Source organism: Pseudomonas sp. D4002 (assembly GCF_013385665.1).
GTDB lineage: Bacteria > Pseudomonadota > Gammaproteobacteria > Pseudomonadales > Pseudomonadaceae > Aquipseudomonas.
The window spans coordinates 52,533-108,383 of the sequence record NZ_JACAPN010000031.1; the positions used below are offsets into that span (position 1 = coordinate 52,533).

At 62.2% G+C, this 55,851-nt stretch carries 55 protein-coding genes, 1 pseudogene and 1 riboswitch (1 of these 57 cut by a window edge); of the genes and pseudogenes, 18 read left to right on the top strand and 38 right to left on the bottom strand.

Annotated elements, in window-relative coordinates:
- Window positions 1–39 precede the first annotated feature (39 nt).
- From HX824_RS22360 to HX824_RS22385, 6 genes are all read right to left on the bottom strand, one after another.
- Window positions 40–1,158 carry a succinylglutamate desuccinylase/aspartoacylase family protein gene (locus HX824_RS22360; RefSeq protein WP_087694149.1) on the bottom strand — a complete coding sequence of 373 codons (1,119 nt, stop codon included), beginning with the start codon at window positions 1,156–1,158 and terminating at the stop codon, window positions 40–42.
- Window positions 1,159–1,365: 207 nt separating this feature from the next.
- Entirely contained in the window at window positions 1,366–2,619 is a 1,254-nt protein-coding gene (locus tag HX824_RS22365; RefSeq protein WP_008437109.1) for an OprD family porin, read from the bottom strand.
- Window positions 2,620–2,731: 112 nt separating this feature from the next.
- Window positions 2,732–4,375 (bottom strand): ABC transporter ATP-binding protein, encoded by a 1,644-nt coding sequence (locus HX824_RS22370; protein ID WP_177055082.1) that lies wholly within the window; start codon window positions 4,373–4,375, stop codon window positions 2,732–2,734.
- Entirely contained in the window at window positions 4,372–5,250 is an 879-nt protein-coding gene (locus HX824_RS22375) for an ABC transporter permease (protein ID WP_168197512.1), read from the bottom strand. The genes HX824_RS22370 and HX824_RS22375 overlap by 4 nt, the downstream gene beginning before the upstream one ends.
- A complete protein-coding gene (locus HX824_RS22380; RefSeq protein WP_003208135.1) occupies window positions 5,247–6,188 on the bottom strand; it encodes an ABC transporter permease in 942 nt (313 codons plus the stop codon). The genes HX824_RS22375 and HX824_RS22380 overlap by 4 nt, the downstream gene beginning before the upstream one ends.
- Window positions 6,189–6,190: 2 nt before the next feature.
- On the bottom strand, window positions 6,191–7,750 hold the full coding sequence (locus tag HX824_RS22385; protein WP_177055083.1) for an ABC transporter substrate-binding protein: 1,560 nt from the start codon (window positions 7,748–7,750) through the stop codon (window positions 6,191–6,193).
- Window positions 7,751–8,139: 389 nt separating this feature from the next.
- Here HX824_RS22385 and HX824_RS22390 point away from each other — a divergent pair, with 389 nt between their 5' ends.
- The gene (locus HX824_RS22390) at window positions 8,140–9,054 is read left to right on the top strand and encodes a LysR substrate-binding domain-containing protein (RefSeq protein WP_177055084.1); all 915 of its coding nucleotides are present in this window, start codon (window positions 8,140–8,142) and stop codon (window positions 9,052–9,054) included.
- Window positions 9,055–9,079: 25 nt separating this feature from the next.
- Window positions 9,080–10,510 (top strand): serine hydrolase, encoded by a 1,431-nt coding sequence (locus tag HX824_RS22395; protein WP_177055085.1) that lies wholly within the window; start codon window positions 9,080–9,082, stop codon window positions 10,508–10,510.
- Here the strand turns inward: HX824_RS22395 and nadE are convergent.
- From nadE to HX824_RS22410, 3 genes are read right to left on the bottom strand one after another with little or no spacing between them, the layout of a single operon-like run.
- The gene (nadE, locus tag HX824_RS22400) at window positions 10,490–11,305 is read right to left on the bottom strand and encodes an ammonia-dependent NAD(+) synthetase (protein WP_177055086.1); all 816 of its coding nucleotides are present in this window, start codon (window positions 11,303–11,305) and stop codon (window positions 10,490–10,492) included. The two genes, HX824_RS22395 and nadE, sit on opposite strands and share 21 nt — an antisense overlap.
- A 1-nt stretch (window position 11,306) precedes the next feature.
- The gene (pncB, locus tag HX824_RS22405; protein WP_003208126.1) at window positions 11,307–12,533 is read right to left on the bottom strand and encodes a nicotinate phosphoribosyltransferase; all 1,227 of its coding nucleotides are present in this window, start codon (window positions 12,531–12,533) and stop codon (window positions 11,307–11,309) included.
- A 10-nt stretch (window positions 12,534–12,543) separates the two neighbouring features.
- Window positions 12,544–13,191, bottom strand: a complete 648-nt coding sequence (locus HX824_RS22410; RefSeq protein WP_003208124.1) for a nicotinamidase — start codon at window positions 13,189–13,191, stop codon at window positions 12,544–12,546.
- Window positions 13,192–13,338: 147 nt separating this feature from the next.
- Here HX824_RS22410 and HX824_RS22415 point away from each other — a divergent pair, with 147 nt between their 5' ends.
- Window positions 13,339–14,046: an NUDIX hydrolase gene (locus HX824_RS22415; protein WP_008437074.1), complete on the top strand. Its 708-nt coding sequence runs from the start codon at window positions 13,339–13,341 to the stop codon at window positions 14,044–14,046.
- Window positions 14,047–14,209: 163 nt separating this feature from the next.
- Here HX824_RS22415 and HX824_RS22420 read toward each other — a convergent pair whose 3' ends face one another.
- Both HX824_RS22420 and HX824_RS22425 read right to left on the bottom strand, forming a co-directional pair.
- The gene (locus HX824_RS22420; RefSeq protein ID WP_008437073.1) at window positions 14,210–14,983 is read right to left on the bottom strand and encodes an L-iditol 2-dehydrogenase; all 774 of its coding nucleotides are present in this window, start codon (window positions 14,981–14,983) and stop codon (window positions 14,210–14,212) included.
- 22 nt (window positions 14,984–15,005) lie between these two features.
- A complete protein-coding gene (locus tag HX824_RS22425) occupies window positions 15,006–16,265 on the bottom strand; it encodes a sugar ABC transporter substrate-binding protein (protein WP_371319421.1) in 1,260 nt (419 codons plus the stop codon).
- A gap of 265 nt (window positions 16,266–16,530) precedes the next feature.
- Here HX824_RS22425 and HX824_RS22430 point away from each other — a divergent pair, with 265 nt between their 5' ends.
- A complete protein-coding gene (locus HX824_RS22430; RefSeq protein ID WP_177055088.1) occupies window positions 16,531–17,478 on the top strand; it encodes an AraC family transcriptional regulator in 948 nt (315 codons plus the stop codon).
- On the opposite strand, the gene HX824_RS22435 is transcribed toward HX824_RS22430, so the two are convergent.
- Complete coding sequence (locus HX824_RS22435; RefSeq protein WP_177055089.1) at window positions 17,448–18,257, bottom strand: aminoglycoside phosphotransferase family protein; 810 nt, start codon at window positions 18,255–18,257, stop codon at window positions 17,448–17,450. The genes HX824_RS22430 and HX824_RS22435 overlap by 31 nt on opposite strands.
- 224 nt (window positions 18,258–18,481) lie before the next feature.
- Here HX824_RS22435 and HX824_RS22440 point away from each other — a divergent pair, with 224 nt between their 5' ends.
- Together HX824_RS22440 and HX824_RS22445 are read left to right on the top strand one after the other, a co-directional pair.
- Window positions 18,482–19,438 (top strand): nucleoside-specific channel-forming protein Tsx, encoded by a 957-nt coding sequence (locus tag HX824_RS22440; RefSeq protein ID WP_032899590.1) that lies wholly within the window; start codon window positions 18,482–18,484, stop codon window positions 19,436–19,438.
- 20 nt (window positions 19,439–19,458) lie between these two features.
- Entirely contained in the window at window positions 19,459–20,496 is a 1,038-nt protein-coding gene (locus tag HX824_RS22445; protein ID WP_008437067.1) for a purine nucleoside permease, read from the top strand.
- A 110-nt stretch (window positions 20,497–20,606) separates the two neighbouring features.
- Here HX824_RS22445 and HX824_RS22450 read toward each other — a convergent pair whose 3' ends face one another.
- The 3 genes from HX824_RS22450 to HX824_RS22460 all read right to left on the bottom strand — a co-directional run bounded on the left by HX824_RS22450 (window position 20,607) and on the right by HX824_RS22460 (window position 22,622).
- Window positions 20,607–21,566 (bottom strand): zinc-binding alcohol dehydrogenase family protein, encoded by a 960-nt coding sequence (locus HX824_RS22450; protein WP_177022769.1) that lies wholly within the window; start codon window positions 21,564–21,566, stop codon window positions 20,607–20,609.
- 28 nt (window positions 21,567–21,594) lie between these two features.
- Complete coding sequence (locus tag HX824_RS22455) at window positions 21,595–21,768, bottom strand: DUF1427 family protein (RefSeq protein WP_177008241.1); 174 nt, start codon at window positions 21,766–21,768, stop codon at window positions 21,595–21,597.
- Between the two features lie 89 nt (window positions 21,769–21,857).
- A complete protein-coding gene (locus tag HX824_RS22460) occupies window positions 21,858–22,622 on the bottom strand; it encodes a helix-turn-helix domain-containing protein (RefSeq protein WP_102369315.1) in 765 nt (254 codons plus the stop codon).
- Window positions 22,623–22,738: 116 nt separating this feature from the next.
- On the opposite strand from HX824_RS22460, the gene HX824_RS22465 reads away from it, so the two are divergent.
- Window positions 22,739–22,981: a DUF6555 family protein gene (locus HX824_RS22465; RefSeq protein WP_017479865.1), complete on the top strand. Its 243-nt coding sequence runs from the start codon at window positions 22,739–22,741 to the stop codon at window positions 22,979–22,981.
- 118 nt (window positions 22,982–23,099) lie between these two features.
- On the opposite strand, the gene HX824_RS22470 is transcribed toward HX824_RS22465, so the two are convergent.
- From HX824_RS22470 to HX824_RS22480, 3 genes are all read right to left on the bottom strand, one after another.
- The gene (locus HX824_RS22470; RefSeq protein ID WP_008437063.1) at window positions 23,100–23,270 is read right to left on the bottom strand and encodes a metallothionein; all 171 of its coding nucleotides are present in this window, start codon (window positions 23,268–23,270) and stop codon (window positions 23,100–23,102) included.
- 92 nt (window positions 23,271–23,362) lie between these two features.
- Window positions 23,363–23,818, bottom strand: a complete 456-nt coding sequence (locus tag HX824_RS22475; RefSeq protein ID WP_003208100.1) for a DMT family transporter — start codon at window positions 23,816–23,818, stop codon at window positions 23,363–23,365.
- 4 nt (window positions 23,819–23,822) lie between these two features.
- Entirely contained in the window at window positions 23,823–24,308 is a 486-nt protein-coding gene (locus HX824_RS22480; protein ID WP_008437061.1) for a DMT family transporter, read from the bottom strand.
- A gap of 118 nt (window positions 24,309–24,426) precedes the next feature.
- On the opposite strand from HX824_RS22480, the gene HX824_RS22485 reads away from it, so the two are divergent.
- The 3 genes from HX824_RS22485 (at window position 24,427) to HX824_RS22495 (ending at window position 26,243) form a co-directional block, all read left to right on the top strand.
- Window positions 24,427–25,359: a LysR family transcriptional regulator gene (locus tag HX824_RS22485; RefSeq protein ID WP_023658922.1), complete on the top strand. Its 933-nt coding sequence runs from the start codon at window positions 24,427–24,429 to the stop codon at window positions 25,357–25,359.
- Between the two features lie 138 nt (window positions 25,360–25,497).
- Window positions 25,498–25,869, top strand: a complete 372-nt coding sequence (locus tag HX824_RS32670) for a type II toxin-antitoxin system Phd/YefM family antitoxin (protein ID WP_003208094.1) — start codon at window positions 25,498–25,500, stop codon at window positions 25,867–25,869.
- Complete coding sequence (locus HX824_RS22495; protein ID WP_003208092.1) at window positions 25,866–26,243, top strand: type II toxin-antitoxin system VapC family toxin; 378 nt, start codon at window positions 25,866–25,868, stop codon at window positions 26,241–26,243. The genes HX824_RS32670 and HX824_RS22495 overlap by 4 nt, the downstream gene beginning before the upstream one ends.
- Before the next feature lie 10 nt (window positions 26,244–26,253).
- Here HX824_RS22495 and HX824_RS22500 read toward each other — a convergent pair whose 3' ends face one another.
- Together HX824_RS22500 and HX824_RS22505 are read right to left on the bottom strand one after the other, a co-directional pair.
- Entirely contained in the window at window positions 26,254–27,573 is a 1,320-nt protein-coding gene (locus tag HX824_RS22500; protein ID WP_177008242.1) for an Nramp family divalent metal transporter, read from the bottom strand.
- Between the two features lie 41 nt (window positions 27,574–27,614).
- Complete coding sequence (locus tag HX824_RS22505) at window positions 27,615–29,168, bottom strand: DUF726 domain-containing protein (protein ID WP_008437056.1); 1,554 nt, start codon at window positions 29,166–29,168, stop codon at window positions 27,615–27,617.
- Between the two features lie 181 nt (window positions 29,169–29,349).
- Here HX824_RS22505 and HX824_RS22510 point away from each other — a divergent pair, with 181 nt between their 5' ends.
- A complete protein-coding gene (locus HX824_RS22510) occupies window positions 29,350–29,751 on the top strand; it encodes a RidA family protein (RefSeq protein ID WP_003208087.1) in 402 nt (133 codons plus the stop codon).
- On the opposite strand, the gene HX824_RS22515 is transcribed toward HX824_RS22510, so the two are convergent.
- From HX824_RS22515 to HX824_RS22525, 3 genes and pseudogenes are all read right to left on the bottom strand, one after another.
- Window positions 29,741–30,637, bottom strand: coding sequence for a LysR family transcriptional regulator (locus HX824_RS22515; RefSeq protein ID WP_371319420.1), 897 nt, complete (start codon window positions 30,635–30,637; stop codon window positions 29,741–29,743). The genes HX824_RS22510 and HX824_RS22515 overlap by 11 nt on opposite strands.
- 118 nt (window positions 30,638–30,755) lie before the next feature.
- Window positions 30,756–31,061 (bottom strand): XRE family transcriptional regulator, encoded by a 306-nt coding sequence (locus HX824_RS22520; protein ID WP_177055090.1) that lies wholly within the window; start codon window positions 31,059–31,061, stop codon window positions 30,756–30,758.
- A pseudogene (locus HX824_RS22525) lies at window positions 31,054–31,420 on the bottom strand (type II toxin-antitoxin system RelE/ParE family toxin). The gene HX824_RS22520 and the pseudogene HX824_RS22525 overlap by 8 nt, the downstream one beginning before the upstream one ends.
- A 359-nt stretch (window positions 31,421–31,779) precedes the next feature.
- Here HX824_RS22525 and HX824_RS22530 point away from each other — a divergent pair.
- Window positions 31,780–33,588 (top strand): monovalent cation:proton antiporter-2 (CPA2) family protein, encoded by a 1,809-nt coding sequence (locus HX824_RS22530; RefSeq protein ID WP_087694163.1) that lies wholly within the window; start codon window positions 31,780–31,782, stop codon window positions 33,586–33,588.
- Window positions 33,589–33,660: 72 nt separating this feature from the next.
- The gene (locus HX824_RS22535) at window positions 33,661–34,239 is read left to right on the top strand and encodes a hypothetical protein (protein WP_003208079.1); all 579 of its coding nucleotides are present in this window, start codon (window positions 33,661–33,663) and stop codon (window positions 34,237–34,239) included.
- A 146-nt stretch (window positions 34,240–34,385) separates the two neighbouring features.
- On the opposite strand, the gene HX824_RS22540 is transcribed toward HX824_RS22535, so the two are convergent.
- Genes HX824_RS22540 through HX824_RS22550 form a run of 3 tightly spaced genes read right to left on the bottom strand, consistent with a single transcriptional unit; the run spans window position 34,386 to window position 36,495 of the window.
- Complete coding sequence (locus HX824_RS22540) at window positions 34,386–35,105, bottom strand: alpha/beta hydrolase (RefSeq protein ID WP_177055091.1); 720 nt, start codon at window positions 35,103–35,105, stop codon at window positions 34,386–34,388.
- A 12-nt stretch (window positions 35,106–35,117) separates the two neighbouring features.
- Window positions 35,118–35,873 (bottom strand): precorrin-6A synthase (deacetylating), encoded by a 756-nt coding sequence (cobF, locus tag HX824_RS22545; RefSeq protein ID WP_003208076.1) that lies wholly within the window; start codon window positions 35,871–35,873, stop codon window positions 35,118–35,120.
- 58 nt (window positions 35,874–35,931) lie between these two features.
- A complete protein-coding gene (locus tag HX824_RS22550) occupies window positions 35,932–36,495 on the bottom strand; it encodes a histidine phosphatase family protein (RefSeq protein WP_003208075.1) in 564 nt (187 codons plus the stop codon).
- 47 nt (window positions 36,496–36,542) lie between these two features.
- Window positions 36,543–36,662: riboswitch (cobalamin riboswitch) on the top strand.
- Window positions 36,663–36,693: 31 nt separating this feature from the next.
- On the opposite strand from HX824_RS22550, the gene HX824_RS22555 reads away from it, so the two are divergent.
- Together HX824_RS22555 and HX824_RS22560 are read left to right on the top strand one after the other, a co-directional pair.
- A complete protein-coding gene (locus tag HX824_RS22555; protein ID WP_003208073.1) occupies window positions 36,694–36,906 on the top strand; it encodes a CbtB domain-containing protein in 213 nt (70 codons plus the stop codon).
- 15 nt (window positions 36,907–36,921) lie between these two features.
- Complete coding sequence (locus tag HX824_RS22560) at window positions 36,922–37,650, top strand: CbtA family protein (protein ID WP_177055092.1); 729 nt, start codon at window positions 36,922–36,924, stop codon at window positions 37,648–37,650.
- 40 nt (window positions 37,651–37,690) lie between these two features.
- On the opposite strand, the gene HX824_RS22565 is transcribed toward HX824_RS22560, so the two are convergent.
- A complete protein-coding gene (locus HX824_RS22565; protein ID WP_087694166.1) occupies window positions 37,691–38,245 on the bottom strand; it encodes a DUF4865 family protein in 555 nt (184 codons plus the stop codon).
- 92 nt (window positions 38,246–38,337) lie between these two features.
- Between HX824_RS22565 and HX824_RS22570 the strand changes: the two genes are divergently transcribed.
- Window positions 38,338–39,204 carry a LysR family transcriptional regulator gene (locus HX824_RS22570; protein WP_177055093.1) on the top strand — a complete coding sequence of 289 codons (867 nt, stop codon included), beginning with the start codon at window positions 38,338–38,340 and terminating at the stop codon, window positions 39,202–39,204.
- Here HX824_RS22570 and HX824_RS22575 read toward each other — a convergent pair.
- A complete protein-coding gene (locus tag HX824_RS22575; protein ID WP_102604784.1) occupies window positions 39,182–41,275 on the bottom strand; it encodes an EAL domain-containing protein in 2,094 nt (697 codons plus the stop codon). The genes HX824_RS22570 and HX824_RS22575 overlap by 23 nt on opposite strands.
- Window positions 41,276–41,529: 254 nt before the next feature.
- Between HX824_RS22575 and HX824_RS22580 the strand changes: the two genes are divergently transcribed.
- Both HX824_RS22580 and HX824_RS22585 read left to right on the top strand, forming a co-directional pair.
- Complete coding sequence (locus HX824_RS22580; protein WP_371319422.1) at window positions 41,530–42,825, top strand: serine hydrolase domain-containing protein; 1,296 nt, start codon at window positions 41,530–41,532, stop codon at window positions 42,823–42,825.
- 27 nt (window positions 42,826–42,852) lie between these two features.
- On the top strand, window positions 42,853–43,182 hold the full coding sequence (locus tag HX824_RS22585) for a DUF6388 family protein (protein WP_003208062.1): 330 nt from the start codon (window positions 42,853–42,855) through the stop codon (window positions 43,180–43,182).
- Here the strand turns inward: HX824_RS22585 and HX824_RS22590 are convergent.
- The 10 genes in view from HX824_RS22590 to tssH are tightly spaced (at most 33 nt apart) and all read right to left on the bottom strand, a layout consistent with a single transcriptional unit that may run on beyond the window.
- Window positions 43,179–43,892, bottom strand: coding sequence for a serine/threonine-protein kinase (locus HX824_RS22590; RefSeq protein WP_177055095.1), 714 nt, complete (start codon window positions 43,890–43,892; stop codon window positions 43,179–43,181). The genes HX824_RS22585 and HX824_RS22590 overlap by 4 nt on opposite strands.
- Window positions 43,880–44,617, bottom strand: coding sequence for a PP2C family serine/threonine-protein phosphatase (locus tag HX824_RS22595; protein ID WP_177055096.1), 738 nt, complete (start codon window positions 44,615–44,617; stop codon window positions 43,880–43,882). The genes HX824_RS22590 and HX824_RS22595 overlap by 13 nt, the downstream gene beginning before the upstream one ends.
- Window positions 44,614–48,000: a type VI secretion system membrane subunit TssM gene (gene tssM / locus HX824_RS22600; RefSeq protein WP_177055097.1), complete on the bottom strand. Its 3,387-nt coding sequence runs from the start codon at window positions 47,998–48,000 to the stop codon at window positions 44,614–44,616. The genes HX824_RS22595 and tssM overlap by 4 nt, the downstream gene beginning before the upstream one ends.
- Window positions 48,001–48,015: 15 nt before the next feature.
- Complete coding sequence (gene icmH / locus HX824_RS22605; RefSeq protein WP_177055098.1) at window positions 48,016–48,876, bottom strand: type IVB secretion system protein IcmH/DotU; 861 nt, start codon at window positions 48,874–48,876, stop codon at window positions 48,016–48,018.
- 4 nt (window positions 48,877–48,880) lie between these two features.
- A complete protein-coding gene (gene tssK, locus HX824_RS22610) occupies window positions 48,881–50,209 on the bottom strand; it encodes a type VI secretion system baseplate subunit TssK (protein ID WP_134326852.1) in 1,329 nt (442 codons plus the stop codon).
- A gap of 1 nt (window position 50,210) precedes the next feature.
- Window positions 50,211–50,693, bottom strand: coding sequence for a type VI secretion system lipoprotein TssJ (gene tssJ, locus HX824_RS22615; RefSeq protein WP_177055099.1), 483 nt, complete (start codon window positions 50,691–50,693; stop codon window positions 50,211–50,213).
- A gap of 5 nt (window positions 50,694–50,698) precedes the next feature.
- The gene (gene tagH / locus HX824_RS22620) at window positions 50,699–51,880 is read right to left on the bottom strand and encodes a type VI secretion system-associated FHA domain protein TagH (protein ID WP_177055100.1); all 1,182 of its coding nucleotides are present in this window, start codon (window positions 51,878–51,880) and stop codon (window positions 50,699–50,701) included.
- Between the two features lie 18 nt (window positions 51,881–51,898).
- On the bottom strand, window positions 51,899–52,030 hold the full coding sequence (locus HX824_RS22625) for a hypothetical protein (RefSeq protein ID WP_003208049.1): 132 nt from the start codon (window positions 52,028–52,030) through the stop codon (window positions 51,899–51,901).
- A 33-nt stretch (window positions 52,031–52,063) separates the two neighbouring features.
- Entirely contained in the window at window positions 52,064–53,596 is a 1,533-nt protein-coding gene (locus HX824_RS22630; RefSeq protein WP_177055101.1) for a sigma-54-dependent Fis family transcriptional regulator, read from the bottom strand.
- Window positions 53,596–55,851, bottom strand: partial view of a type VI secretion system ATPase TssH gene (gene tssH / locus HX824_RS22635; RefSeq protein ID WP_177055102.1) — the 3' portion only. The gene runs 309 nt beyond the window's last position; only the last 2,256 of its 2,565 coding nucleotides appear in the window; the start codon falls outside the window, past its right edge; its stop codon occupies window positions 53,596–53,598. Before tssH ends, HX824_RS22630 begins: the two co-directional genes overlap by 1 nt.

The window sequence follows — 55,851 nt, forward strand, 5'->3', positions numbered from 1 at the left end:
CCCGCTCCCACATTTTGACCGTATTCCATAGCTGGCAAATCAGGCGCTGAGTAGCTTGCCGCTGCGAATCGGCGTGGCACCGGACACCCGGCCCAGCGGATCCCCCGGCTTCACAAAGCGCACGTCACGGCGCATGTACAACACGCCGGTGTTGTGGCTGCAAACCGTGGTGGCCTGCCCACTGTGGGGATCAACGATATCGAACAACGCCTGCCCGGCCTCGATGCGACTGCCCACCGCCGCCCGGTGTACCAGCACCCCGGCGCACGGCGCATAAAACTGTTCGCTGCCGGCCAACGGAGTCGCCGGGTTACGCAGGGCTGGCAAAGGCCGTGGCGCGCCTTCAACCGCGCCCAGGTGGGTCAGGTAATCAATGATCGCCGTGGCGTCATGTTCTGCCAGTTCATAGGACACATCCCGCTGGCCACGATGCTCGACGGTCACCGCCACGCTGCTGTCCGGAATCGGAAACCGATCGCCAAACCGCTCACGCAGGTTGACCCACAGCAGGTACAGCGCCTCATCGAACGAGTTGGCCTGGGAATCGGTGGCCAGCAACGAGGCTTCAGAGCCGATGTAGCGCGCCAGCGGCTCCACGGTCGCCCACACTGCCTCGCCGGTGTACACATGCATCGCCGCTTCGCGGGAGCAGTGCAGGTCCAGCACGATGTCGGCATCGTGGGCCAGCAGCATCAGGGTGCGTTGCAGCGACTGGAATTCGTCCAGCGGCGCCGCGTCCAGCAGACATTCGCCCCAGGCCTGGCGGATCAGTTGGCGGTTGGCGTCGATGTCCTGGCCCAGCAGGTGCTCGATCCTGTCGGCGATTGCCTGGTACGGCACCGGAAAGCCCCGGTTGTAATTACGCCCGCTGCCCAGTTCGAAACGCCCGCTGGGCGCGCCCATGATGTATTGGCTCAGCCCGGTGGGGTTGGCCACGGCCACCAGCACGATTTGCGCATTCAGCCGGTTGGCATTTTCCAGTTCTACCAATTGCCGGCGCAGGTGCGCGGCCACCAGCAGCGCCGGGGTTTCGTCGGCATGCAGCGCCGCCTGGATATAGATTTTTCGACTTGCACCCATTGCACCGTAATGCTCACTGTCCACGTGCCTGTGGGTGCCTTGTGTCGCTTGCAGCAAGGGGTGTGATTTAAGTTTCATAAACCGGAAATCTCGATATTCGAGTGATGAACGCTGAAGAAATATTAACGAGCCGGCGTGATCGTCTGTAAGGGCGGCCCACACTATCTTGATCTGGTAATCCGATCAGTGTGGGAGCTGGCTTGCCTGCGATGGCGGTGGGTCAGCCAGCCTATTCCGTGACTGACCCACCGCCATCGCGGGCAAGCCCGCTCCCACAGTGGGTGGTTACCAGAGCGCCAGGGTGTAACCCAGCATCACGCGGTTCTCGTTAACGTCGTTGAAGTAGTTGCCTTTGCTCAGCGCATTGCGCCAGCGCATCGACACGCCCTTGAAGGGCCCGTTCTGCACCACGTAGCCCAGGTCCAGGTCGCGCTCCCACTCGCGGCCTTCGCGGTTGAAGCCGAGCACTTCAGCCGAATCACCCTTGGCGTACTTGATCCCAAACAACAGGCCGGGCAAGCCGAGATCGGCGAAGTTGTAGTCGTAGCGGGCGTGCCAGGCTCGCTCCCTGGTTTGGGTGAAGTTGCTGAACTGGTACTCGGTGAACAGGTAGGTGATGGAGCCGTCCAGGTAGGTAAACGGCGTGGTGCCGTATTGCTGCTGGAAGCCGCCGCCGATGCTGTGCCCGCCGTACTGGTAGGTCAGGCGGCTGCTCAAGGCGCTGTTGTCGACCTTGCCCGCCAGGCCCGCGCCGTCCTTGTCCGACTTGAAGTAGCGCACGTCGGTTTTCAGCGTGCCCGGCCCCAGGCCGAAGTTGTTCTTGAAGCCCACGTATTGCTGCTGGTAGATGCTGTCCAGCGCCGCGAAGTGGTAGCTGAGCAAGGTGTTTGGGGTCAGCGAGTAGTCGCCACCGGCAAAGCGGAACTGGTCGCTCAGGGCGGTGCTCTTGTAGACCTTGCTCACCGTGGTCAGCTTCATGTCTTCGTAGTTGGTGGAGTCACGGTCCTTGGCCTGGTCGATCTGCCCGAGGGTGATTTTCAGGTTGCTGATGTCGTTGGACACCAGCTGGGTGCCGCTGAAGGACTGCGGAAACAGACGGCTGGTGTTGGGTTGCAGGATCGGAAGGTCCGGCACCAGGTAGCCCACACGCAGCTCGCTTTTGGCGAAGCGGGCCTTGGCGGTCACCCCAAGCTTGGAGTACTCGTCGGAGACATTCTTGTCGCTGTCACGCTGCAGCAAACCGGTACCGGACAGCCCCGGGCTGGAGTCGAGTTTCACCCCCAGCATGCCGGTCAGGTCCAGGCCGAAGCCCACGGTGCCTTCGGTGAAACCGGACTTGATACCGAGGATAAAACCTTGGGCCCACTCGGCGCGCATCGACTGGGAAGCGGCCTCGCGGTAGTCACGGTTGAAGTAGTAGTTCTTCAAGTCCAGCGTACCGCTGCTGTCCTTGATGAAGTCTGCATGGGCCAGTGACGGGACCAGCCCGCTGCTGACAACGCCGACGCCGGTGATGAGTTGAGTCAGGGATTTTTTCATTTTTTTAGCTCCTGGCAGTGGGGTGGGGGTTGGTGTTTTTATTGTTCTTCGGGCATGGCTTCGCCGTTCGCGCAAATCGGCGATTTGCGCGGCGGGTGACGTCAGTCCTGGGTTACAGCGCTAGCGGTACGGGGCCCTGGCGGATGCGGTAGCCACCGTTTTCAAGTTTCTCCAAGGGGCTGGCGGCGGCCAGCAGCTTGCGGGTGTAGGGGTGCTGCGGGCGGTCGAAGATCTCGTCGCGGGCACCCATTTCCACCACCCTGCCCTCGCTCATCACCGCCACCCGGTGGGCGATGCGTTCCACCGCCGCCAGGTCGTGGGAGATGAACAGGCAGGCAAAGCCGTACTGCGCCTGCAGGCGTTCGAACAGCTCGAGGATCTGCTTCTGGATGGTCATGTCCAACGCCGAGATCGGCTCATCGGCAATCACCAGTCGCGGGTGCCGCACCAGCGCCCGGCCAATGGCCACCCGTTGACGCTGGCCACCGGACAACTGGTGCGGGAAGCGGTCGACAAACTGTTCCGCCAGGCCGATGTCCACCAGGGTTTTCGCCACCCGCTCACGACGCTGCGCGGGCGTCATGCCGGGCACATGGCGCAGGGGTTCGGCGAGGATGTCGCCAATCTTCATGCGCGGGTCGAGGGACGAATACGGGTCCTGGAAAATCATCTGGCATTGCAGGCGATGGTCACGGTTGCCAGCCTTGAGAATGTCCACGCCCTCAAACTCGATGGCACCGGAACACGGGCTGTTCAGGCCGACAATCGCCCGGCCGAGGGTGGTCTTGCCCGAGCCGCTGCCGCCCACCAGCGCCAGGGTTTCCCCCGGGGCGATGGACAGGTTGGCCGAATGCACCACCCGCTTGAACTGGCTGCGGCCCCACAGGCTGCGCGGCCCCGGGTGCTCGATGCACACGTCCTTGACCGTCAGCAACGGCCGGTCCGCCTTGGGCAAGGCTGCCAGGGTGCCGCGCCGCGGCAGGGCCTCGAGCAGTTGCCGGGTGTACTCGGCCTTGGGCGCCAGCAGGATCTGCTCGATGGTGCCCTGCTCCACCGCGCGGCCTTCGCGCATCACCACCACTTTGTCGGCGTAGCGCGCCACCAGCGACAGGTCGTGGCTGATAAACAGGATCGCCGTGCCCTGCTCGCGGGTAAGGTCGAGCATCAGTTTCAACACGTCCAGTTGCGCCAGGCAATCCAGGGCCGTGGTGGGCTCGTCGGCAATCAGCAAGGCCGGGCGCAGCAGCATCACCGAGGCGAGCATGATGCGCTGGCGCATGCCGCCGGAGAACTCGTGGGGAAACGCCGCCAGGCAACGCTCGGCGTCCTTGATGCCGATATGCCCGAGCATCTCCAGGCTGCGCTCGCGGATCTGCGCATCGCTCAGCCTGGTGTGCAGGCGCAGGCCCTCGGCCATTTGCTCGCCGATGCTCATCGACGGGTTGAGGGACACCATGGGTTCCTGGAACACCATGCCGATCTTCGCCCCGCGCAACTGGCGCAATTGCTCCGGCGCAAGGCTGCCCAGGTCATGGCCCTGGAAACGCACCTGGCCGCTGCATTGTACAAGCGGCGGTGGCAACAGGCCGATGGCGGCGCGGGCGGCCATGGTCTTGCCGCTGCCGGACTCGCCCACCAGCGCCACGATTTCGCCGGGGGCGATGGTGAAGCTCAGGTCGTTGACCGCCAGCGGGCCGTTGGCCCCCACGCGGATTTTCAGCTTGTCGACTGCCAGAAGGATGTCAGTCATGGTCATTTACTCATCCGCGGGTCGAGACGATCGCGCAAGGCATCGCCGCACAGGTTGAACGCCAGCAACGCCATGGCGATGCAGACACCGGGAAACAGCCCCAGCCAACTGGCCGTGGCGATATACGGCCGGCTGGCGGCGAGCATGTTGCCCCAGGTGGCGGCCGGCGGCGGGACGCCCAGGCCGAGGAAGCTCAGGGAGCTTTCCGCCAGGATCGCCCAGCCGAACATGCTGGTGGCCAGCACGCACACCGGCGCCACGCAGTTCGGCGCGATGTGCCGCAGCATGGTGTACAGCTCGGAGTTACCGATCACCCGCGAGGCTTCGACAAACTCTTTCTCGCGCAACGACAACACCGTGCCGCGCACCACCCGCACCACCGACGGTGTGTAGGCCAGGCTCAAGGCAAACACGATGCCGTACAGGCTCGGGCCGATGATCGCCATCAAGCCCAGGGCCAGCAGGATCCCGGGAAACGCCAGCAACGCATCGTTGACCATCATCAAGCCCCGGTCGACCCAGCCCCGCAGGAACCCGGCCAGCAGGCCCAGTACCGTGCCGGCGGTGATCGCCAGCGTCACCGTCAACACACTCACCCACAGGCTGGTGTGCGCGCCGATCATCAGGCGGCTCAGCACGTCGCGACCGTACTCGTCAGTGCCCAGCCAGTGCGCGGCGGTGGGCGCCTGCAAGCGCGCCAGCAGGTTCAAGGCCAACGGGTCATGGGGCGTCCAGACCAGGCCCAGCAAGGCCATGATCAACAACAAGGCCAGCAGCAGCGCACCGATCAGCGCGTTCAGCGGCGGCACACGCCAGGCCCTGGGGGCACGCGCCGGTGCCGGCAACAGCACCTCGGGTGCGACAGGTAGAGGCTTATTCATAACTTAACCCTGGGGTCGAAGAGCGGGTACAGCAGGTCCACCAACAGGTTGACCAGCACATAAACAAAGGTCACCAGCAGCAGGCAGCCTTGCAGCACGGGGTAGTCCCGGGCGTAGATGGCGTCGACCATCAGCCGGCCGATACCTGGCAGGGTGAACACGGTTTCGAGCACCGCGATGCCGCTGAGCAGGTTGCCGAGGATCAGGCCGATCAGGGTCAGGGTCGGTGCAAACGAGTTGCGCAGCGCATGGCGCCACAACACCGCCCGCTCCGACAAACCCTTGGCGCGGGCATGGGTGATGTACTCCAGGCGCAGCACTTCAATTGCACTGGCCCGGGCCATACGGGTGATCGCGCCGAGTTCCACCAACGTCAGCGTGACAATCGGCAGCACGATAAAACTCAAGGCCTGCCACGGCGATTGGCCGAACGACACGTAACCCACCACCGGCAGCCAGCCGAGCTTGATGCCGAACGCGTAGAGCAACAGCAGGCCCAGCCAGAAACTCGGGATCGACAGCAACAGGGTCGCGGTGGAGACCACGCCAAAGTCCAGGGAACTGTTCTGTTTCCACGCCGAGAGCAAGCCCGCCGGTACCGCAATCAACGCCGCGAGCAACACCGAGACCAGCACGATCCCGGCACTCACCTGGAAGCGGTCAAGGATCAGCGGCAACACCGCTTCATTGGTGGTGATGGAATGCCCGAGGTCGCCGCTGAGCACCGCCTTGAGCCAGATCACAAACTGCAGCGGCAGCGGCTGGTCCAGGCCCAGGGACGCACGGGCGACCTCCAGGCTGTGGGCATCGGCCATGTCGCCGAGCATCAGCAGCGCCGGATCACCGGGCACCAGGCGGATGATCGCGAACACCATCAGCGAGATCAGCAGCAAGGTCGGGATCGACATCGCCAGCCGTTGAAAGATGAAACGCAACATCCTCAGTTACTCCCGGTCGCAGGCACGCTGACGGTCCACAGGCGCGGCTTGGACACCGGCCAGGTGCGCAGGCCTTTGACGTAATCACGGCTGGCGGCGATGGCGTTGCCGTTGTACATCGGGATCATCGGCACGTCCTTGAGCATCTGCTGATGCAGTTGGTCGAACAGCGCCTGGCGCTTGCTGATATCGCCTTCGCGCTGGGCTTCACGCAGCCATTCCTGGGCCTGGGGGTTGTCCCAGACCTTGCGCGCTTCCTTGTCCTTGTCGCCGGTCATCGAGTCGAAACTCAGGGCCGGGTCAAGGCGTTCGGAATACGGGAACGCCATCATCTGGTAGTTGCCGGTCTGGTAGCGCTCCAGCTGGGTGCCCCACTCCAGGGTTTCCAGTTCCAGGTTGATGCCGCTGGCCTTGGCCATGGCTTGCACGAACACGCCCATGTCAAAGATCGCGGCGTAGCGCTTGTTGACGATCAGTTTGATTGGCTGGCCTTTATAGCCAGCTTCCCGCAGCAGTTGGGCGGTCTTGGCCAGGTCGAAATCGAAGCCCTGGTTCTCGATTGCCTGGTGGTAGTGGCTGCCACTGGCGACCATCGAATTGTTGGCCTGGGAACGGCCACCGGTCAGGGCGGCGACGATTTGTGCGGAGTCCAGCGAATGGGCGATGGCCTGGCGCAGGCGCACATCTTTGAGCAAGGGGTCGCGGGTCTGGAACAGCAACGCGTTGACCGACATGGTGCCGCTGGAGGTGACCTTGATGCCGGGGTTGGCAGCCAGTTCGGTGGCGTCCAGCGGCGTGACGTCAATCAGCAGGTCGACGTTCTTCGACAGCAAGGCCGCCTTGGCCGCCGCCGGGTCCGGGATCACCAGCAGGCGCACGCGGTCGAGGGTCGTGGTTTTATTGCCGGTGTAGCCATCCGGCTCTTTCTCGTCCCGCGGGGTGTAGTTGGCGTTGCGCAGCAGGTCGATGTATTGGCCGGGCTTCCACTCGCCCAGGCGGAACGGGCCGGTGCCGATGGGGGCTTTCCACTGGCCGTCGACCACCGAGTCGGGGTGCAGGATGCCGCTGCCACCGCATTCCGGCAGCGCGGTGCTGGTGAGGAACAGGCCGTTGGGCTTGTCCAGGGTAAACACCACGGTGAGTGGGTCCGGGGCGCTCATGTCGACGATTTTCGCGCCGCCATGGCCGTCGAACTCAGGGGCGCAGCGCCATTGGGTTTTCGGGTCGAGGTAGTGTTTCCAGGTCCACAGCACTTCGGCGGAGGTCAACGGCGCACCGTTCTGGAACTTGACCCCGTTGCGCAGGTGGAAGGTGTAGCGCAGGCCGTCGTCGGACACCTGCACGTCCTTGGCCAGCAGCGGGCCGACGGTGGCATCTTCACGGAAGGCCACCAGTCCTTCGGTAATGTGCAAGATGACGGCGTCGGAGTTGGTGTCACGGTTGACGCCTGGCTCGGTGCTGCGAATGTCGGCGTTCAACGCGACTTTCAATAGATTCTCGGCGTGGGCAGTGCCCACCAGCGCGGCGGACAAGGCGCCAGCCAGGAATAAAGTCTTGTTCATGATAAATGCACCTTGAATGATCCTTACGCTTGGGTTCGGACGCTGGCAGGACCCAAAAAGAGGCACGGCCGAACACCTGAATAGTTGTTGTTGTTTTAGTCGCTGATTACGGTTTGCGAATGTTCCTGGACCGATCTTATTCGCCCCCCAATCAACTTGAGAAGAACGCTCCGAGTGATCGGGCTCGGTTTATCCGATCATCAACCGTCCGTGGGTTGCCCTGGCCTTACCGTACCGAGAAATCAGGGCCTTGAGCTGGAAAAGATGGGGTTTTCCTGATCAAAAATAATGATCGCGATCATCCAGACCGATCTGTGCTCACCTATAGTCATCAGATAAGCTGGCTGGCATTCAATGGTTTAAATGCAGCACTGAGCGAGCCCACCGTCATGACCCTCACCCATCTTCGCGCGTTCTGCTCCGTGGTTGAAAAAGGCAGCTTCCGCTCGGCCGCACGCCAGTTGGATGTGGCCCAAAGCACATTGACCCAGTCAATCCAGACCCTCGAAAAGGAACTCGGGGTGGTGCTGCTGCAACGCTCCAACCAAGGCATCAACCTGACCCCGGCCGGCGAGGTGTTCCTGGCCCGTGCCCGTTCCATCACTCTCGATTGCGAACGTGCCCTGCTCGACCTGCAACCCTGGAAAGGCGAGCCCGAAGGCCATATCGCCCTGGGCGTCACCTCCGAACCCTTGGCCGAATTGCTGCTGCCGGTACTGAGCAACTTCACCCAGCGCTTCCCGCGCATGCAGGTGCACGTGGCCAGCGGCACTACCAAGGGCCTGGTGGAAAAAGTTCGCGATGGCCGCCTGGATTTCGTCTTGTGCCCGCTGGCGCCCAACGTGGCCGATATCGACCTGGCCATCGACCGCCTCTACAGCTCAAACGCCGGCATCATTGCGCGCAAGGGCCACCCGCAGGCCCACGCAAAAACCGTGCAAGCCCTCACCGACTGCCAGTGGATCAGCGTACGCCCGGCCGGCGTAGTGGGCGGCGCGGAGAACCGCTTGATTGAGCTGTTCCGTACCCAGGGCCTGGCGCCGCCAAAGATTGCGATCACCACTGATTCGTTGCTGGAAACCCTGCACATCGTTTCGGAAACCGATTACCTGACCATCGAACCGCGCATGCTGCCGGGGATGAAGCTGTTCTCCAGCGCCCTGACCACCATCGCCATCGAAGAACCGCTGGCGACCCGCGATGTATGCCTGATCAGCCGCCGTTCGTCGCCGCTCACCAGCGTCAGCCAGGAACTGACCAGCATGCTGATTTCCTATTCGCGGCTGGTGCACCGCAGCCGTTGATTTCCCTCCCCCTACGAGCCTGTTTATGCCCATGTCCTACGATGGTTTGTCCCGCGCCAGCGCCAGCAGCGTCGGCGTTGATCCCGAGCACCTGATTGCCTTTCTCGATGAAGTGAAAGCGGCCGGCCTCGACCTGCAAGGCCTGATGCTGCACCGCCACGGCCACGTGGTCGCCGAAGGCTGGAGCTGGCCGGTGGACCCCAACGAGCCGCGGGTATTGCACTCGGTGGCCAAGAGCTTCACCGCCTGCGCCATTGGCCTGGCCGTGGATGAAGGCTTGCTGAAACTGGATGACCGGCTGGTGGCGTTCTTTGCGGAGTGTGTGCCGGTGGATGCCGACCCGCGCCTGGCGGACATGACCGTAGAACACCTGCTGACCATGCGCACCGGCCACGCCGCCAATACCTCGGGTTCAGTGTGGCGGGGGATCGAGACCAGCTGGATTGCCGAGTTCTTCAAAATCCCGCTGGCCTATGCACCGGGCACCACCTACGTCTATACAAGTGCGGCCAGCTACATGCTCTCGGCGCTGATCAATAAGGTCACCGGGCAAACCTTGCACGCGTACCTCAAGCCCCGGCTGTTTGTACCGCTGGATATCCATAATGAAAGCTGGGACATCGGCCCCGATGGCGTGAATCCCGGCGGCAATGGCTTGAAGGCGCCGACCTCGGCCATGCTCAAGCTGGGTGTGCTGCATGCACAAGGCGGCGTGTGGGATGGCAAGCAGGTTCTACCGGCGGCCTGGGTTGCAGCGGCCACCCGACCACAAGGCGGGCCGGACAGCCGCTACGGTTATCACTGGATGATGAAACCGGCACACGCCTTCAGCGCTGTCGGGGTGTTTGTGCAGATGGCGATGGTGTTCCGCGAGTACGGTGCAACGCTGGTGGTGATCGGCGGGATGAAGAATTCGGCGGAGCTGATTCCGTTTGTCGAGCGGCATTTTCCGGCGGCGTTTGGCGATGATTGCACGGTCAAAGCCGAAGCGGATGCACGGTTGGAGCAACGTCTGGCGAGCATGGCACAGCGGCCTGAGTTGCTTTCAGCGTGTGCAGGGCCGAGAGATTTCACGGGCGTGTATCAGGTAGAGCCCAACGGGCTGGATGTGCAGCAATTGGCGTTCGCCGTCGAAGGCAATGTACTGCGCTTCCAACTGACCGACAGCAAGGCGACTCATGCCCTAGAGGTGGGGATTGATCACTGGATCGCCGGCACCACCAACATGCCGGGCCGGGCGTTGCACCACGGTTATGAGTTCAAGGATGCGCAGATCGTTGCCGGCGCGCGCTGGCTGGATACCAGGACGCTGGAGATGACCTGGATCTACCCGCAAACCGCGTTTCGCGATCGGGTGGTGTGCGGGTTTGACGGTGACCGCGTGAGTGTGGCGCGTACGGTCAACGTCAACAGTGCCGGGAAGGAACAGGAAGTCTTAGTCGGGAACAGCCGGTAATGCTCGCTTGTGGGCGGTCTTGAGGTAGGCGCTCTCGACAATCGCCCTCACCCGCTCACTCACTGCCTCGCCCATCAGGTAGCGGTCGATCTCGTCATAGCTGCAGCCATACGCCAACTCATCCGGCTTGCCCGGTGCCAGTTCTTCCAGGTCGGCGGTCGGTGCCTTGGCCACCAACTGCCGTGGCCCGCCAAGGGCGCTTGCCAGCAGGCGCACCTGGGTCTTGGTCAGCCCTGAGAGCGGCGCCAGGTCGCAGGCGCCGTCACCGAACTTGGTGAAAAACCCCATCAGCGCCTCCGCGCCATGGTCGGTGCCCACCACCAGGCCGTTGTGCAGGTTCGCCACGGCATACTGCGCCATCATCCGCGCCCGGGCCTTGACGTTGCCCTTGATAAAGTCGATGCGTTCAGCGCTGGCTTGCGCGGCAGACAGGCCGGCCATCAGCCCGTCGACGCAGGCGGCGATGTTCAGCGTCTCGATCCGGTCCGGTGCGATAAAGTCCAGGGAAGCCTGGGCGTCGCGCTCGTCCGCCTGGGTTTTATAGGGCAGGCGCATGGCAATAAACCGCGCCTCGTAGTCTTCGTTGCGCAGTTGTTCCACTGCCAGTTGGCACAGGCGCCCGGCGGTCAGTGAGTCGACACCGCCACTGATGCCCAGCACCAGCGCATGGCAGCCGGACTGGCGCAAGGTGCCCTTGATGAAGTCGATGCGCCGTTGCAGCTCAGCGCCCTCGCCTCCCTTGCCGAGCAGCCGGTTGATCTTCAGTTCTTGTGCGATACGTGCCTGAGTGTCCATGTCACACCCCCAGTTGCGGATTGACGTTGCCGACGTTGAACACCTGCGCCGCATACTGCAGGAACGAGGCGTCTTCGCAGACGTTCTTGATCGGATCATCGGAGAATTTCACCACCGGCTCGCCGTGCACCCGCACCAGTTTCATCACGATGCTCAGCGGCTCCACTCCGTCGACATCACAGGCCAGGCTGGTGCCCATGCCAAAGCCGAACTTGGCCTTGCCCCGCACGTGCCGCAGGATCGGCAGGCATTTCTCGAAATTCAGGCCATCGGAGAACATCAGGTCCTTGGTCATCGGGTCGATGCCCAGCTCCTTGTAGCGGGCCAACACCTTGTCGGCCCAGACGATCGGGTCACCGGAGTCCTGGCGCAAACCGTCGTACAGCTTGGCAAAGTACAGGTCGAAATCCTTGAGGAAAAAGTCGGTGCTGATGCAGTCGGTCAGGGCGATACCCAAGCGCCCACGGTATTCGCGCACCCAGTTTTCCAGCGCCGCATTCTGGCTTTCCCGCAGCCGCCCCAGTTGCTGGTGCACCATCAGCCACTGGTGGGCCATGGTGCCGATCAGCGGCAGGTCGAATTCGTAGGCCAGGTGCGCATTGCTGGTGCCGATGAACTGGCCGGGAAAGTCGCGGCGCATGATGTCGACCACTTCACGCTGGGCCTTGAACGACAGCCGCCGGCGGGTGGAGAAGTCCGAGACACGCAGGTCGGCCAGTTCGTCGCGGGTGAGGTTTTTCTCCAGCCAGTCGAATTTCTGGTAGAGCTTGCGGGTGACGTCTTCGAGGCTGACGTCGGGGTATTTGTCGCGGTTGCGCAGCTCGCTGACCAGGGCCAATACCGGCTGTTCGAACATGATGCAGTGCAGCATCGGGCCGACCACGCGGACGTTCAGTTGGCCGTCGATTTCACTGACGTGGATATAGCGCAGGTTGAAGCGGAACAGCCCCAGGAAGCGCTCGAAATCCGGGGTCAAGTACTCACGGCGCTGGTTGAACAGAAAGCGCAGCTCGCCTTCGCGCATGCTGAGGCCGGCGAGTTTTTCCAGCTCCACCCGCAGCTCGGGAATCAGGTGCCCCAGTTTCTCTCTGGAGCGGACGATGAACTGGTATTCCACATCGACATTCGGGTGCTGGTGCAACACGGCCTGCATCATGGTGAAGGTGTAGTAGTCGGTGTCCAGCAGGCCCTGGATCACAGCGTTTTCGTAGTCGTATGCACTTTCCATGAGGTACTCCTTAACGCGCGGCCATCGCGGCCAGTTCTTCCCGATTGCGGGTAATTACAACGCCTGCTTGTTGCAAATGGCTGACCGCCTGCACACCGCCCTCCTCGCTGATGCCACGGCATGCCGGCAGGTGCAGGATCACCTCGAAACCGGCCTTGAGCAGTTGCAAGGCGGTGGTCTTGACGCAGTAGTCCAGGGCCAGGCCGCCGACAATCACACGCTGGATGCCCTGGGCATTGAGGTATTCGATAACGCCGGTGGAGAGTTTGTCGTGGAGGTCGTGGTAGCAGGCGCCGTAGGGATGCAGGTCGGGTTCGACGCCCTTCCAGATGAAGTAGTCGTAGTCATAGGGCGTGGGCAATTCGTCCAACAGGGTGAAACCTTCGGTGCCGGGCACACAGTGGGCGACCCAGGTGACATCGGCATGTACCAGCCCGGTGGGTTGCAGCATCTCGCTGTGCTGTTGCACCACCCAGGGCGCGTGCGGGGTATGGGCGTCCTTGCTGCCGACACGGCGCGCGGCGAGGCTGGCCATGTAATTGAGCTCGGCGCCGATCTGGTCACCGCCAGCGACCGGCAATTCGTTGGGGCACAGCGGTGTGAAGCTCTTCTGGGCGTCAACGTCGAATGAGGCGATAGCGTTCTTAGAGACGGTCATGGTCGTGTTCTCCTGTGGCCTGGGTATAAAAGTACACGTCATGTACTTTCATGGCAAGAAACATTTCGTTATCTATCCTGGATCAAGTACACGACACACCCGTTTGATCCGTTAGACTGTGCCCCACCGCTGCCAACAGGACCCGACATGCCAGACCACGCCCCAACCCTTAGCGCCTACCTGCACACCGTGGACTTGTGCGTGCTGTTCTATTGCCGTGCATCCGGGGAACTGAAGATATTGCTCAACCAGCGCGACGCCGAGCCCTTCGCCGGGCACTGGGCCTTGCCCGGTGTAGTGGTGAATGGCGGCGTGCAAGATCTGAGCCTGCAGGATGCCGTGGAGCGGTTGCGGGCCAGTGACAAGGTTGGGTTGCCGCTGGCCTGGTATGAGCAAGTGGGGACGGTGGGCGATGCGTTTCGCGATCCGCGCTGCTGGTCGTCGTCGACCTATTACCTGGCGATCGTGGCTGATGAGGTGGAGCTGGGGGGGCATCAAAAGTGGTGCTCTGTTGATGCCGTGGCGACTGGCGGGGTCAAGCTGCCCTTCGATCACAACGCGATTGTGGCAGCGGTACAGGAAAGGCTGTTTTCCAAGTCGCTGTACAGCAGCTTGCCATTGATGTTTTTGGGCAATGAGTTCAGTGCGCCGGAGGCGACTACGATCTTTTCGCTGGTATTGGCGCGGCCGGTGCTGAAGACCAGTATTCGCCAGCGGTTGCTGAAGTTGACCGAGGCCGGTTTTTTGCGGGAGACGGGGCGCAAGAAGCATGGCGAGGGCGGACGGCCGCAGGCGACAGTGGAGAATCTGAAGCCTGGGGCGGTGTACTTCTTTGATCGCAGCTTTGCCGAATAAGACCAAGCCCCCTTCCCAGGACAATGAAGATCAACTGTGGGAGCGGGCTTGCTCGCGAATGCGGAGTGTCAGTCGCCGGATAGATTGACTGATACACCGCTTTCGCGAGCAAGCCCGCTCCCACCTTTTTTGATCTGCGATGGTTCGAGGAGCTGCGTCCCGCTCAATTCATCCAGTTGCCGCCGTCGACGTTGTAGGTCTGGGCAACCACGTAGTCGGCTTCTTTGGACGCGAGGAAAACCGCCATTCCGGTCAAATCCTCGGCAGTCCCCATCCGCCCAAACGGTACCTCTGCTCCTACGCGCTTTTTCTTCTCGCCCAGCGGCAGCCCTTCGTGCTTGGCAAACATCGCGTCCACCCCGTCCCAATGCTCGCCGTCCACCACTCCCGGCGCGATGGCGTTCACGTTGATGCCCTGCTTGATCAGATTCAGCCCCGCCGATTGCGTGAGGCTGATCACCGCCGCCTTGGTCGCGCAGTACACCGCCACCAGAGGCTCACCCCGGCGCCCGGCCTGGCTGGCCATGTTGATGATCTTGCCGCCATGCCCCTGCTTGATCATCTGCCGGGCCGCCGCCTGCAAGGTGAACAACGTACCGGCGACGTTGATCGAGAACAGCCGGTCGAAGCTCTCGCGGGTGATGTCGGTGATGGGCGCCAGGTCGAACAAGGCGGCGTTGTTGATCAGGATGTCGAGCTTGCCGGCCTGCGCCACCACGGCGGCAATCGCGGCATCGATGGACGCCTGGTCGGTGACATCCATCGCCACCGCGTAGGCCTTCGGGCCCAGCTCCGTGGCGGTGGCCCGCGCCCGCTCCAGGTTGATGTCGGCGATGGCGACGGTCGCGCCTTCGTTGATGTAGGCCTGGGCAAACGCCCGGCCAATGCCCCGCGCGCTGCCGGTGACCAGCGCACTTTTACCTTCCAGTCGATTCATCAATGCAGTGTCCCTGAGGTGATTATTTCGGGTAGCCGGCGCGTTTCATTTCACGCTCGGTGGTGGACTGCGCCTCGGCCAGTGCCTTGTCGACCGTCATGCCGCCGGTGAGCGCTGCCGAAAACAGCTTGCCCACCGAGGTGCCGATGGCCTGGAACTCGGGGATCGTCACGTATTGGATGCCCACGTACGGCACGGGTTTGGCCGACGGGTGCGCGGGGTCGGCGTGTTGCATCATCTGCAAGGTCACCTTGGCGAACGGCGCCGCGGCCAGGTACGCCGCGTTGTAGGTGGACTGGCGCGTGCCCGGCGGTACGTTGGTGATGCCGTCCTTATCCGCTACCAGCTGGATGTATTCCTTGGAGGTGGCCCAGGTGATAAAGGCTCTGGCGGCGTCCTTGTGCTTGGAGGTGGCCGGGATCGCCAGGGACCAGGCGTACAGCCACGACGAACCCTTGTCGGTGACCTCGGTGGGTGCGGCGGCAAAACCCACGCTGTCGGCGACTTTGCTTTGGGTTTTGTCGGTGGTGAACGAGCCGGCAACGCTGGCGTCGACCCAGATCGCGCATTTGCCGCTGTTGAACAGCGCCAGGGTTTCGTTGAAACCGTTGCTGGAGACGCCCGGCGGGCCATAGTTTTTCAGGGTGTTGACGTAGAAGTTCGCCGCCGCCGTCCACTCGGGACTGGTCAGCTCGGGTTTCCATTGCTCGTCGAACCAGCGTGCACCAAAGGCGTTGGCCATGGTGCTCAGCAACGCGATGTTTTCACCCCAGCCGGCCTTGCCCCGCAGGCACATGCCGTATTGGTCCTTGGCGGGCTGGTTGAGCTTGGCGGCGAACTCGCCCAGCTGGGTCCAGGTCGGATGCTCGGGCATCGCCAGGCCGGCCTGCTTGAACAGGTCGGTGCGGTAATAAGTGACGGTGCTTTCGCCATAGAACGGCAACGCGTAGAGGGTGTTGTTCACCGACAGGCCCTGGCGTACCGCGGGGAAGATGTCTTCCACGTCGTAGTCGGCGGGCAGCGGCGTGATCGGTTCCAGCCAGTGCTTGGCGCCCCACAACGGGGTTTCGTAGGTGCCGATGGTCAGCACATCGAATTGGCCGCCCTGGGTCGCGATGTCGGTGGTGAGGCGTTGGCGCAGGACGTTTTCTTCGAGCACCACCCAGTTTAGTTTCACCTCGGGGTGCTGCTCTTCGAACACCTTGGACAGGCGCTGCATGCGGATCATGTCGCTGTTGTTGACCGTGGCGATGGTCACGGTTTCGGCCGCGTGACTGGCCATCGCCAGAGTGAGGCCGGAGAGCAGGAACAGCGCTTTCGGAATCTTGAGCATGGCGGTTTCCACTTATTGTTTTTGTTGTTGACGGCCCGATTACAGCAGCTTGCCCAAGGCCGGACAAACGACTGGCGGATGCCCGGCTGATACTTTTTTAACCGCATCGCCAAGATCAAAAAAGTATCAGTGGCGGGCAAAACCCGGGGTAGCGGCTACTTGGACAAAGGGCGTATTTTGGTGCCATTCCAAAAAGCCCAGAAGGGCCAAGCCCATGCCTGCAAGCCGATCCGCCCTTTTCGAGCAGCGCCCCGCCGAGCTGGAAGTGATTCTTGCCGAGCCCGAGCATGGCTTTCGCTGGTACAAACATGACTATCCGTTCGAGCTGGCCCGCTGGAACCATCACCCCGAATTCGAAATCCACCTGATCCGCCACGGCAGCGGCAAGCTGGTGGCGGGCGACTATATCGGTGCGTTTGGCGCCGGCCATGTCGCACTGATCGGCCCCGACCTGCCCCACGACTGGATCGGCGACCTGGCCCCCGGCGAGTACCTGACGGGGCGCGATGTGGTGTTGCAGTTCGACGGCGCCGCACTGCTGGCCCTGCGCACCACGCTGCCCGAGCTGGGCGACCTGCAAGGCCTGTTTGACCGGGCCCGGCGCGGCCTGGAATTCACCGGCGAGACGGCACTGAAGGCCGCGCAACTGCTGGAGTCCATCGGCCCTGCTCAGGGGCTCGCGCGCCTGATTCTGTTCATCCAGTTACTGCATACCTTGGGGCAGGCGCCCTCCGGGGAAGCCCATTGCCTGGCCAGTGCCTGCTACACGCCAAGCCTGGATGCCCGCAGCTCGGAGCGTATCCACAAGGCCTTCGAATACCTGATGACGGAATTGACCGGCGACCTGCGGCTGTCGGTGATCGCCCAACGGCTGGACATGAGCGAACCGGGCTTCTCGCGTTTTTTCAAGCGCGTCACCGGTCACGGCTTTATCGACCTGATGCGCAAGTTCCGGGTGCAGCGCGCCTGCCGCCTGTTGCTGCAAAGCGAGATGTCAGTGGCCGATATCTGTTTTGAAGTGGGTTACGCCAACCTCTCCAACTTCAACCGGCACTTTCGCATCGAGATGAACCAGACGCCCAGCGAATATCGCCGGGAAACCGCGATGTACCTGTTTAACCGCAATGGTGATCAGGTGCTGCCGTTTACCAAGGCACATTGAGCCAGGCGTGCCACTTCCAGCTCCCTATCGGCGCGGTGTCGCTGGTCATCCTCCAGAAACCACGCCGCCGACAAACCGGCGTGCGCCACCACCCATTGCAACAGGCGCTGGCGCTCCAGGCCCGCAGCCCCGGCGATGATCTCGACCTGGCGTGTAAATCGCGCCGGATCGGTGCAAGTGGGCAAATCCGGATTGCAGATCAAATTCGCGTAGTCATAGCCACGCTCGCCGGCCACCCGCTTGGGATCAATCGCCAGCCAGCCCCGGGGGCCGAAATCGAGGATGTTGTCGTGGTGCACATCACCGTGCAGCACCACCGGTTCCTGAGGTGACGCCAGCAGGCTGCGCGCCGTGGCGGCACACTCGCGTATCCGCCCGCCTTTACCCTCAGCGGCGAGCCACAGGGAGCGGAACCAGAGCTCCAATGAGTGCAAGCCCGCCGGTGGCGACGGGCGCGGCGCATGCAACAACGCCACGGTGGCGCAGGCAATGCGGCTGGCTTCATCGTCCTGACCGTTGAGGGCCATGTGCATCAGCGAACCCGGGCCGGTTGCGCGCTCCATCACCACGGCATCGCCGTCATGGAAAAACACGCGGGCGGCGCCCTTGCCGGCCCACCAAGTCATCAACTCGCCGCCGAGCTTTTCCTCGGGCTCGCGGGCGATCTTGAGCATCGCCGGCTGCCCATCCCAGCGCACCGGCAGCAGGTCGCTGCCGGGGGTGATGATGGCGTCATCCTCGGGTGTCAGGTTCCAGCGTTTCAAATAGTGATCGAACATCGGGCGGCTCCCAGTGCGAGGTCCTGCAGGATGCCACACACGCCTTTACCCGGTCCGTTACGTTTCTGACCAAAAGGCCGACTATTTCCCACTTTTCTCAATTCCTTCATGCAATTGACACAAATTGGTACAACCTATGCAAACGTTTGCGGAACGAACTTGGCAACCAGGTTCACCTCAACCCGAAGAATCGGGCCCCAACCGCGTACGAACAGGGATTTTCAATGCAACCCACTTCCAGACGATCCGCGTCGGCTACCCCTTTTGCTGTTTCCCTGCTACTGGCTGCCGTTACGGGAGTACTCAGCGGACCCATTTTGGCGCAGGAAAAACCCACCGATGACTCAGCACAGGGCGAAGCCCTGGCCCCGGAAGCCAGCCCGTCGAAAAAAGGCGTGTACCTGTCGGACTGGTTCAACCAGGACCTGACGGTGATCGGCAGCAAAGACATCAGCTTCGGCCCCAAACCCGCCGATGACGTGTACCTGGAGTACGAATACTTCGGCCGCAAGGGCCCGTTCGAACTGTATGGCTACGTCGACATCCCGAAGATCTTCGGGATCGGCAACAGCAACGACAAAGGCGCGTGGGACCACGGCTCGCCGGTGTTCATGGAGCACGAACCGCGCATCTCCATCGACTACCTGGCCGGTCGCAGCCTGGCCATCGGCCCGTTCAAGGAATGGTATGTAGCGTTTGACTGGATCTACGACCACGGCAGCAACAAGGACAACCGTGCCAACACCTTGTACAGCGGCCTGGGCACCGACATCGAGACCCACTCGCGGGTCAACCTGTCGGCCAACTTCTATGGCCGTTACCAGTGGGAAAACTACGGCGCCAGCAACGAATACTCATGGGACGGCTACCGTGCGCAGATGAAATACATCGTGCCCATCGGCAGCTTCGACAATGGTGCGTCGCTGACCTATATCGGCTTCACCAACTACGATTTCGGCTCGGATCTGCACAAAGACAACCCCGCGCGCACCGCCAACTCCCTGGTTGCAACAAACGTGCTGTTGTATTCGTTCACTCACCTGCGTTTCACCCTGGTAGGCCGTTACTTCCACAACGGCGGCAACTGGGAAGACGGCAGCGAGCTGAACTTTGGCGACGGCAATTTCCGCGCCCGCTCCAACGGCTGGGGTTACTACGCCGGTGTGGGCTATCAATTCTGAGTGTGAACAAGGAGCAGTAGATGAAGACCTTTACCCGCCTTTCAATCGCCATCGGCCTGGCCGCCGGGGCGCTGTTGCCGCATGTCGTGCTGGCTGATGCCCCGGCCCCGATCAAGCCCAAGGTGATGCTGATCACCATGTTCGCCCCCGAAGCGCAGAACTGGATCGACCGCCTGGAACTCAAGCAGGAAGTTCGCGTGCCAGGCTTGTCGGCCGAGTATCCAGTGATCCGCTGCAACACCCAGGACGTGTGCCTGCTGGTGACCGGCATGGGCCAGACCAACGCCGCCGCCTCGACCCTGGCACTGGCGTTGTCGCCCAAGTTCGACCTGCGCCAGAGCTACTTCCTGATCGCCGGGATTGCCGGGATCAACCCGCACCACGGCACCATCGGCACCGCCGCGTGGGCCCATTACCTGGTGGAATTCGGAACCCAATGGGAACTGGATTCACGGGACGCGCCGAAGGACTGGCCGACTGGCTATATCGGCATCAATACCAAGGGGCCGAACGAGAAGCCGCCGCTGGACTACAAGACCGAAGTGTTCGAGCTCAATCCCAAGCTGCAAGCCAAGGCGTTTGCGCTGTCGCAAAAAGTCGAGCTCAGTGAAAGCAAGGAGTCCACGGCCTGGCGCAAACACTATCCGTACGCGCCGGCCAATCAGCCGCCGCAGGTCACCCGGTGCGACACCCTGGCGGGCAATACCTGGTTCTCCGGGACGCGCCTGAGTGAGCGCGCCGAGGTCTGGACCAAATTGCTGACGGACAATAAAGGCGTGTACTGCACCACCCAGCAGGAAGACAACTCCACCTATGAGGCGTTGCTACGAGCCAGCCGCGAAGGGTTGGTGGATATCAATCGCCTGGCGGTGGTGCGGGCCGGTTCCGACTTTGATCGGCCGTACCCGGGCTACAGCGAAGTGGACAACCTGCTGAAGTATGCGGACCAGGGCGGATTTGTGCCGGCGCTGGAGAACCTGTATCGCACCGGTAATCCGCTGGTGCAGGCAATTCTGAAGAACTGGTCGGCGTGGGAAAAAGGCGTTCCCGAAGCCTGAATAAAGATCAAATGTGGGAGCGGGCTTGCTCGCGAAAGCGGTGGATCAGTGCCGAATGTATTGGCTGACACACCGTATTCGCGAGCAAGCCCGATCCCACAATAAGCGGGTCAGGGCAGGAAGATAATCTTGTCGGCACTGCCCTGGTTCACTTGCTCAAAGCACTTCACACCGTCGGCCAGCGACACTTCCCGCAAACCGGTCGGCAGCGGCAACAAGTCCTCATCGAAGAACCGCCCGAACTGCTCCAGCATCACGGCGCATTGCTCGCAGTTGTAGAGCAGCGAATTGATCCCCACCACCGAACCACCCTTGCGATACAACGCCAGGGCCGGCAGTTGCACGTGCCCGTCCACCGGCGCGGCGATGATCGCGATACGGCCAAAAGGCGCCAGCGCCGCCACCGCTGCCGGCAACCAGAAGCCGGTGGTGTCAAAGATCACATCGGCGCCCGTACCGAACAGCGCATTAACCTGCCCGCCCAGCGCTTCCGGCTGGCCCAGTAACAAGCCCTCGAAACCCTGCTCGCGCAAGGCCTCGACCTGTTCCGGCCGACGCACGGCCCCGAGCACCTGGGCCCCACGAATCTTCGCCAGGGCCAACGCCGCGCTGCCTACAGCCCCATTGGCACCAATCACCAGCAAGCGCGTGCCTTTGGTTACACCGCTGCGCTCAAGGGCATCCCACGCCGTGGTGTACGGTACGCCGAGACTGGCGGCCTGGGCAAAGCTCAGATGGCTGGGCTTGTGCGCCACGCCCTTGGCCGACACGGTGAGGTACTGGGCGTGGGAACCGTCAGCGAAAAAACCCAGGTCGCGACCGGTGCCCCAGACTTCCTGGCCAACGAGTTCCTGCGGACCTTCCACCACCACCCCGGCAAAATCACGGCCGGGAATGCGTGGCAACGTGGTGTAGGGGAAACGCCCGAGCACGTTCTTCACGTCGCTGGGGTTCAGCCCGGCAGCCTTGATCTGCACCAGGACTTCACCGGCCGCCGGCACCGGCGTGGCGACATCAACGTAAGCAAGGGCAGCGAGATCGCCGGTGGCGGAAAATTGCAGTGCTTTCATGGCCAATATCCATCGAAGTTCAAAGGGTTCAGGACAACCAGGTGCTGACCAACTGCCGGCCCATGGGCCAGAGTTTCTCGCCCATCAACATGCCCATCAGCCCCACCAGGGCAATGGCGGGAGGCGCAGGCGAGCGAAAGTCCAGGGCACCGTAAATCACGCCGACCAACAGGCCGATGGCCAAGGAAATCAGGTAATTCATGGAACACTCCGCAGCAAGGGTTGAGGCGGTCAGTGTAGGGGGCCTGAAACCGAAGCATCGGCCAAGTGCTTCAGGATTTCGGCCAAGCCTCAGACGGGATACTGCGACGGCGCCATCCCCAGCTCACGACGAAACATGTCGCTGAAACTGCTCGGCGAATAACCCAGGGAACGGGCGATCGCGCTGACCGACTGGCCCTGGATCAACTCGGCCACGGCGGTGGCCAACTGCACCTGGCGGCGCCACTCGGCAAAACCCATGCCCAGGCTGTTCTGGAACAGCCGGGCCAGGGTGCGTACGCTGGCGCCGGCGGCTTCGGCGTGCTGTTCAAAGGGAATGTCCAGGGACGGTGACGCCATCACCGCCTGGCAGGCGCTGGTCAGGCGTCGGTCGGCGCCCACGGGCAAGGCGATACGGATCGGCGAGCGCCGGGCCCGTTGCAGTTCCAGCAGGGCCAGGCCGACCACGGCTTCGTAATAGGCCTGGTCCCCCTTGTCGCCCTGCTCCACCAGCGCCACGATCAGTTCGCGCAGCAGCCCGCCGACCTCGATCACTTGCACCTGGCTGTCCAGGGTCGCTGCCAGCGCCGGGCGCAGGTAAATGTTGCGCATCTGCAAGTCCGACACCACGCGAATCCCATGCTCGACACCCGGCGGCAGCCACACCGCGCGCTGGGGCGGCACCACCAGCGCTTCCCGGGGTGTCTCGACCCACATCACGCCGCTCATGGCATACAGCAACTGGCCCCAATCGTGTTGATGGGGCTCGACATACAACCCACGCGGATAGGTGCGCGCCAAGGGTTGCACGGGGACGGCGTGATCACTGAGGTCGGGAGGCGCGGCAAGGGCCATGGAAGACACATCGTTCAAGTATGGAGCGCCATGATAAGACGTGAACCGGATGATCCGAGTGAATTTTTACCACCTGCGCAGGGTCACTTAAAGACACAAGGAGGGTTTACGGATCCATGACTAACGCAAAACTTTTCGTGATCGACTACACGCTGCATGGCCAGCCCAAGTCATTCATCATCCGCCTGGAAAAACTCGACAACGCCGAAGCCTGGCATTGGGCGAGCTGCGACGCCGGCGTAGGCCGCATCGGGCGCTTTGCCCGTGAGCAGGTGAAGAAGACGAGCCAGCCCCAGGCCGAGAAATTCGGCATCGAAAACGTGCAATGGCGCCGCTCGGATGCGCGCCCCACTGCCTGAAACCTGCAGGAGCGAGCTTGCTCGCGAAGGTCGTTAACGATGACGCGGGGCAACTGGTGCCCCGCGTCGCTCTCGGGTGTTTCGCGAGCAAGCTCGCTCCTACAGGAGGCAGCCGGCGTTAGCCGTGCGCCGACTTGGCACACTCGCACCCGGTCGCCGAAGCACAAGGCTCGCCATGGGCATGATGCTCGGCGCAGCCTTGGCAGCAATAGCCCTTGCCATCCTTCATCACCGCGTTTTTCCCCAACTGGCAGTTGCAGTGGGGGCAGGCACATGTTTTCTCTTGCATGGTCAGACTCCTTTTTCGTGGTCGTCCAGGTGCGGCGAACGCCGACACCTCAAGCAATGACTATAGGCAACGATTCAAGGTTCAAAGGCCCGTCAGTCAGCCCGACGAGCGTTGCTGCGGTACATGAACACCAGGGCCAGCGCGAGGCACAGCATCGCCACGATGCGGCTGCCGGACAGTTCGATCGCCGGGTTGCCGAGCCAGCCGAAGTTATCGATCAGCATGCCCATGCCCAACTGCCCGACAATCACCGCCACCGTCGCCACTGCCGTGCCGACAATCGGGACCGCGCCGACCATCACCATCATGTACACCACCCCGAACAACGCCCCGGTCAGTTGCCACTTCGGCACGTCCAGCAGGCTGACCGCGTGGGCGGGCTCAAAGAACAGAATCAGCAACCCGGTACTGATCGCGCCCACGACAAAGGTCAGCAGGCTGCTGCGCAATACGCCCACCGCCTGCCCGAGGCGGCCATTGATGGCGGCCTGCACACTCAATACCGCACCGGCGGCCACTACCAATACCAACAACAGAATCAGGTTCATCGCCTTAACCTCGCGCAATCAGAACAAGTGCTACCACGATCAACGCCAGTGCAATCCAGCGCTCCACGTTGACCCGCTTGCGGGCAGTGCCAAACCAGCCGAAGTGGTCGATCAGCACGCTCTTGCCCACCTGGCCCGACAAGATCGCAATCATGGTCATCGCGATCCCGATATGCGGGGTCGCCAGGGTCAGCACCACCACGTACATCGGCCCCAGGAAGCCACCGATCAATTGCCAGCGCGGCAGGTCGGTCAACGCCGGACCCTTTTGCGGGCCGCTGAACAGCAACAGCAGGAACAGGATCGCCGAGCCGACGCCGAAGATGCTCAAGGTCGCCCACAAGTGGCCGACCTGCACACCCAGCGGGCCCAGCAAGCCGGCCTCCACCGACAAGCCCATGCCGGCGAAGATCACCAGCGGCAATAGCAACAACCGAAGAAACGTCTTGGGCTTGGCCTGAGCCACACCCGCCACTGAAGAAGCCTGCATACATCACCTGCGCGTTAGAGAGAGGAACAATGGCGCGTATTATCCGGTGGCACTGCTGTGCGATAAATGGGAGCATACCGATAACACCTTTGCGCAATACGCACAGCATGGAGTGATGATGCAGGGTTTGAACGAACTGAGCTTCAAGGCGCTTCGCCTGTTTGTCGCGGTACTGGACTACGGCAGCTTTTCCGAAGTCGCACGCCGCGAAGGCCTGGCGCCCTCCTCCATTTCCCGGCAGGTGCAGTTGATGGAGCAGGCCCTGGGCCAACAGTTGCTGTACCGCCATACCCGTGCGGTCAGCCCTACCGAAGCCGGTCGCCTGCTGGGCCGGCATGCGCGATTGATGCTGGAGCAACTGGAAGCCGCCGGCCAGGCGTTGCAGGAACAGGAAAGCGAACCCAGCGGCCTGGTGCGCATCAATGCGCCGATGGTGTTTGGCCAACGCCACCTCTCGCCGTGGCTTGGGGAGCTGTGTCGGCGTTACCCGAAGCTGCAACTGGATATCCAGCAAACCGACACCTACGTCGACCCGTTGCAAGACGGCACAGACCTGCTGTTTCGCATCGGTGTGCTGAACGATTCCGGCATGCAGGCGCGAATCTTCGCCCCCCAGCGCTTTCGTCTCGCTGCCAGCCCCGGCTATCTGGAGCGTTTCGGTACGCCCCGGCATCCGGACGAACTGGTGAACCACCAGTGCCTGGCCTACAAGGGCGTCACCGGCCAGCAGCGCTGGTTCTTCCGCCGGGACCAGGGCGACTGGACGTCCTACAGCGTCAAGGGCCCGATCACCGGCAACCACGCCGACACCCTGACCCACGCTGCCGAACAAGGCCTGGGGCTGGTGGTGTTCCCGTCATGGTTGATCGGTGAAGGCCTGCGCGCCGGCACGCTGCAGGCGGTGCTCAGCGACTATGAAGTGGCGACGACCCTGGAGCCGCAACAGATTGCTGCGCTGTGGCCGGGTAGCCGGCGGCTGTCGTTGAAGGTGCGGACCGTGATTGATTACTTCGTCGAGTGTTTTGGGGCAGTGCCTTACTGGGACCGTTGAGCAACTGTGGGAAACTATTCGGCCCGCACTGTCGGGAAAAATCCCCCTTCAAGTAAGTCCGATCTGATTTTCCACAACACGGGTCAAAAACCGCTTGCACTCGGGCAGACTTCGAGGAATTCCTTCAGGAGAGACGTCATGGATGCCAGTCATTACCCGTTCGGAAACCTGCAATCGTCCCCGCAAAAATCACCCTCCGCCAGCAGTCGGTTGATCTTTGCCTGCTTACGAAATTTTGGCTATATTTGGCCAAAACCTCGAGAAGACCAAATGATTACCGTACCGTTGGGTGAAGCAAAAAATAATTTATCAAAACTGGTCGATGATGCCGCCGCCGGCCAAATCATCACCATAGCCAAGCATGGGCGCGCGATGGCTCGCCTTGTTCCTGTCGGGAAACCGACAGGCCGGCGAATCGGCGCGATGAAGGGCAAACTGGTGGTGCCGGATGACTTCGATGCGCCATTGCCAGACGACATGCTGGATGCGTTTGAGGGAAACCACCCATGAGAATACTGCTGGATACCCACATCCTGCTTTGGGCCCTGAGCGATGATCCAAAACTGCCAGCGAAGGCCAGAAAGCTGATCGAGAACGCGGCTGAAATTTACGTCAGTGCCGCCACGTTCTGGGAGCTGGCGATAAAGGTCGGGCTCGGGAAGCTCAACGTAAACCTGGACGAAATTCGCGAATACTGCCTGGAAAGCGGCTACGTGGAACTGCCCATCACCTCGGAGCACGCCATCGCGGTCAAGGACCTTGAACACCATCACAGGGACCCGTTTGATCGGCTCATCATTGCAACGGCTATCATTGAGCCGATGAAGTTAGTGACAGCCGACCCCATGGTGGCGAAATACACATCATTGGCCGTTTTGACTTAATTCACTTCGCTCAAAACAACCACTGCCCGATCAGCCAGGCATTCGCCCCGCTGATCACCACAAACAAGCTCCAGGCCAGCAGCCGCGTAGGCAAGCTGTTGACGAACGGCCCCATCAGGCGCTTGTCACCCGTCATGCGGATCAGCGGAAACAACGCAAACGGCAACTGCAGGCTCAACACCACCTGGCTGAGGATCAGCAGCTTGCCGATGGCATCATCCCCCATCAGCCACACCCCGAGGAACGCCGGGATCAGCGCCAGGCCACGGGTGATCAGCCGTCGCTGCCAGCAGGGAATGCGCAGGTTGAGGTAGCCTTCCATGATCACTTGCCCGGCAATGGTGCCGGTGAACGTGGAGCTCTGGCCCGAAGCCAACAGCGCAACACCGAACAGCACGCTGGCGAACACGCCACCCACCAGCGGGTCGAGCAAGTGATAGGCGTCCTGGATTTCCACCACATCAGTGTGGCCGGTCTGGTGGAACGCAGCGGCGGCCAGTATCAGGATTGCCGCGTTGACCAGCAGTGCCAGGGACAGGGAACCGATGGTATCGATACGCGCCAATTTCACCGCGTCCTGGCGGCTGGCCAGGTCCTTGCCGAACAGCCGGGTTTGCACGATGGAGCTGTGCAGGTAGAGGTTATGGGGCATCACCGTGGCCCCCAGTATGCCAATGGCCAGGTACAACGGTGCGGCATCACTGATGGCGGACAACGACGGGGTGAAACCACGAAACACGTCGGGCCAGTAAGGCTTGATCAGCACCAGCTCGATGAAGAAACACACGCCGATAGTCGCCACCAGTGCCAGCATGATCGCTTCCAGCCGGCGGAAGCCTCGATTTTGCAGGGCCAGGATCAGCAAGGTATCGAAGGCAGTGATGACAATCCCGGTGGTCAGTGACACGCCCAGCAACAGGTGAAACGCCAGGGCGCAGCCGAGGACTTCGGCGAGGTCGGTGGCGATGATCGAGATTTCCGCAAGGATCCACTGCACGAACGACGAGCGCCGGCTGTAGCGCTCGCGGCTCAGTTGCGCCAGGTCCTTGCCGGTGGCGATGCCCAGCCGTGAGCACAGGCACTGCACCGCCATCCCCGCCAGGCTCGCCAGCAGCACCACGAACAACAGGTTGTAGCCGTAGCGCGAACCGGCCTCGATGGCGGTGGCCCAGTTGCCCGGGTCCATATAGCCGATGGAAATCAGCAAGCCAGGGCCGGCAAACATCAGCGCACGTTTGAAAAACGAGGCACGGGGATCAACGACGATGGAGCCGGCGACTTCCGGCGGGCAGAACGGGGCGGTAGCGATTTTGGGCAGGCTGAATTTCACGCGGGGTACCAGGCTTTCACACAAGACGTGAACGCAGCTTATCAGTCAGACGCAACGGTACGCATCACCGTCTCCCGGGGCAGATCAAATGCCTCTACCACCTGGACCACCAGATCCATCTCCTGGTTCAGTGCTTCACGCTCCAGGCGCTCGCGAATCACCCCGATCACCAGCACCGCCAGGGTGGTGATGGAATACGCGGGGCCGGAAAACGCCCGCACGCCGGTCACCAGCAGCATCGCCGCCGCGAGCGCCTGCCCCACCACCGGAATGGCCGTGGCCGCGCCCCGGCGCAGGATAAACCCCGTCAACCCGGCCAGCGCGGTCCCGCTGAGGGCAGTGGTGGCTGAGCGCCCGACATCGAAACGATTGAAAAAACCCTGTTCCTTTTGTGCCGCGGCCTTCAACTCTGCCTCGAACACTTGGCGATCAGCCTGGCTGAGCTTGTCCTTGTATTGCTCGATCAGCCGCTCGGCAACCTGCAGTTCCAGATCAGCAAGGGCCACTTTCTCGATCGGTTGATCAAACTTGATACCCACCCGCTGCGCCACGTCCTGGGCGATTTCGCGATAGCTCACGCCATGACCACGGGCCAGGTTCATAAAGGTGTCGCCGCCCATGCGCTGCAACTCGATGGCCAGCTTCAAGGGCTCGCGCACGGTGGCGTCGATAGAGGCACTGCGCTTTTGCGCCATCAGCTCGGCGAAAAACTGCAACTCCTCCGGCCGCGCCTGCACCAGCAGCGGGAACAGCTCGACATCCTCTTCCGCAAAGCGCACTTCGCTGCTGCGCTGATCGGCGCGGATCATGCCCCGGCGTTCCTGCAGCAGGTCGGTGTACTGCACCACCGTCTTCAGTTGCGGCCAATACGCGGCGTGGTCGAACGTGGCCAGGTGCACGTTGGCGACCTTGGCCTTGAGCGCCGGTGTCAGCGGGATCGCATAACGACCGATGCAGCGCTCGGTGTCAGGCTTGAGCGCCAGCGCCCAATCCTTGCTCGAGTGGCAGTTGATCACCCGACCGCTGAGCGGCGCCGAGACCAGGTCCCAGGGGCTGGAGGTACAAATTGCACCGCCCATCAGCAGCAGGTTGTTCAGCGGCAACTCACGGGCCACCTCAGGGCTGGCCAGCAGACTCTTGACCAGGATGCGCGCGCCCAGGGAGTGGCCGATCAGGTTGATCTGCCGCACCTTGATCGACTCGCCATGGAGGTAGTTGGCCAATTCGGGCAGCAGGCTTTTGGCGACCTCATCCACCCGCGCCTCGACGCTTTTGTAGTGGTCGAGGAAATAGGCAATCGCCTTGCCCACCCCGATGGTTGCGGCACCCAGGCTACCGCCACCCAACATCGAGGTAATCACATCCTTGAACGGCGCAAACAGGTTTTCCAGGAAATGCCCTGCCGGCCAGAACAGCATCAGGTTGGTGGAGCCTTCGATGGTTGCCAGTTGCCGGGAGAAACTACCCAGTTGTTGCTGGTTGAAGAACGCCGAATAACCATGCACGTAGAGATTGAGCACATCCCCCTGGGGCTCGCCACACAACACAAACGTGGGCTTGCGGGTGCGGTGCATTTCATCCCACTGGTGTTGCATGTGACGGTGACTCCTGGCGACGACGGAGGGCGATAGTAACAAAGGGCGGGCTACGGGAATGTGAAAAACTGATACTCGGACTATCCATATCGCTGCACAGTGATGACAAAAAACGCGGATTTTGTTCGCAGATTCAGTCCATTAACCTTTGTCGGGTCAACCACTGAAACCGAGGAACACCATGAGCAAGCCCGAGTTTTTCATCACACCCGGTTACGGCGACATTGCACGCGAAACCCTGCATTACACCCAGGCGGTCAAAATCGGCAACCGCGTCGAAACCTCGGGCCAGGGCGGCTGGGATGACGAGTTCCAAATTCCCGAATCCCTCACCGACGAGATCGCCCTGGCCTTTCAAAACCTCGAACGCACCCTGGCGGCAGCCGGCGCCGGCTGGGAGCATGTGGTACACGTCAATTCCTACCACGTGGGAGGTTTCCCGCCGGAGGTGAACGAGCAGATGGTCAAGTGGTACCGCCATTACATGCCCAATCACGCCCCCATCTGGACTGAGCTGGGAGTAGAAGCCCTGGGGCTGCCGGCAATGCGCATTGAAATCCGCGTGACAGCGATTATTGCCTGACGCCGAACCGCTCGATCACCCAGTCGATAAATACCTTCAGCCGGGCGTTCTGATGGCGATTGGGTGGATAGATGATGTGCAACGGCGTGGCGGGCCGGGTCCAGTCTTCGAGTACCGGGACTAAATGGCCTGCCTCTACGTAGTAGTCAACGATGGTCTTGAAATGCTGCCCGACGCCCAGGCCGGCGAGCAGCATTTCCTTGAGGCCGTTGCCTTCGTTGGTGGAAAACGCGCAGTTGCCTACCTCATACCGAGTCGCGCCCTTCTCGAAAATCAACGGCTCCGGCTTACCCGACCCGGCAAAGAAATACCCCACCTTGAGGTGGTTCTTCTCGAGGTCCTCGGGAGACACGGGCGTACCCATGCGCTCCAGGTAGCCGGGGGCCGCACAAGTGACGTACTCGAGGTCGACAACCTTGCGGGCGATCATCGCCATGTCATCGAGCTTGCCAGCGCGCAGCACGCAATCCACGCCCTCCCCCACGATATTCACGGCGCGGTCGCTGATGCCCAGGGCGATGGTGATCTCAGGGTACTCACGATGAAAATCCACCAGCGCCGGGATCAGCAGGCAATTGGCAAAGGACGCCGGCGCATCCACTTTCAGGTGGCCGCCGGGCTTGAGCTTCTGCCCGCGCAGGGCATTGTCCAGTTCATCGAGTTCCGCCACCAGGCACAGCGCGTGGCTGTAGTACTCCAACCCCTCCGGCGTCGCCGCCAGCGCACGGGTGGTGCGATGCATCAACTTGACGCCAAGGTGCTTCTCCAGGTCCGTGATGAGTTTACTGACGGTGGAACGCGGCAGTGCCAACTGGTCGGACGCGCGGCTGAAGGAGCCGGTTTCGACGACACGGACGAAGGCACGCATGGCGAGGAGTTGGTTCACGTTGATGTCCGATGAGGGCAAGAATGGCGAGTATTGTCCATTAAGCTGCACAATGACGACAGGCATTCAGCGAACAAAAAAGCCCGGCGCATGGCCGGGCTTTGACGGAGCGGATGACTCAGTGGGCAAAGTTCTCGATCTTTACCTGGCCATCAGGAAACGTAGCGACAATCTCCAGTTCTCCTCCCATGGCGCGGATATAGTTACGCAGCGTGCTGATATACATGTCGGTACGCCGCTCCATTTTGGACACTGCCGCCTGATTGATATTCAGCGCCTTGGCCAGCGTATCCTGGCTCATCTGTTGCGCCTTGCGCAGTTCATGCAGGGGCATTTCTTTCAGGTGTTGCTGGAAGATGCGCTCTGCATTGGCCCGGGCTTGCGGTGTCATGCGAGCCTGCAGCTCACTGAATTTTTTAGCCATGGTGACGGCCCTCTTTAAGCAGTGTTTCCAAATGTTCGTCATACAACTTCTCAGCCAGCGGGACGTATTCGTCATACCACCGGCCTCGACCGGTTTTATCCCCGCCAATCAGCAACAAGGCACACCGGCGCGGATCAAATGCATACAGGACGCGGTAAGGCCGCCCGGCATGTTGCACCCGCAACTCTCGCAGGCAGCCATGCCTGGAGCCCTTGATATCGCTGCTGCGGGGGGAAGCCAAGGCCTGGCCCCAGAAGGCTCAGTAAATCCACACTGACCGATACTGAGGATTGCTCCTTTGCATCCAGACCGCCCCACCAGATTCCAAACTCGTCCGTGTATTCAATGTCCCAACTCATGCAAATATTCCATCCATGGAATATAAACTCAAGGGCATAATTGTAGGAGTTCCTGCCGTGTACAGGCTTCCGTCTGTCCCGGAAAAGTGTTTGTAGATTATTCCCGCACAATGCTCAGCCCATAAAAAACCACCCTTTCGCGCGGCTGAAGACACGACCACAGCGCCGGCACCACGGATGATCCCGACCGCCACGTGCATAAAACTCATTGAAATAAATGGTATTAATAGTTTGGAGAGTGCTGCGAAAGAACCGGACGACATCCAATGAACCCGGAGGCGAAGGCCTTGGGACCTGCAAAGCAAGCTCGCTCCTACAGTAAAACCTGTTGATTCAGCAAAACGATCCCGGAGTTCCCAATGCCCCATGAAGGCAACCTGTTACAAGCGGCCGTTGTATTCCTGCTCGCTGCCGTCCTGACCGTGCCCCTGGCCAAGCGCCTGCAACTGGGTGCCGTGCTGGGTTACTTGCTGGCCGGAGTGATCATCGGCCCATCGGTGCTGGGCCTGGTGGGCAACCCGCAAAGCGTCAGCCAGTTTTCCGAACTTGGGGTGGTATTGCTGCTGTTCATCATTGGCCTGGAGTTGTCACCGAAGCGTCTGTGGGTGATGCGCAAGGCAGTGTTCGGTGTAGGCCTGGCACAGGTGTTACTGACGGGCACCGTGATCGGCGTGGTCGCGCTGTTCGTGTTTGGCCAATCATGGAACAGCGCGATTGCGCTGGGCCTTGGCCTGGCGCTCTCCTCCACCGCGTTTGGCCTGCAAAGCCTCGCCGAGCGCAAGGAACTCAACCAGCCCCACGGGCGACTGGCCTTTGCGATTCTGTTGTTCCAGGACATCGCCGCCATCCCGTTGATCGCCATGGTGCCGCTGCTCGCGGGCAGCGATCATCCCGCCACCACCTCCCAGGGCCTGCGACACGGCCTGGAAGTACTGGGCAGCATCGCCGTGGTGATCATCGGCGGGCGCTATCTGTTGCGGCCGGTGTTTCGCATCGTCGCCAAGACCGGCCTGCGGGAGGTCTCCACCGCCACCGCGTTGCTGGTGGTGATCGGCACCGCATGGCTGATGGAATTGGTGGGCGTGTCCATGGCCCTCGGCGCCTTCCTCGCCGGGTTGCTGCTGGCAGACTCCGAATACCGGCATGAGCTGGAATCGCAGATCGAACCGTTCAAGGGCCTGCTGCTGGGTCTGTTTTTTATCAGCGTGGGCATGGGCGCCAATATCAGCCTGCTGTTCAGCGCGCCGGTGATCGTGCTGGGGCTGACCCTGCTGCTGATCGCCATCAAGTTGCCGCTGCTGTTTTGCGTGGGTCGCCTGGCAGGCGGCCTGAACCCTGAAAGCGCGCTGCGCCTGGGCGTGGTGCTGGCAGCCGGTGGTGAGTTCGCATTCGTGGTGTTCAAGATCGGCCGCGACCAGGGCCTGTTCGAGCCGCACCTCTACGACATCCTGGTGCTGACCATCACCCTGTCCATGGCCGTGACGCCATTGCTGCTGTTGCTCTGCCCGAAGCTGTTCAAGCCCAAGGCCAAGCCGGTGGAAGTACCCGAGGAATACCGTGCCATCGAAAGCGATGCGCCACGGGTGGTGATCGCCGGGATGGGCCGCATGGGGCAGATCGTGGCGCGGATCCTGCGGGCACAGAACATCTCGTTCATTGCCCTCGACACCTCGGTGGAAACCATCGAACTGACCCGCAGTTTCGGCGGCATGCCGGTGTTCTACGGCGACCCGCAGCGCCCGGAAATCCTTCACGCAGCGAAAGTCGACCAGGCCGAGTTTTTCGTGATCGCCATGGACGACCCCGAGATCAACATCAAGACCGCCGCGCTGGTACGCAGCCTCTACCCGCACATGAAGATCATCGCCCGCGCCCGTAACCGCCAGCATGTGCACCGCCTGGTGGACCTCGACGCGTCACCGGTGCGCGAGACGTTTTACTCCAGCCTGGAAATGAGCCGCCGCACCCTGGTGGGCCTTGGCTTGACCCAGGCCCAGGCCGACGCGCGCATCAGCCGCTTCAAAAACCATGACCTGCAATTGCTGGCGGCCCAACACGCCGTGTATGACGACGCGGCCAAGGTGATGCAGTCTGCCCAGGAAGCCCGGACGGAACTGGCACGGCTGTTTGAGATGGACCGGATCGAGGAAGAGTCCGACAAGGTGTAGGGATGGAGATGAACGATCTTGCGAGTTTTCTGACAGAATACGGCGCAATTTCGTTCATCCCTGGAGAGCTTCATGGCCACCCTCAGCAAGACCGCAGCCCTCTTGGCCCTCGCGCTGGCCGCCGGCTTCGGCGCCAGCCAAGTCCTCGCCGCCAGCAAGCCAGCGGCGCAGAAGACCGCCACCCAGACCATCTCCACCCTGGATGGCAAGTTCAGCTTCAACCTGCCCAAGTCCTACCTGGCCGACCCACTGCCGGCCGGTGATGCCGAGCACGGCACCGCAGGCGCCAGCGGCACGATGTACAGTGACCAGGCCACCAAAAGCGTGATCTTCGTCGTCGAAAAACCGAGTGTCGCCGGCCTGATCAAGGACAACGACCCGCAGTTCCTCGACGGTGCCGTGGCGGATTTCGTCAAGGAACAAAGCGCCGCCCTGCCGGACTTCAAGAAAGGCGCCGAGAAGAAACTCACCGTGAAAGGCCTGGCCCTGCGCCAGGTCGACAGCACCGCGACCATGGGCGGTGGCAAGACACTGAGTTCCACCTTCCTGACGGGTTCCGGCAGCCACCAATTGGTGGTGCAGGCCATTTCCCGGGCGGATGATGAAGCCGGTCATGCACTGTTGGTGAAGCAGATTATCGGCGGTAAATAACCGGTTTTAATCTGGCAATGAAAATCCAATGTGGGAGCGGGCTTGCTCGCGAATGCGGTGGGTCAGTTAATACATGTGCTGACTGCAACACCGTCTTCGCGAGCAAGCCCGCTCCCACATTTTTGATCGCGTTCACATCGCAGGATTCAACGCAGGCTCTTTTCCAGCCACTGCTTCAAGTCCAGCAACTCCGCCTCACCGACGGTATGAATCATCCCCGGGTAGCCGTGGAATTCCGGGGTGAGGCCAATCCCCTGCAATACCTCGTTGGCCCGCGTTGCCGAGTAGTACGGCAGCGCCTGGTCCAGCGTCCCGTGACCGATGAAAATCGCCAGCTTGCCCAGTCGCGCATCCGGCTTGAGTTCGGCCTTGAGTACCGGCAGCAGGCTGCCGCTCAACGCCGAAATCCCGCGCAGGGTTTCGGGATGTCTTAACCCGACTTCGTACGACATGATCGCACCCTGGCTGAAACCCACCAGAAACACCCGCTCAGGTTGGGTGTGGTACTTGGTGGTGGCCTGGGCGACGAAGGCCTCGATCAGCTTGGCGCTGCTCTGCAGGTCGGCGGTCTCGCCATCAAAATCGCCATCGCCCGGCTTCTTGCGAAACCAGCGATAACCACCGCCCTCCACCGGCATCGGTGCCCGTGCAGACAGGTAGGTCCAGGTCGACGGCAAGCGGTCCTTGAGCCCGAACAGGTCGGCCTCGTCACTGCCATAACCGTGCAGGAAGATCACCAGCGGCTCGTTGCGGGCATCACTTTGAGTCTGTTCCAGATAAGGCAGCGGCAGGTCGGTGTGCAATACGTCTTCGGCCTGTGCGGCGCCGGTAAACAGCGCTACCGTCAGGGCAATCAGTTTGAGCATGAGCATCAACCTCTAGGGTTTGCGCAACAAATAGGTATCCATGATCCAGCCATTGGCCTGGCGCGCCGCCTTGCGCACACGTTCAATCTCTTCGGCAACCTCGGCCACTTTGCCGCTGATCAGGATTTCATCCGGTGTGCCCAGGTAGGCGCCCCAGTAGATATCCAGGTCCTGATCGGCCACGGTGCGGTAGGAATCTTCGGCATCGAGCATGACAACCAGGGTGTCGGCATCACTCGCCTGCCCCGCCGCCAACCGGCGCCCGGTGGTGATTTCGATGGAGCGACCGATGCGGTTCAGCGGCACTTTGTGCTGCGCCGCCAACGCCTGGACGCTGGTGATCCCGGGGATCACTTCAAATTCGAATTCGCAGCTGCCGCTGGCGAGGATCGCCTGCAGGATACGAATGGTGCTGTCGTACAGTGCGGGATCGCCCCAGGCCAGGAATGCGCCCACTTCGCCGTCGGCCATTTCTTCATTGATCATCCGTTCGAAGGTCTGCTGCTTGTCGCGGTTCAGGTCCTTCACGGCGGTGGTGTAGTCGATATCGCCACGCACCCGCTCGGGGCAATCGGCCTCGACAAAGCGGTAGGCGTGATCGGTGATGTAGGTCTCGCAGATTTCCCGGCGCAGGTCGATCAGCTTGTCCTTGCTCTGGCCCTTGTCCATCAGGAAAAACACGTCGGTGCGGTTGAGCGCCTTGACCGCCTGCATCGTGATGTAGTCAGGGTTGCCGGCGCCAATGCCGATGATCAGGATGCGTTTCATGGGAAAGTCTTCATGGGTGGTCTCGGTGCGGGGAACGGATTTTGCCATGTTCGGGACGTCAGGCGTGAGTTTCCAGGCGCAGGCGCCAACGCCCATTGAAGCGCAACTCGGTGGATGACAGCGGTTCCACGTCGATCAGGTTGAACATGGCGGGTGGGCATTGCATGACATGCAGCAGCGCTGCGCGGATCACAAATGGATGCGTCACCGCCACGACATGCCCCGGGGATTGCTCGAGGGACTGCAACCACTGCCCTATCCGCTCACACAGTTGCACTACCGACTCGCCGCCGTGGGGCGCCGAGGTGCTGTCGGTCAACCAGGCCTGAAGCGCTTCGGGTTCGGCCTGCTGAACCTCCTCGATCGCCAACCCTTGCCAGCGGCCAAAATCACAATCGCGCAGGGCTGTTTCAACCAAAGCATCGTCGGCAAACAGCGCCGCCGTCTGCCGGGTCCGTGCCTCCGGGCCGCACAGCACCCGGGGTGCACGCTTGAAGCGTTGCCCCTGGGAAAGCGCCGCCTGCTGCCAGTCCATCTCCACCGACTCATCCAGCGCAAAGCGTGCCTGTTTCTGGGCACGGGTGCTGGCGTGGGCAACAAGGGTCAAACGGGTGGCCTGCATGACAAATCGCTCTGGTTTTAAGGTGCAGTCAGCGTAGACTTGCGAAGTTGTTTCAACATGTTTCAAATATTCTGCAACAGGAAGCCGGTTCAATGCCGGCGCGGTCGCGCCACTGTATTCGGCCTTCTAGCCGTAAGCCAGACCCTGTTTCAGCCAACTCGCTATCCATTTCGGGACGCGTCATCCCTGGAGGTTCTCATGGCTTATACCGCTGCAACTGGCTCCGACGTTTCAATACCGTCCATTCCCCTGGGCGAAATCCTGCCCTGGGCGATCTTCGGCGGCCTGCTGCTGTTGCTCGCGATTTACTTCGTCGGCGCCGAGCAAGGCGCGACGGCCGTGTTCAAAGGCATGTACGTGCATGAGTTTGTGCATGACGGTCGCCACCTGCTGGGTTTCCCCTGCCATTGATTGGAGCGTGACGACATGACAGGGCATTTACTCGTTCGCGGGATGCTGGTGGGCCTGCTCGCCGGCATCCTGGCCTTCGGCTTCGCCAAGACTTTTGGTGAGCCGCAGATCGACAAGGCCATCGCCTTCGAAGATCAGATGGCACAGATGCACGGCGACGCGCCGGAAGAAGAACTGGTGAGCCGCGAAGTACAAAGTACCTTCGGCCTGTTCACCGGCGTGGTGGTGTACAGCGTCTCCCTGGGTGGCATTTTCGCCCTGGTGTTCGCCTACTCCCTGGGCCGCATCGGCAAGGTCGGCCCCCGTGGCTTGGCAGCGCTGCTGGCATTGGCGGCGTTTGTGACGATCATCGTGGTGCCGGGGCTGAAGTATCCGGCCAACCCACCATCGGTGGGCGACCCCGCCACCATCGCGCAACGCACCAAGCTGTTCTTCCTGATGCTGCTGGTGTCGGTGGCGGCTGCGGTGATTGCGATCAACGCGGCGCGCAAGCTGATTGCCAGCCGTGGCCTTTGGACAGGCACAATCCTCGGTGTGGCGCTGTACATCGTGATCGTGTCGGTGGCCGGCAGCTTGTTCCCGACCATCAACGAAGTGCCGGAACAATTCTCGGCAGTGTTGCTGTGGAAATTCCGCGTGGCTTCCCTGGGGATTCAACTGGTGCTGTGGACCACCCTGGGCCTGGTGTTCGGCGCCGTGGCCGAGCGCAAGCTGAGCCAGCCTCAGGCGCGTCTCAATTCCTGACGGTACAGGTAGCCGCCGACGAATCGGCGGCTACCGGCATTCACACCCCGGGCCGCGCCAGGTAGAACACCTCGTAGCCATTGCCCGGATGGTTCACATCCAGCGCCTTCGCCGACAAGGTAATTCGCACCAGCTTCCACGCCTGCACATCCAGCGCCAGAAACACCGCGAAGTTATCGCTGCTGTCCGCGAGCTGCTGGTTGCGGGCCTTTTCTGCGGCGAGGATTTGCCCGCGGTCCGCCCCCGGCGCCAGCGCCCACTCCTCCCGATACAGGCTCAAGGCGTCTTGCGCCGGACCTCGCTGCACGTCCAGCGGTAACCAGGACTCAATGTGCGGCTGGCCAAAACTGTCGAGGACCTTCTGGAAGCGCTCGCCGAGCAAGAAATCCGCAGCCTGCAAAGGATCCGACCACAGATAAACCGACGAATACAGGTTACCCACCCCCGGCCCCTGCCCTCGCTCCTGGGCGATAAACGCCTTGAACAGCAAACCCTCGGCATGATCCCACAACGGCCCCAGGCGAGCGGCCCGCTCACGGATGACACCCATGTCGTAATCGGCTGGCAAGCGGTGTGAATACTGTTTGGCAAACATCATGGCGCTCCTGTTCAGATGAGTGCCCAGCTTGCGCAGCGCCCATGATTTCAGCAAGATATCACCGGATATAGGTGTGATAAGGAACTGAAATGACCGACACACTCAAGCCGCTGGATATCGACACCGTGCACGCCTTTGTCCTGGTCGCCGATTTCGCCAGCTTCACCCGCGCGGCCCAGGCACTGGACACCTCGCAGGCAGCCATCAGCCTCAAGCTCAAGCGCCTGGAAGAACGCCTCGGTTATCGCCTGCTGGTTCGTACACCGCGGCATGTGCGGCTGTCGCCCCAGGGCGAGCAGTTCATCGTCGCCGCCCGCGCATTGCTCAATGCCCACGAACGGGCGTTGGGTGACATGGGCAATGGCGCCCCGCGACGGTTGGTGATCGGCATCAGCGACCACGTGGCCGGGCCGGACCTGCCACTGTGGCTCAGCCGCCTGGCCGCCTATGACCCGCTGGTGATCCTGGAGGTGCGGATTGCATCGTCCCGCGACCTGGTGGCGGCGTTCGACCGCAACGAACTGGACGCGGTGATCGTGCGCAACGAAGGCGATCGCCAGGACGGTGAGGTATTGGTGGTGGAGCGCTTTGGCTGGTTCGCCGCGCCTACCTGGCAGCACACGCCCGGCACGCCCCTGCGCATGGCAACCATGGCCTCGCCCTGCGGCGTGCGACACCTGGCGGTGCGCGCGCTGGATGAGGCGCGGATTGACTGGACCGAAGTGTTTGTCGGCGGCGGCGTAATGGCGGTGGGTGCAGCAGTCAGCGCCGGCCTGGGTGTGGCGGCGCTGGCCCGGCGAGTGGCGCCGGCGGGCGCCGTGGACGTCAGCGAACAGTACGGATTACCGGCATTGCCCGTCAGTGAAATCGTGCTGCATAGCCGCATCAGCGACGGCCGCTCCCGCGAGACATTGCGGGCGTTGAGCGCAACCTTCAGAGGGGTTCTGGAGCGTTAGATTGCATCTGGGTATACCGCCCGCGCACGAACCGCTCCAGTTCATCGCCCGGCAGCGCCTTGCTGAAATACCAGCCCTGGATGATCAGCTCCGAGCCCGACTGCAAAAACGCCAGTTGCTCGGCGGTTTCCACGCCCTCCACCACCACCCCGAGGTTCAACGCCTCACAGAACCGCAGCATCCCGGTCAACACCTGGGCGCCCTTTGGATCATGCTGGGCGACCACGAAACTGCGATCGATCTTGATGAAATCCACGGGGAACTGGTGCAGGTAACTCAGCGCTGAAAATCCGGTGCCGAAGTCGTCGATATACACCTTGGCACCAATCGCCTGGAGCTTCTCGATCATCTGCCGCGTGCCCTGGATATCGCCCACCAGCGCATCCTCGGTGATCTCCACCGAAACCTGCCCGTGGGCCTGGGCCAGTATCTCCACCAGCCGATCACCATACGCCGGGGTAGTCAGCGTGGCACTGGAGATATTGATCGTCATCGGCAACGTAAACCCGACCTTCTGCCACTTCTGGTACTGGCGCACAGCCTGGGATGCCACCCACACATCCACGTCGGGCATCAACCTGGCATGGGCTAGCCATTGCAGGAACTCCCAGGGTGAATGCACCGTACCTTCGGCGTCCCGGGCCCGCATCAACGCTTCGCAACCGGTGCATAGCCCAGTCCGGGTGGAAATCTGCGGCTGGAATTCGAGGTAGAACTCGTAGTCGCTGATCTGCTGGATATGGCTCAACTCGCTGACCTGGCGCGCCTGGGCCTTGTGGGACGCCATCACCGGGTCCAGCTCCAGCAAGCGGCCTTTTTCTTCCAGGCCGCGAAAGGTCATGTCCAGCGACTTCAAATACACCGTGCCGCCCTCCGTGGCCTGGCGGTTGATCGCGCGCACATAGGGCGCATAGATCAGCATGCCAACCCCCAGCAACACCACCTGCAGCAACACTGCCGCGAGATCGCCGTGGGTGCTCAGGTAGGCGTTGAGCAACACCGGCGCAGTAAATGGCACGCTCACCACCGCAGGCGACACCCAGCCAATCTGCACCACCATCAACGCCAGTATCACGTTGAACGCCGGGACCACCAGAAAGGGAATGAACAGCCGCGGGTTAAGAATGATCGGCAAGCCAAACAACAGCACTTCACTGACATTGAACAACGACAACGGCAGGCTCGCCATCGCCACCAATCGCATGGACCGGCTTTTGGAAAACAGCAGGATCGCCAGCAGCAGGCACAGGGCACCACCCGAACCGCCGATAAACGCGAAACTGCCCAGCAAGCCGCCATTCAGTAGATATTTGACCGGCTCGCCCGCGGCCACCGCCGCATTATTGAGCCCGACCGCCTGGTCCAGCACATCAAAAAACGGCTGCATGGCGTAGACCCCATGGATCCCGAAAAACCACAGCAGCGAATTCATCAGGGTCACAAACAGGCCGCTGCCATAGGGCGTCTCCAGTGCATCGAGCACCTGCGGCCCCTGAAGCTGTGCCACCTGCGGAATCTGCAACAGCAACGACAGCACGAGCACCAGCCCGAGCGCCGTGATTGCCCCCGGCACCACCATATTGAGGGTGCCCTTGAGGTTGTGCCCCACCAGGTCTTCGTTGATCAACCGCGTCCAGCGACGCCGATGCAGCCAGGCGATGGCGGGCACATTGATCAGCGGTGAGGCGATGGCGATGAACAACACGAAGGTCGCCGAGGCTCGGGGAAAATCCCGCAGCACAAACGTGGCGATCACTACATGGGCCAGGCACAGGAACGCTACCGGGAGTTGCGGCAGGCGGTGCTGGATCGCGAGCATGTAACCGATGGAGGCTGCCACCAGCAGCGGGATCACCGAGCTGATCTGGTTGTGCAACCCCGCCAGGAAGGCCACCACCTGAGGGTCGAAACCCAGCACTCGGGCGCATTCGGACAGGATCAGGAAACCGGCCGATACCAGCAGGCACGGCAGGATCCACAACAGCCCCTCGCGTATGGCCCGCAACGACTCGGTACTGGCGAGGGCCGCCAGCCGCTGGGTGAAGAAAAGCTTGAACAGCGTTTGCGCCATCACCTGTCCCTCGGTCCCTGATGCCAGGGTCGCAAAATAACACCTGGCTGTCGCCTTATCACGGGGTAACGCTACACGCCCTGACACCGCAAGCGAAAGGCTTTTGCCGCCCCTGGCGCATTTATTCAGAATCACCGCAGGGGCTTGCTGCTTGTCGATTGGCTCGGGTTGGCCCATCCTTTGGCGCACTGGTTGTCGTAAAAAACGACGCACCCCTCGAACGGACTCGACTGATGCTGCGATTCACTCCCCTCATGGCCTGTGCGCTGCTGGGGCTGACCAGCCCGTTGGCCGGCGCCGCCACCCCTACCTTCGCCGATGCCCAGGCCAGCGACCCGGCCAGGCTGCAATGGATGGTCGGCGCACCGCCGCCGGCCGACCGCACCGTACGCTTTGAAGACGGCAGCTATTTCCGCTTCCCGGCGATGCGCTGGAGTGTCGCCAACTTTCGCCAATTGATGCCCACGGTGAACGTCTCCCGCGGGCTCGGCGCACCGCTGGCATTGCCACGCAAACTCGACCCGGCACTCGATGCAATCCCCGTGCAGCCAGTGGGTGCAGCCCAGCCGCTGACTTGGCGCCAGGCCCTGGACGCCACCTACACCGATGGCATCGTGGTGATGCATCGCGGCACGGTGGTTTATGAGCGTTATTTCGGGGTGCTCAAGGAGGATGGGCAACACGCGGCCATGTCGGTCACCAAATCGGTGATCGGTACCCTGGGCGCGATGCTGGTGGCCGATGGCACTCTGGACCCACAGAAAAAGATCGTCGACTACGTGCCCGAACTCGGCCGTTCGGCCTTTGGCAGCGCCACCTTGCGCCAGGTGCTGGACATGACCACCGCCCTGGACTACAGCGAAGAGTATGCCGACCCCAATGCCGAAGTCTGGGCCCACGCCCAGGCCGGCAACCCGCTGCCCAAACCCAAGGACTACACCGGGCCGCGCAGCTACTACGAGTTCCTGCAAACGGTTAAGCAGCGTGGCGAACACGGGCGTGCCTTCGGCTACAAGACCGTCAATACCGACGTACTCGGCTGGGTGATTGCCCGCGCGACCGGGCGCAACGTCGCGCAACTGCTCAGCGAACGCATCTGGAGTCGGCTTGGCGCCGAACAGGACGCCTACTTCACCGTTGACTCCATCGGCACACCCTTCGCCGGTGGCGGCCTGAACACCGGGCTGCGGGACCTGGCCCGGTTTGCCGAGATGCTGCGCAACGGCGGGCGCTTCAATGGCCAGCAGATCGTGCCCGAAAACGTGGTGACGGATATTCGCCAGGGCGGCGACAAGCAGGCGTTCGCCCAGGCCGGCTACGCTCAATTGAAGGGCTGGAGCTATCGCAACATGTGGTGGGTAACCCACAATCCCGACGGCGCCTTCATGGCCCGCGGGGTGCATGGCCAGAGCACCTACATCGACCCCAAGGCCGAAATGGTGATTGTTCGCTATGCCTCCCACCCGGTGGCCGGCAACGCCGCCAATGATGGGGTGACCTTGCCCGCCTATGCAGCCATGGCGGCTTTTTTAATGTCCAAGCCACACTGACCGTCTCTCTTACCGTGGAGTAAACCTTTGTCCCAACCCGGCGAAAACCACCAGCTAGCCCTGGACCGATTCTTGAGTGAACACCCGGCCCTGGCCGCGGAACTGAATACGTTGAACCCCCTGGCGGCCCAGGCCAAAGGGGAAACCATGGAGCAGTACCGCGCCGAGCGCCTGCATGAAGCCTTCGAGGCAGAAGCCGAGCAACAGGGCTTGTTCGCCTGGGAACTGACGCTGAAATTGACGGCGCATTCCCCGGCGGATTTCGAGGCGCAACGCCTTGAGGTGCACAAGGAGGTGGCGCAAATGGCAGGCCTGAGTTGGTTCGAGTATTGCCAGCTGCACGACTTGCCCGTCTAGAACCAGCGGCCCAGGCCCTTCCTGCGATCAGCGAGCACCGCGCGTAATTCATCAAGAGTAACGGCCCTGCGTTCAGGGTCAGCCGTCAACGCCATACGCAATACAGGCCAGCAATGGCGAGGCAGTTGCCGGGGCCGGGCCGGCCTGTCACTGGCGTGGCGCCGGCCTTGTGCCAATTCGTACAACACACAGGCCACTGCATACAGGTCGGCGCTGGCCGACAGTGCTCCGCCAGCCAGCAACTCCGGCGCGGCGTACGCGGGCGTCCAGGCATTGAAGCGGCTGCGACTCAAGCCTGGAGAACCCGCCGGGGCCAGTCCGCAAGCCTCGCCCAGACCGAAATCGAACAAGCGCAAGCCGCCGTCTCCCACCATGACATTGGCGGGTTTCACATCCCCGTGCAGCACACCCTGCTGATGGCTATGGCGCAACGCGTCGAGCAATTGCATGGCGATGCCTTGCAGCGCTTGCCAGGGTAAACCGCCGGGGCACTCCAGCAGCAACCGGTCAAGGGTCATGCCCTGGAGCAGTTCCATGGTAAAGAATGCGATCTGGCCGGGAGCATCCACTTCAAATGAATACACACGCACCACCTGCTCATGCCGCAGGCTGCGGGTCAGGGCAAACTCGTTGTACAGCAACTCGGGGGCTCCGTCGCGCGGTGGGTTTACCGGGGCCTTGGCAAAGGCAAAGTGGGTCAGGTCGCGCATGACTGCACCACCACAGCGGTCAGGTTGTCGCCGGCCGTACCGCGCAAGACACCTGCAAACAGCTGGTCCAGGACACGTTGCGGATTTCCCTGGCTCAAGGCCTGGCCCAACTCAGAGTGGCTAAGCGCCTGGTACAGGCCGTCGCTGCACAACAGAAACACATCCCCTGCCAAGGTACCGAGTTCCAGGACCTGCGGGCTCAGTGGTGCCCGCGAGCCGATGGCCCGGGTCAAGGCCCGTGCGTCTGGATGGGCCCTGGCCTGTTCCGGGCTCACCTGCTGGTCAATCAATTGCTCACACAGCGAATGGTCTCGCGACAGCTGGTACAGCGTCTGCCCGCGCCACAGATAGCAACGACTGTCACCGGCCCAGACACACGCAGCGCGATCGCCCTGAAGCAACAACGCCACGACCGTGCTTCCCATGATGGCCTCGGCGCCACGGGAGGCCAGCGTCAATTCATCGCCCAGCCGCCGGTTGAGCCATTGCAGGCAACGACGGGTCGCCTCGACGCGTTCATCCAGGCTGCCCTGGCCGGGCAATGACGCCAGGCCATCGACCACCAACTGGCTGGCGATATCCCCCGCCTGATGCCCGCCCATCCCGTCCGCGACGGCCCAGCAGCCCGTCCCGGGGCAATCGAGAAAGGCATCCTCGTTGCGTAAACGGACCTTTCCACGGTCTGTGCGACCGGCGCTGTGCCAGCGGTCGCGAGGTTGGCTCACAACTGCTCCGGCAGGCGAAAAGTTCGCCACTGCGCCATCTGGAATGGATTGGGTGTGCGTCGGCTGGTCAGCAGGTAGTTGGCGCGCAAGCCTGCCAGGTCAGCCTTGAGGATCAACTCATCCTGCCCGCTGGAGGGTTCGCTCTGCATCAAGTCGAACAAGCGAAACAGGGACCAGGCCCCGGTATTTTTTTCGAGCCCCAACGCCCGCTCGCGGCCCCGCTCCAGCACCAGGCTGCTGCGACCATTCTCAGCCTCGGCTGGCCATTGCATCGCCATGGGGACAATCGGCCCGTGCCGGTACTCCATCTGCTGGCCACCCAAACGCAAGACCGCGCGACTCACCGACGGGTCCAGGCTATAGGGTGCGAGCGTGAAACGAACCTGCAAGTCCCCCGGCTCATCCGCAAAAAAACCGCGCCTGATCACCTGCACCTTCGCCTGCTGGTCGAGCAACGCCCGAGACATCGGCAAGCTGCGCCCATCCAGGCTACGCAGCCTGTAGCGCCCGGAATCACCGCTGACAAAAGGCTTCAGATAGCTGTCAAAGAATCGCGCCATGATCCCCTCAGGCTTGAAAAACTCCTGGAAGTCGTTGAGGGAAACGTCGCTGCTGGCGTGGGCATTGAACGGGAAACGCAGCTTGATCGCCCTGCTGTAGAAACCATATACCTCGCTCTGATAACGCTGGTTCACATGCCGATAAGCCTGGTCGAGCAGGCGGCGCCAATGCTCGTCGGCCAGGCTTTCGAACCAGCCCGCCAGCGGCAGCGGCAAACGCGCGGCCACGTTGCGCAGGTTACTCAGCGCATCCTGTTGCCCCTGGATCCGCCGCTTGACCATCTCGAACGCGACCGGCTCCGGCGCGCCTTCGCGATTCAAGCTAGCCAACTGCAGGTGCAAGTCGTTGAGCGCCTGTAACACGCCGGTCAACTCGGCCCCCGGGTTCTCCTGGCTGTCCAGCAACTGGTGCAAGGGCTCGAAGCGGCGCTGCATGGCTCGCCGTGCGCTGTCGGGCAAGGCATTGACCAGCCCGGCGGCGGTCGGCAACCGCTCTGCCGCTGGCCCAGGCAGCTTGGCAGCCAGCTCGTCGAGGCGCTCACTGGCCGACGGCAGGCGCGTGTGGTCACGAACCTGCTGCAACAACTGCAACAACGGCGACTGGGCCGACGTCAAGCTGGCGAGCTGCTCGGCGCCTTGCCTGGAGTTTTCAGTTTCACGCAGGCCAACCTGCCCAAGCGCCTCGCTCCAGACATCGGCATACTCGCTGAAGTAGCGTTGTTCAAGCTCCACCATCAACCGTTGCAAATCCATGGCGCTCAGGTCGGCGCCCTCTCCCAGCACCCAGTTGTCCTGGACGATGGTATTCACCAGCCGCGCGCCCTGCGCTTCAAAATGCCGCTGGTACGTGCGGGTATAAAACCCCGGAATGGAACGCTCGCCCCCGTCAAACACCCGCCCGTGTGCAAGGCGCAACGGTTCAAGGCCGCGAGCTTGTTCGCGCAGCACCCGGTACACCACGTCAACCAGCGATTCGCCGCGCAACACGTGGCGCGCGCGGGCCACCAGCTCGTCATCGAGCGGCTGCACGAACGGCTGCTCAAGCAAGCGCGCGAAATGTTCATTCAACCGGTTTTGCACGGAGGGCTCACCGGCAAACCGTACAGACCAATGCCCCGCCACCCGCTCACGCAGCCAGCCGACATCCCGACGCTCCCGCAGGTTGAGCATCAGGTATGCCCGGAGGTTATCCAGCAGCCGTTTACGATCTTCCAGGCTGCCGCGAACTTGTTCCTGCAGCATCTCGCTGACCTGGGACAGCAACAGCCGCCCCAAGGCACGCTCGTAGGCCTGCTCCAGCACCGGACGGCTGATACTGCCCTGATACAACCCCATCCGCTCAACCAGCCTGGCTTCGCCCGGCAAGGGGAAAATCCGCGTGGCCGCCAGGCGGCTGTCCAGCAGCGGCAGGAGTGCCTGGGTAGCGTCTGACCCAGGCTGCACGGGTGCGAGCTGTCGTGCCAGCGCCTGCAGTTGCTCCAGACGTTGATGATTGGAGGAGTAACTATGGGTCCACAGCAAGCCCGCCGCCACGACGACCACTAGCGCGCCCAGGGCCAGTCCCCCCTGGTGCCGGCGGATTCGACGGCGCTCCTGGCTATCGAGGTCCGCCAGGTCGGCTTGCGCCAGAATCACCCGGCTGAACAAGCCCTGGATAAAGTACGCACGTGGTTCAAGTGCCTGTGGGCCACCGTCGGCGCTGGTCAAGTAGAAACCACGAAAGCCGTTGGTGTGCTGATAACGCGGGCCGCAAAAAGCAACGTCGATATAGAGGCTCAGGCGCTCGCCAATCCGGGCCGCCTGATGGGGGAAGTCGAGCATCCGTCCGCGCAGATCACTGTTGCGTTCCTGGTGCAGGCGCTGCACAAGCTCACCGCTCAAGCGCTGCAGCAGTGCTTCAAACGCCTGTCGTACCTGGGCAATGCCAATACCCGCTTTGCCTGGGACGATAGATTCGCCCAACACCGCATCACTGCCTTCGCCCAACGGCCGCTCGAAGAACTCCGCAAACCCCGGCAGGCGGTCGGCCTGGGTCACCACCAGGTAGATCGGCACCTCCACATGCAACGTCTGGCGGATCTCCAGCAACCGACTCTGGACTGCCCGCGCCTCATTCTCCAGCTGACGCTCGCTGCCATGGAGCAATGTGTCTGTCGACAGCGCCACCACCACACCATTGAGCGGGCGTGTCCGGCGCCGCACCTTGAGCAGCTCCAGCAGCGTCGACCAACCCGCGCCATCGACCTGGCTGTCAGGCTGGGTAAGGTAGCGGCCGGCGACGTCGAGCAACACGCCGTCCTCGGCGAAATGCCAGTTACAGTCCCGCGTGGCACCGCCCTGCGTCGCTACCGACGCGCCCTGATCCTGGAGCAACTGCAAGCCACTGGCGGCCAACATCCGGGACTTGCCACTGCCTTCCTTGCCGATCAGCAAATACCAGGGCAATGCATTACGCCAACGCGGGCTGCGTTCACCATAAATCCGGGAGTGTTTCAGGGTGTACAAAGCGTCCTTGAAGCGACCGCGCAGGTGCCGCTGCTCGTTTTCAACCTGGCCTTTGCGCGGGCGTGGTTCGCCGTCATCGACGGTTGATTGCCGGGCCATACTGCGCCAATTGGCATACACCATCGCCAGGCCCCACAACAAAAACAGCCCGCTGATTGTCAGCAAGCGCGATGCCGCCGCTTGCCAGAATCGATAGTCGTCGACAGCCAGCAGTGGCCCGAAGAACCACACGGTCATTGCGACCGCGAGCACCAGCAGCAGGCTCCAGACCCAAACCCTGCCCAGCACGGCGCCCGCGCTCCTGAAGAATGCGTTCATGCGTTGCTCCCTGCGTTAGAGCGGCGCCCGGAAAATATCCGGCGCCACGAGTTGATACGGTTGCAACACCGCTTCACGCTGCTGGCCCAGCACCCAGGCAAATCCTGCATACAGGCTCAACAGGCTGGCGGCGACAAACACTGCAATCCAGGTGAGCGACACGACCCTCAGCCGTTTCCGGCGCGGCTGTTCCGGCCTGGGCGACGGCGCGCACGCCGCAGGCGTATCACCCCGCACATGCCGGATCTGCCGATACAGCGCGTCCCGAACCTGTTCAAGCTGCAACAACCCACGCTCCATGACCCGGTACTTGCCCTCAAACCCGAGGGACAGGCACAGGTACATCAACTCCAGCATCGCCAGGTGCTTGAAGGGGTCCCTCGACATGCGCTCAAGCAACTGGAAAAACTTCTCGCCGCCGAAGGTTTCGTTGTGAAAACTGCTCAGCAGGCTCATCTTCGACCAATCGCTCTGGCTGCCCCATGAGGTGGTGACCACTGCCTCGTCGATCACGCTGCACAGCACATACCGCGCCGCCATGACCTCGCTGCCTTGGGCCCCGTCATGCCGGGCCCGCGTCTCGAACAGCGTGACTGCAGCCGAGAGTCGTTCATTCAGGGCGCGCAGGCTTTCCTCGGCGGTACTGCGCTTGAGGCGGACCACCTCGGACAACAGCTCCCAGGCAGGCGCCACCAAACTGTTCAGGCCAATGTCGAAATGCTCCGCGCCCTGCAAGCGGGCCGCGTAGATCATCCGGTCTTCCAGTTGTTCGAAACGCGGCGGCGATGCGAAGTCGGTCATCGGTCCCTGCGCCGGTCCGCGTCCCTGTCGATCAAGCAGGACGGTTTTCTCGTCCTGCGGGTATTCCCTGTCCATGGTCTCAGTTCCTGATGGCCCAGAATTTCAGTTCCAGTTCGGCAAATTCACCGCTGACGTGGAAGGCAAATCCTCCCGACTGCTTCAACTGCTCAATGTCCCGGGCACCGAGTTCAAGCATGAAATAGGTGTTGGCGGCATGAAACGGTATCTGCCGGGGAGCCACCGGCAGCGGCTTGACCTTGATGCCCGCCAACTGCAGGTTGACCAACTCGCGAATCCGCTCCACGGGGCCGACCTTGAGGTGCGCCGGAAGCCGGTGTCGAAGCTCCTCGGCGTCACAATGGGCGCTGGCGGCCAGAATGAAGGTCGCCGAACCCAGCAGGTTGAGATCGCTCACCGGGCACACCAGCACCCCGTACTGGCGAGGCTGCAGCGCCAGCTCAATGGCATGCTGCTCAAGCACCATCGACAGCAGGCTGCGAATCGGCTCCATCAATCCACGAAAGCTGGCGCCCTGGTCGCTGTGCCGGTAATGCCCCTCGAAGTGCGCACGCTTGCTGTCGCTGGCAAACGTCGCGAGTTCACCCAGGATCGACAGCAATGTTCGATACAGCGTTTCAGGGCTGACCTGGCTCAGGCCCAGGTAGTGACGCAAGACCAGTTCGGTGCGATTGATCAATTGCAACATCAGGAAGTCGCCAACCTCCGCGCCGGCGGCGGTACCGTTGGCGCGAATCCGCTCGGCGATGGCATCCCCCCGGTAAGCGAGCAGGCTGATCACTTCCTTGAGGCAAGACAGCAGGTAGCCGGAGCCATGCAGGTGAATGAAGCTCGGGATAAAATCGGGGTCCAGGCTGACGCCCTCCTCGGTGCAACTGAGCACCTGGGCAACCTTGAGCTTCACGTAGTGCGGGTCGCTGTGTTGCTCCCCCAGCAACAGGCGAAAATCCAGCTGCCCGCAATTGACCTGACGACGAGCTTCTTCCCCGGCGTTGGAGTCGCTGACGTCTACCGCAAGAGTCTTGTAGCGCGCCAACACATCAATCTGCTCGGGTCGACGGGCTTCAACACAGTTACCTGTGGCCAGCGGCAAGGCCAGGTAGATCGACTGCTTCCCGGTATTTACCGGAACCTCCAGCACCAGCGACTCCATCGCGCCGCCCAGCTCGAACAGGCTGCCATCCGGCAATATGCCGCTGGCCTGGCTGATAACGACCTTGCCCATATTGAGGTATTGCACATCGATTTCCAGGGCCAGGAAGCCCCAGGCGTGACGGCACAACAGCTGGGTGCGGCGCGTGAGTTGCTGATCGTGGTACCGATCGTTTTGCTGGAAATGCTGAGGGCGCAGCAACATGCCTTCCTGCCAGATGACTTTTTGGCTGTACATGTCAGTCGCCCGCCTTCGCGGGTTGCGGGTTGACCAACCGAATGCCGGCCTGATCAAGGATCAGTTCAGCGCCGGTCAATCGCTGCGCGGTCACCGGCAGCACATAGCGCCATTGCGAGTGAGGCAAATCACGGTACGCCGCCAGCACGCCGACATAACGACTGCCGGGCTCGAGACTGAGTTTGAGCGTGGAGTGATCGCCGGGGCGCAACTCCAGCTCTTCGAGGTTCACCAGGTCCTTGGGCAACGTGTGCTCGGCATGAGCATAAAGGCTGAAAAAGTCCGCATTTTCAAAAGCCACGGCGTGTCGAAGCTCCATCAGGTGCACCACGATCGGCGAGGGGCGACCATGGAGATCAGGGTTGACCCGTTCGCTGGCGGTCAGTGTCAGGTCCAGCTTGGTCAACTTCGAAAAGGGCGACAGGGAGCAACCACCCAGCAAACCCATTACAGCGCACAACAATGCAACGGTGACTCGGGACATGAAGATCATCCTGGATAACGGTGAAGGGTTGAGATCAGACGAATCTGTTCCTCGTACGTCTTGGCGAAGTCGCTGCCCAGCAGGCGCTCGCTCAAGTGCTCGTCCTCGATCAGTGCCTGGTAATGGCGCTGATACGCGCGCCAGCGGGCGCCACACCGGGGGATCAGCGGCGGCCTTGCCTGGCGTTCGAAGCACAGCAGCAAATGGCCGGGCGCAAAGGCTGCCAGAGCGCCGCGTACTGCCGCGCGGCAGGCCGCCAGCAAGGCCACTTCGTGAGCCTGCATGTCGCGGTACGCCCGCATGACAAGCATCTCGGCGGAAACCTGCCCCAGCTGCCCGACACCCAGCAGCGACCCCAAGGCCGCACTGGCGTCTGCGCTGTCTCTAAGTGGGTTGGGGCTTTGGAGCGGCGTCTGGGTGAGTGCCAGTTTCAGCTCTTGCCTGAGCTCGTTACGGGTGCCCAGGCTCTGTTGCAACCCTTCAGTCATTTGCCGGAGCAAGCTCGCGGCCTTGATCGCCAGGACTTCTCTTGCCGACTCATCGAGGTCGCCCAGATCAATACCGAGTGCCTGCGCAAACCCCAACCAGAATGGCCCTGAGCCGTGACCTGGAACGGGCGATTGCGGACTTGGGGCGACCTGGCGCGCAGGCTTCACAAGCTCGGGAACCGTCAGGTGATCCCGGTCCGCCGCCGCGTGGTCCGTCCAGCGCAATGTCTCGTAGGTGGTCATGTTCAGGGCCGCCAGCTCTTGCGACCCGTCCTCGCGCTGCAGTTCGCTGGCCATTGCCCGCAGTGGGTCCAGCTCAAGGAATGCATCATCGGGAATCAGCCTGTGTAATCCGTCCTGGCCCTGTCCCAGCGGTGGGCTGACCAGTCGTGCGCGAATACTCAGCGGCCCCAGCTGAAATACCGCGCCGTCATCTATCGGTTGCTGCTGCCCCTCATGCAGACGCTCACTGCGGCCTGCCAGGCGGGTTCCATTACTGCTGATATCCGTCAGGAAATACCGGCCGTCACGATAACTGATCACCGCGTGACGACCGGAAACCTGGCGACTGGTGTCAGGCAGGGTCCAGTCGCAACCGGCCCCCCGGCCGATGACGCCCCCCACACCGTCAAAGACTTTGCGCAGCGCCGGCGCGGACTCTGCTGGCCCCGCAGGGCACACCTCAAACACTAGCTGCATGGCAGGACTCCTCCGCGCTCACAGGCCACGACCGGTGGACCGTGGATCACCCAGCGGACGGTAGTCATCGTCGTCAAAGACATGATTGGTGTTACAGCCACTCAGCAAAAACAACACAAGCACCAGGGCTTGCCACTGACTAACAGGCATCAGGTATCTCCCGGAATTGAAAGGGTGTGCCATTCAGCACTCTCCCTGGACTTCGCCAAACGGAATGTCCAGGCGTGCAAGGCGGTACAACAACGTGCGCCGGGCGAGGCCCAGTTCACGGGCGGTGCGGGTTCGATTGCCACGGTTCTTGCGCAGGCAGTCGATCAGCACTACCCGCTCGACTCGCTCCATGCGCTGGCGCAGCGTTGCGTCGACAGCGGGCGCGGACAGGGTTGATGGCAGCGATAAATGCGCAGGCAGGATCACCTCGTCGTCGCACAGCAGCACCGCCCGCTCCACCATGCATTTGAGCTCACGAACGTTGCCGGGAAAGTGGTGGCTGGACAGTTGATCCAGGGCCGCACTCGACCAGCCCACCGTGGCTCGCCCCAACAGTGCACAGGCCTTGTCGGCGAAATGCCGGGCCAGTTGCAGCACGTCCCCGTCCCGCTGGCGCAGCGCCGGCAACTCGATAGGAAACTGCGCCAGCCGGTAATAAAGGTCCTCGCGAAAGCTTCCTTCAGCCACCATGCTGGTGAGGTCCCGGTGGGTCGCCGCGACGATTCGCACGTCGACCTTGTGGGACGTGTTGGCACCCAACGGCCGAATCTCGCCCTCCTGCAGGACCCGCAACAACTTGGCCTGCAGTGACAGCGGCATATCACCGATTTCGTCGAGCAGCAGCGTGCCGCCGTGGGCGGTGTCAAACAGGCCGGCGTGGTCTCTTTCGGCCCCGGTGAACGCGCCTTTGCGGTAACCGAACAACTCACTTTCGAGCAAGCCTTCGGGAAACGCTGCGCAGTTTTGCACCACAAATGCCTTGCTGCTGCGCGGGCCGGCAGCATGAATGGCCCGGGCGACCACCTCTTTACCGGTGCCGGTCTCGCCCCGGAGCAGCACGGTGTAGGGGCTATGCACCACCTTGCCGATCAGGCGGCACGTCTCGTCCATGGCCGTGCTGTTTCCGATCAAGCCGTAGCCGCTGGTGCTGCGGGTGCTGCGAACCACCTTCAACGCACCGGGAGCCCGGCGCATTCGCCGCAACAGGGCCAACTGGCTCAAGACAAAACTGCCCAATTGGCCCAGGGACGCACCATAGCCAGCCAGCTCCGTCGCTCGCAGGCTGGCACACAACACCATCCCGGATACCTGCTTGCTCGGCCCCGGTAACGGCACGCACAGGAGTGATTGCCAGGACGCCGCGCCCGCTGGCAGAAACCCCGTGTCATACACACTGCTGCCTGCCTCGGTGAGGTTAAACACCCGGTTCTGTTGCAGCACGTACTGCAACAGTTGCTCGTTCCGGAAATCCGCGCCCGAGCTCACAACCGCCCCTGGCGGCGACAGGCCCGGCAAATGCTGGGCAGCCAGTTCGAGGCGGCCGGTGGCCTGGTCGAGCAGGTACAATTGGCCAAGCTCGCAGCCGCTCAGTTGCGCGGCGCCCGTCGCAAAGTCATCGGCCAATGTCGATTCGTCGCTATTGATGCCCAACCGGGTAAACCATCCCAACAAGGCAGCGGCGTAGTCCAGCGGGCTTGGCAACTGGGTAAACGGATTGTCCGCCATCAGCTGAACTCACAGATTACGGTGCCATTGGCATCCAGCCTGGCATGGACGAACTGCAGGGACTTGCCAACGGCCATCGCATCCAGCAGGCGATCCACCACCTGCGGCAACAGGTTTTCCTCGATCCATTGGTCGACAAACCGCGCGCCACTCCCACTGTGGCTACAGTGCTCGGCCATGTGTGCGACAAGATCCCCTGCGTGACTGAATGCGAGCTTGCGCTGAAGCAGACGCTGGCCCAGGCGCTGAAGTTTGTGTTCAATCAGTTGGTGCAGCACCGCGCCTGCCACCGGGTAATACGGCACGACTCGCATACGGGCCAGCAGCGCCGGCTTGAAATGAGCTGTCAGTACCGGCCGGATTGCGGCGTGCAGTACTTCGACAGCCGGTCGTTGACTGTCGGCGCACAGCCCGGTGACAAGATCGCTGCCCAGGTTGGAAGTCATCAGGATCAGGGTATTGCGAAAGTCGATTTCACGCCCTTCTCCATCATTGGCTACCCCTTTGTCGAACACCTGGTAAAACAGGTTCAGGACATCCGGATCGGCCTTTTCCACCTCATCGAGCAGCACCACTGAATAGGGCTTTTGCCGCACCGCCTCAGTCAGCACCCCGCCCTCCCCGTAACCGACATAACCCGGTGGTGCGCCGATCAGCCGGGACAGTGAGTGTTTCTCCTGGTATTCAGACATGTTGATCGTGGTGACAAAGCGCTCGCCGCCATACAACAGGTCGGCCAGGGCGTGGGCTGTTTCAGTTTTGCCGACACCACTGGGGCCCACCAACAGAAATACCCCCACGGGGGCATCAGGCTTGTTCACGCCGGCCGCGACAGCCCGCAGGCAACGGTCCAGGACCTGCACGGCACCTTCCTGGCCGAGGATGCGACCACGCAGATCATCCGCAAAGTTCAGGACCTTCGCGCTGTGTTCGCGGGCAAGCTGTTCCAGGGGAATACCCGTCCAGGCGCTGATAACCTGTGCCACCAACCGTGGGCATACTTCGAAGCTGACCAATCGCTGTTCGTGCTGTATGGCCTGCAACGCCTGATGGTTCTGGGCCAGGAGCGGAGCGAGAGCCTCAGTGCTTTCGCCAAGGTTACCGGCGTCGGCCAGTTGCTGGCGCAGCGAGAGCACCTTCTCGGCCAGTTCGCGCTGGTGGGTCCAGCGTTGTTCAAGCTGTAACTGTGCGACTTCTACTTCTTCCAGTCTCCGGGTGAGGTGCTGCAGCACCTGTTCATCGATGGCCAACCCCGCGTCGGCATCCCTGCGCACGGCACGTTGCTGGCGCGTGCCCTCGGCCAGTTCGGCGCGCAACTGCTGCAGTTCGTCCGGCGCCGTGACCAGGCTGATCCGCACCCGGGCACAAGCGGTGTCCAGCACGTCCACAGCCTTGTCCGGCAACTGGCGGCCGGCCAGGTAGCGGGCACTCAACTGCGCGGCGGCGACCACGGCGTCATCGCGCACGTAGACTCCGTGGCTGGCCTCATACACCGGGACCAACCCACGCAAAATCGTCACGGCATCGTCAACCGTCGGCTCGTGCACCTGCACCGGCTGAAAACGCCGCGCCAACGCCGGGTCTTTCTCGAAGTACTTCTTGTACTCCGACCAGGTCGTCGCGGCGATGGTACGCAACTCACCTCGTGCCAGCGCTGGCTTGAGCAGGTTGGCGGCATCGGAGCTGCCGGCCGAGCCGCCTGCGCCGACCAGGGTATGAGCCTCATCGATGAACAGGATGACCGGTTGCGGCAAGGCGTTGACCTCATCGATCAAGCCTTTGAGGCGGCGCTCGAACTCACCCTTGATGCTGGCACCGGCTTGCAGCAGGCCCATGTCCAGGGTCAGCAGGCGCACCTTCCTGAGCACCTCTGGCACTTGCGCGCTGACGATCCGCAGGGCCAGGCCCTCGACTATCGCGGTTTTCCCGACACCCGCCTCGCCCACCAGAATGGGGTTGTTCTTGCGCCGCCGCGCGAGCGTATCGATCATTTGCCGGACTTCGTTATCGCGACAGAGCACGGGGTCGAGTTTCCCGTCCCGGGCCTGGCGAGTCAGGTCATGGGTAAAGCGCTCCAGCAAGGAACTCCCCGCCTCAGCGGGAGCCGCCTGCGCGTTTTCGCTCAAGAGAAATCCGAGCACACGCGGTGCATCAAGCGTGCTCATCACCGCCTGGTAACGGCTGCCAGCGTGCTGCATCGGGTTGCGCAACAAGGCAAGCAGCAAGGCGCCATGGTCCACTTCCCGTCGGCCCAG

Coding starts and splice junctions, on each gene's coding strand:
- HX824_RS32670 (WP_003208094.1), top strand. CDS start 25,498: ATGGATGCCAGTCATTACCCGTTCGGAAACCTGCAATCGTCCCCGCAA.
- HX824_RS22410 (WP_003208124.1), bottom strand. CDS start 13,191: ATGACCGTCTCTAAGAACGCTATCGCCTCATTCGACGTTGACGCCCAG.
- HX824_RS22485 (WP_023658922.1), top strand. CDS start 24,427: ATGCAGGGTTTGAACGAACTGAGCTTCAAGGCGCTTCGCCTGTTTGTC.
- HX824_RS22420 (WP_008437073.1), bottom strand. CDS start 14,983: ATGAATCGACTGGAAGGTAAAAGTGCGCTGGTCACCGGCAGCGCGCGG.
- HX824_RS22415 (WP_008437074.1), top strand. CDS start 13,339: ATGCCAGACCACGCCCCAACCCTTAGCGCCTACCTGCACACCGTGGAC.
- HX824_RS22385 (WP_177055083.1), bottom strand. CDS start 7,750: ATGAACAAGACTTTATTCCTGGCTGGCGCCTTGTCCGCCGCGCTGGTG.
- HX824_RS22425 (WP_371319421.1), bottom strand. CDS start 16,265: ATGGCCAGTCACGCGGCCGAAACCGTGACCATCGCCACGGTCAACAAC.
- HX824_RS22535 (WP_003208079.1), top strand. CDS start 33,661: ATGGCCACCCTCAGCAAGACCGCAGCCCTCTTGGCCCTCGCGCTGGCC.
- HX824_RS22480 (WP_008437061.1), bottom strand. CDS start 24,308: ATGCAGGCTTCTTCAGTGGCGGGTGTGGCTCAGGCCAAGCCCAAGACG.
- HX824_RS22445 (WP_008437067.1), top strand. CDS start 19,459: ATGAAGACCTTTACCCGCCTTTCAATCGCCATCGGCCTGGCCGCCGGG.
- nadE (WP_177055086.1), bottom strand. CDS start 11,305: ATGGACACTCAGGCACGTATCGCACAAGAACTGAAGATCAACCGGCTG.
- HX824_RS22395 (WP_177055085.1), top strand. CDS start 9,080: ATGCCCATGTCCTACGATGGTTTGTCCCGCGCCAGCGCCAGCAGCGTC.
- HX824_RS22520 (WP_177055090.1), bottom strand. CDS start 31,061: ATGGCTAAAAAATTCAGTGAGCTGCAGGCTCGCATGACACCGCAAGCC.
- HX824_RS22565 (WP_087694166.1), bottom strand. CDS start 38,245: ATGTTTGCCAAACAGTATTCACACCGCTTGCCAGCCGATTACGACATG.
- HX824_RS22435 (WP_177055089.1), bottom strand. CDS start 18,257: ATGTTCGATCACTATTTGAAACGCTGGAACCTGACACCCGAGGATGAC.
- tssM (WP_177055097.1), bottom strand. CDS start 48,000: ATGAACGCATTCTTCAGGAGCGCGGGCGCCGTGCTGGGCAGGGTTTGG.
- tagH (WP_177055100.1), bottom strand. CDS start 51,880: ATGCAGCTAGTGTTTGAGGTGTGCCCTGCGGGGCCAGCAGAGTCCGCG.
- HX824_RS22440 (WP_032899590.1), top strand. CDS start 18,482: ATGCAACCCACTTCCAGACGATCCGCGTCGGCTACCCCTTTTGCTGTT.
- HX824_RS22625 (WP_003208049.1), bottom strand. CDS start 52,030: ATGCCTGTTAGTCAGTGGCAAGCCCTGGTGCTTGTGTTGTTTTTGCTG.
- HX824_RS22530 (WP_087694163.1), top strand. CDS start 31,780: ATGCCCCATGAAGGCAACCTGTTACAAGCGGCCGTTGTATTCCTGCTC.
- pncB (WP_003208126.1), bottom strand. CDS start 12,533: ATGGAAAGTGCATACGACTACGAAAACGCTGTGATCCAGGGCCTGCTG.
- cobF (WP_003208076.1), bottom strand. CDS start 35,873: ATGAAACGCATCCTGATCATCGGCATTGGCGCCGGCAACCCTGACTAC.
- HX824_RS22550 (WP_003208075.1), bottom strand. CDS start 36,495: ATGCAGGCCACCCGTTTGACCCTTGTTGCCCACGCCAGCACCCGTGCC.
- HX824_RS22460 (WP_102369315.1), bottom strand. CDS start 22,622: ATGGCCCTTGCCGCGCCTCCCGACCTCAGTGATCACGCCGTCCCCGTG.
- HX824_RS22555 (WP_003208073.1), top strand. CDS start 36,694: ATGGCTTATACCGCTGCAACTGGCTCCGACGTTTCAATACCGTCCATT.
- HX824_RS22375 (WP_168197512.1), bottom strand. CDS start 5,250: ATGAATAAGCCTCTACCTGTCGCACCCGAGGTGCTGTTGCCGGCACCG.
- HX824_RS22560 (WP_177055092.1), top strand. CDS start 36,922: ATGACAGGGCATTTACTCGTTCGCGGGATGCTGGTGGGCCTGCTCGCC.
- HX824_RS22370 (WP_177055082.1), bottom strand. CDS start 4,375: ATGACCATGACTGACATCCTTCTGGCAGTCGACAAGCTGAAAATCCGC.
- HX824_RS22390 (WP_177055084.1), top strand. CDS start 8,140: ATGACCCTCACCCATCTTCGCGCGTTCTGCTCCGTGGTTGAAAAAGGC.
- HX824_RS22365 (WP_008437109.1), bottom strand. CDS start 2,619: ATGAAAAAATCCCTGACTCAACTCATCACCGGCGTCGGCGTTGTCAGC.
- HX824_RS22505 (WP_008437056.1), bottom strand. CDS start 29,168: ATGCAACACCAGTGGGATGAAATGCACCGCACCCGCAAGCCCACGTTT.
- HX824_RS22380 (WP_003208135.1), bottom strand. CDS start 6,188: ATGTTGCGTTTCATCTTTCAACGGCTGGCGATGTCGATCCCGACCTTG.
- HX824_RS22590 (WP_177055095.1), bottom strand. CDS start 43,892: ATGCGCGACCTGACCCACTTTGCCTTTGCCAAGGCCCCGGTAAACCCA.
- HX824_RS22580 (WP_371319422.1), top strand. CDS start 41,530: ATGGCCTGTGCGCTGCTGGGGCTGACCAGCCCGTTGGCCGGCGCCGCC.
- HX824_RS22360 (WP_087694149.1), bottom strand. CDS start 1,158: ATGAAACTTAAATCACACCCCTTGCTGCAAGCGACACAAGGCACCCAC.
- HX824_RS22570 (WP_177055093.1), top strand. CDS start 38,338: ATGACCGACACACTCAAGCCGCTGGATATCGACACCGTGCACGCCTTT.
- HX824_RS22510 (WP_003208087.1), top strand. CDS start 29,350: ATGAGCAAGCCCGAGTTTTTCATCACACCCGGTTACGGCGACATTGCA.
- HX824_RS22540 (WP_177055091.1), bottom strand. CDS start 35,105: ATGCTCAAACTGATTGCCCTGACGGTAGCGCTGTTTACCGGCGCCGCA.
- HX824_RS22455 (WP_177008241.1), bottom strand. CDS start 21,768: ATGAATTACCTGATTTCCTTGGCCATCGGCCTGTTGGTCGGCGTGATT.
- tssJ (WP_177055099.1), bottom strand. CDS start 50,693: ATGTCCCGAGTCACCGTTGCATTGTTGTGCGCTGTAATGGGTTTGCTG.
- HX824_RS22630 (WP_177055101.1), bottom strand. CDS start 53,596: ATGGCGGACAATCCGTTTACCCAGTTGCCAAGCCCGCTGGACTACGCC.
- HX824_RS22495 (WP_003208092.1), top strand. CDS start 25,866: ATGAGAATACTGCTGGATACCCACATCCTGCTTTGGGCCCTGAGCGAT.
- HX824_RS22450 (WP_177022769.1), bottom strand. CDS start 21,566: ATGAAAGCACTGCAATTTTCCGCCACCGGCGATCTCGCTGCCCTTGCT.
- tssK (WP_134326852.1), bottom strand. CDS start 50,209: ATGTACAGCCAAAAAGTCATCTGGCAGGAAGGCATGTTGCTGCGCCCT.
- HX824_RS22470 (WP_008437063.1), bottom strand. CDS start 23,270: ATGCAAGAGAAAACATGTGCCTGCCCCCACTGCAACTGCCAGTTGGGG.
- HX824_RS22575 (WP_102604784.1), bottom strand. CDS start 41,275: ATGGCGCAAACGCTGTTCAAGCTTTTCTTCACCCAGCGGCTGGCGGCC.
- HX824_RS22475 (WP_003208100.1), bottom strand. CDS start 23,818: ATGAACCTGATTCTGTTGTTGGTATTGGTAGTGGCCGCCGGTGCGGTA.
- icmH (WP_177055098.1), bottom strand. CDS start 48,876: ATGGACAGGGAATACCCGCAGGACGAGAAAACCGTCCTGCTTGATCGA.
- HX824_RS22465 (WP_017479865.1), top strand. CDS start 22,739: ATGACTAACGCAAAACTTTTCGTGATCGACTACACGCTGCATGGCCAG.
- HX824_RS22430 (WP_177055088.1), top strand. CDS start 16,531: ATGCCTGCAAGCCGATCCGCCCTTTTCGAGCAGCGCCCCGCCGAGCTG.